This is a genomic window from Companilactobacillus zhachilii, from assembly GCF_003606365.2.
Taxonomy (GTDB): domain Bacteria; phylum Bacillota; class Bacilli; order Lactobacillales; family Lactobacillaceae; genus Companilactobacillus; species Companilactobacillus zhachilii.
In genome coordinates, this window is the sequence record NZ_CP031933.2 from 230,686 (window position 1) to 288,356 (window position 57,671).

45 protein-coding genes, 2 pseudogenes and 1 other annotated feature (2 of these 48 only partly in view) are annotated in these 57,671 nt (G+C 35.0%); of the genes and pseudogenes, 34 read left to right on the forward strand and 13 right to left on the reverse strand.

Translation table 11 applies throughout. The annotated features are described in order from the left end of the window. From D1B17_RS01045 to D1B17_RS01055, 3 genes are all read left to right on the forward strand, one after another. A protein-coding gene (locus D1B17_RS01045) for an NAD(P)H-binding protein (protein WP_120143679.1) crosses the window boundary here: on the forward strand, positions 1-148 show its end. It extends 449 nt beyond the left edge of the window; the window shows 148 of its 597 coding nt (coding positions 450-597); its start codon lies beyond the left edge, outside the window; its stop codon occupies positions 146-148. A gap of 521 nt (positions 149-669) precedes the next feature. Next, positions 670-1,548, forward strand: a complete 879-nt coding sequence (locus D1B17_RS01050) for a LysR family transcriptional regulator (protein WP_120143677.1) — start codon at positions 670-672, stop codon at positions 1,546-1,548. Positions 1,549-1,620: 72 nt separating this feature from the next. Next, entirely contained in the window at positions 1,621-2,016 is a 396-nt protein-coding gene (locus tag D1B17_RS01055) for a nuclear transport factor 2 family protein (protein ID WP_420868399.1), read from the forward strand. A 65-nt stretch (positions 2,017-2,081) separates the two neighbouring features. On the opposite strand, the gene D1B17_RS01060 is transcribed toward D1B17_RS01055, so the two are convergent. After that, on the reverse strand, positions 2,082-2,738 hold the full coding sequence (locus D1B17_RS01060; protein ID WP_120143675.1) for a nitroreductase: 657 nt from the start codon (positions 2,736-2,738) through the stop codon (positions 2,082-2,084). Between the two features lie 22 nt (positions 2,739-2,760). Next, positions 2,761-3,219 (reverse strand): nitroreductase family protein, encoded by a 459-nt coding sequence (locus tag D1B17_RS01065; protein WP_120143673.1) that lies wholly within the window; start codon positions 3,217-3,219, stop codon positions 2,761-2,763. 356 nt (positions 3,220-3,575) lie between these two features. Between D1B17_RS01065 and D1B17_RS01070 the strand changes: the two genes are divergently transcribed. The 5 genes from D1B17_RS01070 (at position 3,576) to D1B17_RS01090 (ending at position 11,285) form a co-directional block, all read left to right on the forward strand. Next, on the forward strand, positions 3,576-6,107 hold the full coding sequence (locus tag D1B17_RS01070) for a M1 family metallopeptidase (protein WP_120143671.1): 2,532 nt from the start codon (positions 3,576-3,578) through the stop codon (positions 6,105-6,107). A gap of 164 nt (positions 6,108-6,271) precedes the next feature. Then, positions 6,272-8,455: an L-type lectin family protein gene (locus D1B17_RS01075; RefSeq protein ID WP_120143669.1), complete on the forward strand. Its 2,184-nt coding sequence runs from the start codon at positions 6,272-6,274 to the stop codon at positions 8,453-8,455. Between the two features lie 306 nt (positions 8,456-8,761). Continuing rightward, on the forward strand, positions 8,762-9,502 hold the full coding sequence (locus D1B17_RS01080) for a metal ABC transporter ATP-binding protein (RefSeq protein ID WP_120143666.1): 741 nt from the start codon (positions 8,762-8,764) through the stop codon (positions 9,500-9,502). Next, a complete protein-coding gene (locus D1B17_RS01085) occupies positions 9,502-10,353 on the forward strand; it encodes a metal ABC transporter permease (RefSeq protein WP_120143664.1) in 852 nt (283 codons plus the stop codon). Before D1B17_RS01080 ends, D1B17_RS01085 begins: the two co-directional genes overlap by 1 nt. Beyond that, complete coding sequence (locus D1B17_RS01090) at positions 10,350-11,285, forward strand: metal ABC transporter solute-binding protein, Zn/Mn family (RefSeq protein ID WP_120143662.1); 936 nt, start codon at positions 10,350-10,352, stop codon at positions 11,283-11,285. Before D1B17_RS01085 ends, D1B17_RS01090 begins: the two co-directional genes overlap by 4 nt. A 229-nt stretch (positions 11,286-11,514) precedes the next feature. On the opposite strand, the gene D1B17_RS01095 is transcribed toward D1B17_RS01090, so the two are convergent. Further along, complete coding sequence (locus D1B17_RS01095) at positions 11,515-12,213, reverse strand: Bax inhibitor-1/YccA family protein (RefSeq protein ID WP_120143660.1); 699 nt, start codon at positions 12,211-12,213, stop codon at positions 11,515-11,517. A 147-nt stretch (positions 12,214-12,360) separates the two neighbouring features. Between D1B17_RS01095 and D1B17_RS01100 the strand changes: the two genes are divergently transcribed. The 8 genes from D1B17_RS01100 to D1B17_RS01135 all read left to right on the forward strand — a co-directional run bounded on the left by D1B17_RS01100 (position 12,361) and on the right by D1B17_RS01135 (position 23,006). After that, the gene (locus D1B17_RS01100) at positions 12,361-12,732 is read left to right on the forward strand and encodes a hypothetical protein (protein WP_120143657.1); all 372 of its coding nucleotides are present in this window, start codon (positions 12,361-12,363) and stop codon (positions 12,730-12,732) included. 264 nt (positions 12,733-12,996) lie between these two features. Beyond that, the gene (locus tag D1B17_RS01105; protein WP_120143655.1) at positions 12,997-13,461 is read left to right on the forward strand and encodes a LytTR family DNA-binding domain-containing protein; all 465 of its coding nucleotides are present in this window, start codon (positions 12,997-12,999) and stop codon (positions 13,459-13,461) included. Next, positions 13,451-14,200, forward strand: coding sequence for a LiaF transmembrane domain-containing protein (locus tag D1B17_RS01110; RefSeq protein ID WP_120143653.1), 750 nt, complete (start codon positions 13,451-13,453; stop codon positions 14,198-14,200). The genes D1B17_RS01105 and D1B17_RS01110 overlap by 11 nt, the downstream gene beginning before the upstream one ends. 343 nt (positions 14,201-14,543) lie before the next feature. Then, the gene (locus D1B17_RS01115; protein WP_120143651.1) at positions 14,544-15,821 is read left to right on the forward strand and encodes a Fic family protein; all 1,278 of its coding nucleotides are present in this window, start codon (positions 14,544-14,546) and stop codon (positions 15,819-15,821) included. A 219-nt stretch (positions 15,822-16,040) separates the two neighbouring features. Continuing rightward, the gene (locus D1B17_RS01120) at positions 16,041-19,124 is read left to right on the forward strand and encodes a type I restriction endonuclease subunit R (protein WP_120143648.1); all 3,084 of its coding nucleotides are present in this window, start codon (positions 16,041-16,043) and stop codon (positions 19,122-19,124) included. An 8-nt stretch (positions 19,125-19,132) separates the two neighbouring features. After that, positions 19,133-20,782, forward strand: coding sequence for a type I restriction-modification system subunit M (locus tag D1B17_RS01125; protein WP_120143646.1), 1,650 nt, complete (start codon positions 19,133-19,135; stop codon positions 20,780-20,782). After that, positions 20,775-21,998: a restriction endonuclease subunit S gene (locus tag D1B17_RS01130; protein WP_120143643.1), complete on the forward strand. Its 1,224-nt coding sequence runs from the start codon at positions 20,775-20,777 to the stop codon at positions 21,996-21,998. Before D1B17_RS01125 ends, D1B17_RS01130 begins: the two co-directional genes overlap by 8 nt. Positions 21,999-22,079: 81 nt before the next feature. Then, positions 22,080-23,006: a site-specific integrase gene (locus tag D1B17_RS01135; protein ID WP_120143641.1), complete on the forward strand. Its 927-nt coding sequence runs from the start codon at positions 22,080-22,082 to the stop codon at positions 23,004-23,006. A gap of 30 nt (positions 23,007-23,036) precedes the next feature. Here the strand turns inward: D1B17_RS01135 and D1B17_RS01140 are convergent, their stop codons facing one another. Beyond that, complete coding sequence (locus tag D1B17_RS01140) at positions 23,037-24,170, reverse strand: restriction endonuclease subunit S (RefSeq protein ID WP_166806588.1); 1,134 nt, start codon at positions 24,168-24,170, stop codon at positions 23,037-23,039. Between the two features lie 279 nt (positions 24,171-24,449). After that, a complete protein-coding gene (gene asnA, locus D1B17_RS01145) occupies positions 24,450-25,457 on the reverse strand; it encodes an aspartate--ammonia ligase (protein ID WP_120143637.1) in 1,008 nt (335 codons plus the stop codon). 95 nt (positions 25,458-25,552) lie between these two features. Then, positions 25,553-25,802, reverse strand: a binding site (T-box leader). 239 nt (positions 25,803-26,041) lie between these two features. Here asnA and D1B17_RS01150 point away from each other — a divergent pair. Further along, positions 26,042-27,727, forward strand: a complete 1,686-nt coding sequence (locus tag D1B17_RS01150; protein ID WP_120143635.1) for a glycosyltransferase family protein — start codon at positions 26,042-26,044, stop codon at positions 27,725-27,727. Between the two features lie 25 nt (positions 27,728-27,752). On the opposite strand, the gene D1B17_RS01155 is transcribed toward D1B17_RS01150, so the two are convergent. Continuing rightward, the gene (locus tag D1B17_RS01155) at positions 27,753-28,370 is read right to left on the reverse strand and encodes a LysE/ArgO family amino acid transporter (RefSeq protein WP_120143633.1); all 618 of its coding nucleotides are present in this window, start codon (positions 28,368-28,370) and stop codon (positions 27,753-27,755) included. A gap of 125 nt (positions 28,371-28,495) precedes the next feature. On the opposite strand from D1B17_RS01155, the gene D1B17_RS01160 reads away from it, so the two are divergent. The 11 genes and pseudogenes from D1B17_RS01160 to carB all read left to right on the forward strand — a co-directional run bounded on the left by D1B17_RS01160 (position 28,496) and on the right by carB (position 43,128). Beyond that, positions 28,496-29,911: an aminotransferase-like domain-containing protein gene (locus D1B17_RS01160; protein WP_120143631.1), complete on the forward strand. Its 1,416-nt coding sequence runs from the start codon at positions 28,496-28,498 to the stop codon at positions 29,909-29,911. A 418-nt stretch (positions 29,912-30,329) separates the two neighbouring features. Next, positions 30,330-30,824, forward strand: coding sequence for a PTS sugar transporter subunit IIB (locus tag D1B17_RS01165; protein ID WP_120143628.1), 495 nt, complete (start codon positions 30,330-30,332; stop codon positions 30,822-30,824). 1 nt (position 30,825) lies between these two features. Then, entirely contained in the window at positions 30,826-31,629 is an 804-nt protein-coding gene (locus D1B17_RS01170; RefSeq protein ID WP_120143626.1) for a PTS mannose/fructose/sorbose/N-acetylgalactosamine transporter subunit IIC, read from the forward strand. After that, a complete protein-coding gene (locus D1B17_RS01175; RefSeq protein ID WP_120143624.1) occupies positions 31,622-32,452 on the forward strand; it encodes a PTS system mannose/fructose/sorbose family transporter subunit IID in 831 nt (276 codons plus the stop codon). The genes D1B17_RS01170 and D1B17_RS01175 overlap by 8 nt, the downstream gene beginning before the upstream one ends. Positions 32,453-32,480: 28 nt before the next feature. Continuing rightward, positions 32,481-32,903, forward strand: coding sequence for a PTS sugar transporter subunit IIA (locus tag D1B17_RS01180; protein WP_120143621.1), 423 nt, complete (start codon positions 32,481-32,483; stop codon positions 32,901-32,903). Next, positions 32,896-34,566, forward strand: coding sequence for a glycoside hydrolase family 13 protein (locus tag D1B17_RS01185; RefSeq protein WP_120143619.1), 1,671 nt, complete (start codon positions 32,896-32,898; stop codon positions 34,564-34,566). Before D1B17_RS01180 ends, D1B17_RS01185 begins: the two co-directional genes overlap by 8 nt. After that, a complete protein-coding gene (locus tag D1B17_RS01190; RefSeq protein ID WP_120143617.1) occupies positions 34,559-35,560 on the forward strand; it encodes a LacI family DNA-binding transcriptional regulator in 1,002 nt (333 codons plus the stop codon). Before D1B17_RS01185 ends, D1B17_RS01190 begins: the two co-directional genes overlap by 8 nt. 11 nt (positions 35,561-35,571) lie before the next feature. Beyond that, positions 35,572-37,594 (forward strand): annotated as a pseudogene (locus tag D1B17_RS12970) (glycoside hydrolase family 31 protein). Positions 37,595-37,657: 63 nt separating this feature from the next. Next, entirely contained in the window at positions 37,658-38,581 is a 924-nt protein-coding gene (locus tag D1B17_RS01200; RefSeq protein ID WP_120143615.1) for an HNH endonuclease, read from the forward strand. 295 nt (positions 38,582-38,876) lie between these two features. Next, entirely contained in the window at positions 38,877-39,935 is a 1,059-nt protein-coding gene (locus tag D1B17_RS01205) for a carbamoyl phosphate synthase small subunit (RefSeq protein ID WP_120143613.1), read from the forward strand. Positions 39,936-39,951: 16 nt separating this feature from the next. After that, positions 39,952-43,128: a carbamoyl-phosphate synthase large subunit gene (carB, locus tag D1B17_RS01210; protein WP_120143611.1), complete on the forward strand. Its 3,177-nt coding sequence runs from the start codon at positions 39,952-39,954 to the stop codon at positions 43,126-43,128. Positions 43,129-43,250: 122 nt separating this feature from the next. On the opposite strand, the pseudogene D1B17_RS12975 reads toward carB, so the two are convergent. The 4 genes and pseudogenes from D1B17_RS12975 to D1B17_RS01230 form a co-directional block, all read right to left on the reverse strand. After that, positions 43,251-43,853 (reverse strand): annotated as a pseudogene (locus D1B17_RS12975) (SbcC/MukB-like Walker B domain-containing protein); the annotation flags it as partial. A 1,460-nt stretch (positions 43,854-45,313) separates the two neighbouring features. Next, entirely contained in the window at positions 45,314-46,417 is a 1,104-nt protein-coding gene (locus tag D1B17_RS12705; protein WP_120143606.1) for an AAA family ATPase, read from the reverse strand. Then, the gene (locus tag D1B17_RS01225) at positions 46,414-47,604 is read right to left on the reverse strand and encodes an exonuclease SbcCD subunit D (RefSeq protein WP_120143604.1); all 1,191 of its coding nucleotides are present in this window, start codon (positions 47,602-47,604) and stop codon (positions 46,414-46,416) included. The genes D1B17_RS12705 and D1B17_RS01225 overlap by 4 nt, the downstream gene beginning before the upstream one ends. Positions 47,605-47,736: 132 nt before the next feature. Further along, positions 47,737-49,146, reverse strand: a complete 1,410-nt coding sequence (locus D1B17_RS01230) for a C69 family dipeptidase (RefSeq protein ID WP_120143601.1) — start codon at positions 49,144-49,146, stop codon at positions 47,737-47,739. A gap of 250 nt (positions 49,147-49,396) precedes the next feature. Between D1B17_RS01230 and D1B17_RS01235 the strand changes: the two genes are divergently transcribed. Further along, the gene (locus tag D1B17_RS01235) at positions 49,397-50,350 is read left to right on the forward strand and encodes an aldo/keto reductase (protein WP_120143599.1); all 954 of its coding nucleotides are present in this window, start codon (positions 49,397-49,399) and stop codon (positions 50,348-50,350) included. Positions 50,351-50,509: 159 nt separating this feature from the next. Then, positions 50,510-52,711 carry a Tex family protein gene (locus tag D1B17_RS01240; protein WP_120143596.1) on the forward strand — a complete coding sequence of 734 codons (2,202 nt, stop codon included), beginning with the start codon at positions 50,510-50,512 and terminating at the stop codon, positions 52,709-52,711. Positions 52,712-53,102: 391 nt separating this feature from the next. Here D1B17_RS01240 and D1B17_RS01245 read toward each other — a convergent pair whose 3' ends face one another. Then, positions 53,103-53,906: a mechanosensitive ion channel family protein gene (locus D1B17_RS01245; RefSeq protein WP_120144328.1), complete on the reverse strand. Its 804-nt coding sequence runs from the start codon at positions 53,904-53,906 to the stop codon at positions 53,103-53,105. 245 nt (positions 53,907-54,151) lie between these two features. Continuing rightward, positions 54,152-54,403, reverse strand: a complete 252-nt coding sequence (locus tag D1B17_RS01250) for a hypothetical protein (protein WP_120143594.1) — start codon at positions 54,401-54,403, stop codon at positions 54,152-54,154. A 127-nt stretch (positions 54,404-54,530) separates the two neighbouring features. On the opposite strand from D1B17_RS01250, the gene D1B17_RS01255 reads away from it, so the two are divergent. Genes D1B17_RS01255 through D1B17_RS01265 form a run of 3 tightly spaced genes read left to right on the forward strand, consistent with a single transcriptional unit; the run spans position 54,531 to position 55,937 of the window. After that, positions 54,531-54,737, forward strand: a complete 207-nt coding sequence (locus D1B17_RS01255; protein ID WP_120143592.1) for a DUF3955 domain-containing protein — start codon at positions 54,531-54,533, stop codon at positions 54,735-54,737. 60 nt (positions 54,738-54,797) lie between these two features. Further along, positions 54,798-55,322, forward strand: a complete 525-nt coding sequence (locus tag D1B17_RS01260; RefSeq protein WP_120143590.1) for a GNAT family N-acetyltransferase — start codon at positions 54,798-54,800, stop codon at positions 55,320-55,322. A 30-nt stretch (positions 55,323-55,352) separates the two neighbouring features. Next, complete coding sequence (locus D1B17_RS01265) at positions 55,353-55,937, forward strand: peptidylprolyl isomerase (RefSeq protein WP_120143587.1); 585 nt, start codon at positions 55,353-55,355, stop codon at positions 55,935-55,937. Here D1B17_RS01265 and D1B17_RS01270 read toward each other — a convergent pair. Beyond that, positions 55,934-56,779: a LysR family transcriptional regulator gene (locus D1B17_RS01270; protein WP_120143585.1), complete on the reverse strand. Its 846-nt coding sequence runs from the start codon at positions 56,777-56,779 to the stop codon at positions 55,934-55,936. The two genes, D1B17_RS01265 and D1B17_RS01270, sit on opposite strands and share 4 nt — an antisense overlap. Before the next feature lie 100 nt (positions 56,780-56,879). On the opposite strand from D1B17_RS01270, the gene D1B17_RS01275 reads away from it, so the two are divergent. Beyond that, positions 56,880-57,671 carry the 5' portion of a YeiH family protein gene (locus tag D1B17_RS01275; protein ID WP_120143583.1) on the forward strand. The gene runs 228 nt beyond the window's last position, so 792 of the gene's 1,020 nt are visible here — the first part of the coding sequence; its start codon is at positions 56,880-56,882; the stop codon falls past the right edge of the window.

Below are 57,671 nucleotides of genomic sequence, written 5' to 3' on the forward strand. Positions count from 1 at the left end.
TGGTCCAGTTAATTATGAAATTACTCGTAAGGGTGAACCTTTTGGTGGACATGATGTTTCAATCAGTTCAATCGCTGATTTTGTTAAAAATGCGGTGGCTGATGAAACTTATTACTCACATGATAGTGTTGGTTTGAATACAAAGTAAGAGAGACAAAACATGTTCCGCTTTCGAGCATTAAGGTAAATGACTCCAGTAATCCAGTTTCGGATTGCTGAAGTCATTTTTTAAGCAGAAAAAGATTTGCTTTGTGATATTCTCATTCTTGCTTATAAGAAACGCGTGGTGCCGGTTGATTTTTGACTAGGGGTTTAAAATTACTTTTAAAATACAAATATAATTCCATATCCTATAACTTTAGCCCTCAGTAACATGATAATACTGAAAATTGTTCACTATTGGTTTAAAAATAAAGAATAAACTAGCCGGAAAGAGCAAGAGATTTTGGTTGCTGTGCAGGTGGCGTTAACACTTTAGTGTTTACACCACGGGACGACTTTTGAAACTCGCGATTTGTGCGAGGTTCAAAAGCGAGCCGAAAGACCTTGGCTTTCGGCGGTCCCCATAGCGACCAAAATCTCTTGCTCTTGGAGGCGGAATATTTAACTAGCACTACGCATTAAATATATTGATATAATGATAAAAAAAGATGAATTTGAGGCAAGCTTATGTTTCAACAAATGCAATATTTTATCGCTATCGTCAAAAATCATAGTTTCACTCAGGCGGCAGTCGAGTGCAATATTTCGCAATCGGCTATTTCTCAACAAATGAAAGAGCTAGAGAGCTATTTAGGTGTGAAGTTACTAGAACGTAAAGGTCGCAGTTTTGAAGTAACTGAAGCTGGACAATATTTCTATACCCACAGTCAGGACATTTTGGCTGATGTGGAGCAACTAGTTCATAATACTGTCAAAATTGTCAAAAATGATGAAGTCGAGTTGAATGTTGGCTATTTGAGAAGTTTTGGAACAACTGAATTTCTACAGACCGTTTCTCAATTCACCCAAACTTATCCTAAAGTTAAAATTCATATTACTAGTGGCAATCATGAAGAACTGTATAAACTTTTACGGACTGGTCAAATTGATTTGAATTTTTCAGATCAACGTCGAGCCTTGTCGAATGAATATCAAAATGAATTTTTAACAGCTAGTGAATTTATGGTTGCAGTCAGCCGATCATTGCCTGTAGAAACTGAAAAAATTGATGTTGAAGATTTAGCCGACTTATCATGTATCTTAATTTCCGATAGTGATAATCCAACCACTGATGAGACATATTATCGAGATATTTTAGGTGTCAAAAGTAATTTTATTTTTGCTAAGAATTACGATGAAGCACAAATGTTAGTGGCATCTAATCAAGGTTATTTGATTATCAATGCTCGAATGCAAAAGCAAATGAATCCCGACATTGTCAAAATGATCAAGTTAGTTAAAGGCAATCGCAAGTTAGAACAAAAATATTATGCTTACTGGAAAGCTAATAATTCCGGCTTTTATATTGAAACCTTTGCCGATTTATTGAAGAGGAGTTTTGTATAAGTAATACTTATCAATCGTCATTGGAATTGGAATAGCTCTAGTGCGGTCAACAAGGTATCATCTTTCTTGTAAATGAAATCAGAAAGTGTGAATATGATGACTGATAAAGAAACAATTGTGCAATTATATCGTGACGAAAATACAGCTATGGTTGAAAAAGACCTCAATAAATTAAATGAAATTTTGGCTTCAAGTATGAAATTAACTCATATGACAGGATATGTTCAACCAAAATTAGAGTGGATTGACCAGATTCAAAATGATGAAATGCAATATTTCGCTTCACATGAAGAAGCTATTAAAGATATTGAAATTGATGATGATAAAGCTAGTTTAGTTGGACAGAATCAAGTTCAAGCTAAAATCTGGGGTGGTGGGGTTAATACTTGGCCACTACAGATGAAGATGTATTTTGCTAAACAAAATGGCAACTGGATTATTACTAATCAGGTCGCCAGTACTTACTAAGCTAACTAGTGTATACAAAAGGGATATTACGAGAAATAAAATTTCTGTGATATCCCTTTTGTGTATTATTTACTGATTTTTAAAACATCTTCAAGTGGTTCACGCTTGGATTGATAAGTATTAATTTTAATATCTTCGGCATAACCAAGTGAAATACCCACAACAATTGTTTCATCTTCGGGAATATCTAATTGTTTCCGAAGAACTTCAGGAAAACGGACACTGTTGTAATTAGGAATCGTATCTAATCCCTTATCTTTCGCGGCCAACATAATTGTTTGACCAAAAGAACCCATATCAAAAACGGACCAAAGAGATGAATCCTTTGGCATAGTTAAAAATAAAATTACAGGTGCGTAATTAAGATGTTCACTGGCATCGGACATAATGTGATGTGCCTCATCAAAGTCAGCAAAATGATGAACAATTTCGTGACGCCACTGTTTCATATTGGCTTGAGTACGATTGTTCCAGTCATCACGATGCATGACCGGAAAATCGGGATGAGATTTTTCATTCAAGTGGTCTTTTTGCTCATAATCAGCTTTAATTTGTTCCAAAGTTTTGCCAGTTGCAGCATAGACTTTCCAAGGTTGAGAATTAACCCATGAAGGAGCCAGTTGAGCTAGTTTGATAATTTCTTTTATGTCAGACGTAGCGACACTTTTTTGACTAAAGTGTCGAACCGAGTGACGTTTTTTTACAACTTCAATTAAATCCATAGTAATTTTTTTAATCCTTTTCCTATTTAACGATATTTGTGGCAATTTTGCTTAATGAAATATTACGAGGGGTAAAAGTTTCAGTAGTTTGTCCTAGGGTCATGGCAAAGAGAGGCTTGAAACCATCTGGGATAACATTCTCGGGAATTGAACCGAGACAAGCCATATTATAATTGGCACCTAGACCCTGGTTTTCAGCGGCTAGTTCCATATTGTGAACGATGGTACCAGCCGAATTGCCTTCCATTAAACCATTATTAGTAGAAGAGACGACAATAACAGTGGGTGCATCATAAATTCCAGTTAGTTTTGATAAAACTTCTGGTTTTTGAATAACGGTTAAACGATAATCTTCAAATTTTCCTAAACCAACGGATCCAGCGTTGGCAGCTAATAAAATATTATTTAATTGTTCATCACTAATTTGACCAGTGTATTGACGAACAGCTTTACGTGATTTAATCATTTCAAAAGTTTCCATAGTAAAACCTCCAAATTATGTATTGTCTTAATGATAATTCTTTTCATATTATTGTGCACAATGAAGTTAATGGTCACATAAGCTTTAGTGAATGAGAGTAATAATTCTATGCTATTAATTGTACATAAAACTTCAAACGTAATTGATAAAAACCTAAAAATCCAATTTTCTTCAATTATAATTGAAGAAAAACGGAACATCGTTTTATTTGGGACATATCCAAGTTTTTGATAGACTACAATTGTTGGCGTATAAGTGTTTTTATTTTAACTATTAGTTTTATATTGAAAGTAAGATATCTTAAAGATTATAATAAATTAGAAGTAAATTAAAAAACGATTAAAAAAGGGGAACTTATGACTGAAATAACACGCTTTTATGATAAATTTCAACCAAGTCGCTATGATGTCTTCATCGATATCAACCGTGGTACAAAACAATTTTCTGGTAAAACTGTTATTGATGGTGAGGCTAAGGTGCCATCAATTTCTATTCACCAAAAGTATCTGAATATTGAAACGGTCCAAGCTGACGGAAAAGATGTTCCATTCACAACTGACGATAACAATGATGCTATTAATATTGATTTGCCAGCAGCTGGTGAAACAACTTTGACAATCACTTACAATGCTAAATTGACTGACTCAATGATGGGTATTTATCCTTCATATTACGAAGTTAATGGCGAAAAGAAACAAATTATCGGTACGCAATTTGAAACTACTTTTGCTCGTCAAGCCTTTCCATGTGTCGATGAACCTGAAGCTAAAGCTAAATTTGATATGGCTATCAAGTTTGATGAACAACCTGGTGAAACAATTCTAGCTAATATGCCTGAAATTAGAACGGAAAATGGAATTCACTATTTTGATACAACTGTTAGAATGTCAACTTACTTAATTGCCTTTGCCTTTGGTGATCTTCAAAGTAAAGTTACAACAACTAAGAGTGGTGTTGAAGTGGGTGTTTTCGCTACTAAAGCTCACAAAGCTAATGAATTAGATTTTGCTTTGGACATTGCTAAACGTGCCATTGAGTTTTATGAAGATTTCTATCAAACGCCATATCCACTTCCACATTCATGGCAATTGGCACTTCCTGATTTCTCAGCTGGTGCGATGGAAAACTGGGGTCTTGTAACTTATCGTGAAGCTTATTTGATGGTTGACCCTGATAATACTTCACTTGATACAAAACAACTTGTTGCAACAGTCATTACTCACGAATTAGCTCACCAATGGTTCGGTGATCTTGTTACTATGAAGTGGTGGGATGACCTATGGTTGAACGAAAGTTTTGCCAACATGATGGAATACGTTGCTGTTGATGCGATTGAACCTGACTGGCATGTTTGGGAAATGTTCCAAACTTCTGATGTTCCAGCTGCTTTACAACGTGATGCCACTGATGGTGTGCAATCTGTTCACGTCCAAGTTAATAATCCAGCTGAAATTGACGCTTTGTTTGACTCAGCTATTGTTTACGCTAAAGGTGCCCGAATGTTAGTTATGGTTCGTGCCTTGCTAGGCGACGATAACTTACGTGCTGGTTTGAAGAAATACTTTGAAGCTCACAGTTATGGCAATGCTAAAGGCGATGACCTTTGGAATGCTTTAGGTGATGCTTCTGGTATTGATGTTGGTTCAATTATGCACTCATGGCTCGAACAACCAGGCTATCCAGTTGTTTCTGCTAGTGTCGTTGATGGTAAGATTACATTGTCACAGCAACAATTCTTCATTGGTCAAGGACAAGACGAAGACCGCCTATGGCAAATTCCTTTGAACAGTAACTATGGTGCTGCTCCTAAGATTATGGCTGACAAGGAGGTCGTTGTCGGTGATTACGCTGAATTACACAAGGATGCTAACGAACCATTCCGCTTGAATGTCGGCAATAACTCTCACTTTATCGTTAAATATGATGAAACTTTGTTGAAAGATATCTTGGATAATATCGATTCAATCGACAATATTTCACAACTTGGTATTTTACAAGATCTTCGTTTGTTGGCCGATGCACGTGAAATTTCTTACGCCTCAATCGTGCCATTATTGAATAAATTTGCTCAAAGTCATTCGACAGTTGTTAATGCAGCATTGTATCGTGTCGCTAACAATTTGAAGAAGTTTGTTCAATCTGGTTCTGCTGAAGAGAAGAATTTGAAAGCTTTATTTGATAAATTAAGTGCTAAGCAAGTTGCTCGTTTAGGTTGGGAGCCACAAGCCGGCGAATCGAATGATGATCAATTGACACGTCCATTTGTTTTAAACGCTGCTTTGTACGCTGAAAACCCTGATGCTGTTGCTAAGGCGCATGAAATCTTTACTAATAATAAAGATAATTTAATTGGCTTGTCAGCAGATATTCGTCTCTTCGTTTTGAGAAATGAAGTGAAGAATTATGGTAGTGCTGAATTGTTTGATAAGTTATTAGCTGATTACGTAAAGACAGCAGATCCAAGTTACAAAGCTGACTTGTCTGTAGCCATTACAAGTACACCAGATAGTGAATTGATCAATAAATTGGTTGGTAAATTTGAAGATGCTGACACAATCAAGCCACAAGATTTGCGTTCATGGTATCGTGGAACTTTGGCTAACGAAAAAGCCCAACAAGCTGCTTGGGACTGGATCAGAAACGATTGGTCATGGCTTGAAAAGACAGTTGGTGGAGATATGGAATTCTCAACATATATTACCGTTACATCAATGGTCTTCCACACGCCAGAACGTTTAGCTGAATTCAAAGCCTTCTTTGAACCAAAAGTTAATACACCTGGTTTAACACGTGAAATTCAAATGGATATCAAGATTGTTGAAACAAATGTCAACTTGATTGAAGATGAAAAAGACGCTGTTAATAAAGCTATTGCTGAAAATAAATAGTTAACAAATTGGAAAATAAACTTATCTTATTATAGATAGGTTTATTTTTTTTTACTTTTTTTGAAATAAAAATAAAACTAATGTGGTGATTTTATAATAATTGTGTGTATATAATAATGGCAACAAGAGTTATATGGGAATATAAAAACTGTGAGGGCAGCAAAATGAAGAATATTCTAAGGCTATTTTGTGTAGCCTTTTTTGTGGTAATTGTGGGGTTGGGATGTCAATATGTAGACGTTGAGGCTGAAGGTTCTGAGGCAGCTCTTAAAGAACAGACGACAGGGCTGGATAGTGCACCTGACAATTTAGGACTTGATTCTAATTTATTTACTAAAGCTGATTTTAGTAAATTTACTGGTAAAACGACAAACAACATGGCATCCTTGGTTAAATCAAATGGTGTTTCTAATGGGGCTATCAGAATGACTTACAATACAAGTCAAGCAGGGGCGATTTGGTCCAATGTAGGTGGCGGTAATTATATCGATATTACTAAAAGACAAACATTATCTATGTGGTTATATTTTGGACCCACAAGTCATATTGAAAGTGGTGGTTTTGGTGATGGTATGGCTTTTGTATTACAAAACTCGAGTGATGGTGAGAATGCATTTGCTCATAAAGGGTCTAAACTGGGGATTGGTGAATCTTTGGGTGTTTGGGGAATGGACGATGATTCCACTGTGCATGATGTTCAGACGGTCGCTAACTCAGCAATTCAACATAGCTGGGCTTTGGAATTTGATGATCATACAAATAATGGAGGAACCCCAGGTGGTGCAGATTCCTTTGATAAAAATGTTAATGGATCTCATATTGCATATGGTTATCCTGCGGATAGTAAAACTTATAACTACGTTCCTTATGGGTTTCTTACAGGGGGCAATTATTTTACACAAAACCATACAAGTGTAATTCCAATTACATTACATGATGGAAATTGGCATCATTTATCTATTGTTTGGGATCCCGTAACTTTTCAAGCACAGTTTGCTTTTAACGACAAGAATCGTGATGGAACTAATACCTCAAATCCGATTAAGTTTAGTTCTCCGGTAATTGATAGAACGGAATTTGGCGTTGTTCCCGATAATCATTTGCGTTGGGGTTTTACCGCAACAACAGGGGATGATTTTCAGGCTAACTTAATTGCCTTGGAATCTATCCCATCGTCAGTTGAAGGGGATGTAAGTACATCTATAACGGATGTGACGCAGGGCAATTCCAATGTTTCTAAGGATGGGAATGTAAGTTCTAATGATCAACTATCAATTAATTATATTTTTAAATATATGAGTGGACGTGATTCTTGGCAAAATATTCATGGTGATATAAATCTACCCAAGAATATTACTTATAAACCTGATGCGGACGGTAATATAGGTACTATTACGTATAGCACTGGAGTCTCGTACCCAATTTCTGCTAGTCAATTATCTGGAACAAAAATCAGTGGCTATGCACTTCCTGAGAGTTTATTAGATGATGGGGATATAGCAACGATTTCTATTAATGGAGTTGCTAATTCAGTTGCTTCTGATACTGTTGTTGCATCAGAACATACAAAATTTGATAGTGATAACTTGATTAGTAATGTTGATACACCTTCCTTTACTATTAAAAAAGCAGGCCCAATGGGTTTAACTTTGGATCAGAGTAATATTTCGGTAAGCCCTAATACTGACGCTACAATTACAGGAACAGTATATTATACTGATGGAACACCGGTTAAAAATTCATCAATAACAATTTTTACGACTTTGAATGGAGAAACCTACGAGAATTTTTTAATGAGTGATGATGAGAAAACGGGACGTTTTACATTTACAATTCCGGCAAAAGATTTGACACAAGATACTAATACACTGGAATTTCTTGCAGGCGACCCGCAGCATAATCTGACTCCGATTGTTAAAGCAACTGTTTCTAAAAAAGGCGAATTATCGTTAACGGTTAATAAAGCATATGAGTTTGGTGACATGAATAATGTATCTGAATCTCGTTTAATTTCTCGGAAAGGTAATTGGGACATTTTAGTTAATGATGGGCGTGAAGCTGGCCCTGATAGTAAGTGGAGTTTGTCGGCTTCAACGTCTGGTTTAACAAGTAGTGGTAATAAGTTTAATGGAGACATGATTTTCCGTAACAGTAACGGTATTGAAAATATTTTAACTGGTAATAATGTTAATATTGCTAGCGGCGTTAAAAACCAAACTGGACAACAAATTACGAATATTGCTAGCGATTGGGATAATTCAGATGGGATTTTCCTACGTAGTAATGGATTAACCCCGGCTGGTCAATATTCTGGTGAGATTGATTGGACTTTATCAGATGTGGTTTAAATGAAAGAGAGTGGGACAAAACATGTTCAGCTTTCGAGCATTAAGGCAAATGTCCCCAGTAATCCGATTTTGGATTGCTGGGGACATTTGTTTTAAGCGGAAAAAGCTATGTTTTGTTCCACGTTTATGCTGCATGTTTAAAGACGACAATAGTTTTGTCTCAAACTCTTTTTTTATTGTACTTTTTATTTTAATACTATTTTAAAAATATAATTAAGCTAACCTAACTTTGTTATTGAAATCACCATGTAATATATGATACTCTGACATAAGAGCGGAAATCCGCTAAAAGAATGGAGGCTTTTTATGTTAACTGTAAAAAACCTCACTGTCGCTTACGATGACACACCAGTATTTTCTGATGTTGCCGTTAATTTTAACGCTGGTAAGATCACTGGAATCATTGGACCGAATGGTGCAGGTAAATCAACCCTGATCAAAGCTATTTTAAATTTGATCAAGGCACGCCAAGGAAGTGTCGACTACAATGGTCAGTCGATGAAGTCAGTTCAAAAGAAGATTGCTTACGTTGAACAAAGAAAAGATTTAGATTTAACTTTTCCAATTGATGTTTTAGACGTCGTTTTAACTGGAACTTATGGAAAATTAGGCTTATTTAAGAGTCCTGGCAAAGTTGAAAAACAAGCTAGTTTAGATGCTTTGGAACAAGTTTCGTTATCAGATTTCAAGAAACGTCAAATTGGTAATCTGTCAGGTGGACAATTGCAACGAGTTTTCGTAGCTCGAGCAATCGTTCAACAGGCTGAAATTATTATTTTGGATGAACCGTTTGTTGGAATCGACTTACAAAGTGAAACTGCCATTATGCAAATTTTGAAGCAATGGCGCGACGAAAATAAAACGATTATTGTTATTCACCACGATTTGAACAAAGTTACCAAATATTTCGATGATTTAGTAGTTTTGAATCATGGAATTGTTGATTATGGACCAGCTCAGGAAGTTTACAATCCTAAGAACATTGAAAGTGCCTTTAGTGCAGATCTTTCTTCGGTATTGTTTCAGGAAAAGGAAGGTGTGCAGTGATGACATCAATGATTGAATTTATTCATGCGTTAGGAAAGTATGATTTCCTTCAAAGTGCGCTCTTAACTGCTGTGATGGTCGGAATTATGTCTGGTATCATTGGTAGTTTCATTATTTTACGTGGAATGTCCTTGATGGGAGATGCCATCTCGCATGCTGTTTTGCCAGGGGTGGCTGTGGCCTATATGCTGGGAATCAATATTTTGATAGGTGCCTCTGTCTTTGGAGTATTGGCAGCCTTGTTGATTGGTTTCGTAGCTTCCCGCAGTAAGATTAAGACGGATACTTCGATAGGTGTCGTCTTCAGTGCTTTTTATGCTTTAGGATTCATTTTGATATCTATGGCTGAAAGTTCAACTAACCTACATCATATTTTGTTTGGAAATATTTTGGCTGTTAGTGACTCAGATATTATGACAACAGCCGTTGTCTTAGGATTAGTTATTTTATTCGTCGTAACTTTCTACAAAGAATTATTAGTAACATCATTTGACGAAACTTACGCTAAAACTTATGGCCTCAATGTCCAAATTATTCACTATGCTTTGATGCTAGTATTAACTTTAGTTACTGTTTCAGCACTTCAAACTGTCGGAATCATTTTGGTAGTGGCGATGCTGATAACACCTGCCGCCACAGCTTTCCTATGGACTGACAAATTAAACGTTATGTTAGTATTATCGGCAGTCGTTGGAGTTGTTTCTTCAATCACTGGCTTGTACTTTAGTTACACATTCAACTGGGCATCTGGTCCCGCAATTGTTATTGTCGCTGCCATGTTGTTTGCCATTTCTTTTGTGGCATCACCAAAACAAAACTTCTTTAAGTTGAAAAGGAGTGTGGCTAAATGAAACGCTTTTTGATAACACTTGTTGGTGTGATAACGATGATCAGTGGAGTTTATTTCTTCTTACATCATCGGGATAACAGTAATGAATCAATTGCCAATAACGAAAAAATTCAAGTTGTGACAACTAATTCAATCCTAGAAGACATGGTTCATAATGTCGGACAAGACAGGATTGAACTTTATAGTATTGTTAAACGTGGAACTGATCCGCATGAATACGAACCACAACCAACTGATGTGTCAGCTTCTGCAGATGCTGATGTGATTTTCCACAATGGTTTGAATTTGGAAACTGGTGGAAATGGTTGGTTCACTAAGCTGGTTCAAACTTCTCATAAGAAATTTGGCCGAGAAGTTTTCTCCGCTAGTGAAGATGTTGAAGCGAAGCATTTAACCACAAATAAGGATGAAGAAGATCCTCATGCTTGGCTAGACTTGGAAAACGGAATTAAGTATGTTCGAACAATCGCCAATGTATTGAAACAAAAAGATCCTAAGAATGCGAGTTTTTATCAAGATAATGCTGATAATTACATTGCTAAGTTGGAAAAATTACATCAACAGGCACAATCGAAGTATTTACAAATACCCGAGAAACAACGTTTGTTGGTTACATCTGAGGGAGCCTTCAAGTATTTCTCCGAGGCTTACCATGTGACACCAGCTTATATTTGGGAAATTAATACCGAAGCACAAGGAACGCCTGAACAAATGAAGGCTGTCTTGAGCAAGATTAAAGATTCAGATGTTAAACATCTTTTCGTTGAATCGTCAGTTTCATCAAAATCAATGGATAAAGTGGCTAAAGAATCGGGCTTAGAAATTTATTCGAAAATTTTTACTGACTCATTAGCTAAAAAGGGTACCGATGGCGATACTTATTATTCAATGATGAAATGGAATATTGATCACATTTATAATGGCTTGAAATAAAAAATTTCCCCGCAGTCTTTTTCTTAGACTACGGGGAAATTTTTTCGATTTCTACTCACGAAAAAACCGAAAACATAGCAATTGAGGACTGATATTTTCCGATTTCTTCCGTGAACTGATTATAATACTACCTTATTTGAGATAGTGCAAGAATTTGGATTCTACAAAAATAACCATAAGAACTATCTTTAAAATTGATAGATTTCTTATGGTTATTTGGGTAGAAAGATTAATTATTATTACCAAAGATTTGAATGATACTCATGAACAAGTTAATGAAATCAAGTACCAAGCTAACTGAAGCAACAAGTGCGATGGCACCTAAGCTTTCTGAATCAGAAAAGTTTTGGTAAACACGTTTGATGTTTTGCGAATCGTAAGCAATATAGAACAAGAACAAAACGATAATAACGGCACTGATGATCATCATCATAGCTGAACTATGGAAGATAAGTCCGTTTAGTAGTTCAACAACGATAACCGCAATTAAAGCAGTGAACAAGGTTCTGTTCCATGATGTTAAGTCTTTTTTAGTAGTAAAACCAATTACAGCTGAAACAACGAAAGCACCCGCTGTGACTGATAATGTTTGAACAATACTTCTAGCTGAGTAGAGATAGAAGACCGGCACACCGATAACAGATAGTGTGACGATAAATCCGATGTAACTCAAGAATGTTAAGAAATATGACTTGGTTGCTAAACGACTACATAAACTAATGAAAGCAAATGGGATACCAATCATCAAAATCATTGAAATGATACGATGTTGTGCCATTCCTTGGAAAATCGCCATTGATAGAGCTTGGTTATTAGCGATTACTTGTGCGCTGATGGTCCAAAGAGCAATACCCAATCCCGTGTAAAGATAAACGAGGGATGTGAATTTTGCCAAACCAGCAGATCTTACTTTATCTACAGATTGCATGTAATTCCTCCTCAACTATTAACTATAATAATTGTACAATAGAATAACATTTTTATCAGATATAAGAAAGGAAGTACTATGGGACAAAGACATGATTTACGTTGTAGTAAGTGCGGTTATGAAATTGATGCATTGTAAGGTATCGGTATGTTGTATTCAGTTGAAAATATTTTTGAAGGTGATGAGCCGTTGTTACCGGAGCTAGTTGGTGATGAAAAAATTACACAACAAGCTTTAGAATTAGTAAAAAATGGGGCAACGATTGAAGAAAATTATGGCCATAGTTTGTATGCTTGTCCGGAAGATTTTTACTTGTTTGATAAATTTTATTTTCAAGTTGGCGATTTTGAACCAGAGTATCATTGTCCATATTGTCAAAGTGTCTTGGAACGAGTGAATTTTGCGAAAGGTTCGGCGGGTAAGACAAGACTGAAATTTTTGAAACAGGATAAATTTTGGCAATGTCCACGCTGTGGTAATGACGAGATGATTGAATATTCATTTGGAAATTGGGATTAAAAAATTTGGGACAAAACTAATATCGTCTTTAGATATGCAGCATAAACGTGGGATAAAACATAGCTTTTTCCGCTTAAAACAAGTGGCTCCAGCAATCCAAAATCGGATTACTGGAGCCACTTGCCTTAATGCTCGAAAGCTGACCATGTTTTGTTCCACTCTTTTTTTGCCACTTAGTTTTCTAAACCGACCACTTAGGCAAAATCGCTATACACTTGTAATCTGATGTGGTGTAATACATTTAACGAAAGGGGGTGAGTCGATGTGAAGATTAAATTGAATCTTTCATCTGAATATCGGGAAAAAGAAATTGTGATTAATGCGGCACAAAAAGATGATGAAGTGCAACAAATTTTAGATTCTTTAAAAGACGTTGAAGAAAAATTTAATCACCTGAATGGCTACTTGGGTGAAACGGTTTATTCATTGGCGCTAAAGGACATTTTATTTTTTGAAACGAATGATCGTAATGTCTATGCTCACACGACCACCAATGCCTTTCTCATACATTATCGGTTGTACGAATTGGAAGAAAATTTACCCGATAATTTTTTACGAGTTTCTAAATCGTCAATTTTGAATATTGATGAAATTTTGTCATTATCACGTTCAGTTACAGGTAATTTAGTCCAATTTCGTGATTCATATAAGCAAATTTATGTGTCGCGCCGATTTTTGAAAGAATTGAAAGAAAGATTGAAGCAAAGGAGTTTTAAACATGAGAAATAGAAATGGAATTTTCTGGGGCATTTTTCTACTATTAAGTGCTGCCATACTAGTTATTAGTCAATTACATTTGATTACTTATTCATTTAGTTTCTGGACGATGGTCGCAACTATTTTTCTAGTAGCTGTTTTGATTAAGAGTGCCGTCTATTTTTCGATACCAGGAACGGTATTCTCTCTAGCATTTTTGGCAATTTTATATGCTGAACCATTGGGAATTACGGCGATTGTTCCGTGGACACTTTTGGGTGCAGCATTGTTGGTATCAATTGGCTTGTCGATGATTTTTCGACCATTGATTGCTAAACATCGTCCTTGGATAAATTATCGGAAAGGTTATACAAAAGGACACCATGGCCCTTTTGTTAAAATGGATTACACGGCCGATCCAGATGTGAAGACTGTTGATGATCCAGATGTAAATGTATATGTAAAAATGGGTACCAGTATTCGTTATGTTAAATCGGATGATTTTAATTCAGCTAATATCGACGTTTCCATGGGGGATGCCAAAGTTTATTTTGATAATGTGAAAGTCCATGATACTGCTACGATTAATGTCAATGTGTCACTTGGTGGAGTTGAATTATTTGTCCCTCGGAATTGGAATGTTGTGAAGGAGTTGGATAATAATATGGGAGCTATTTCTGAAGTTGGTAATCCCATATCAGATGCGGATAGCCCCAATGTTACTGTTGTTGGACTGGTTTCGTTAGGCAATTTGAAGATTAATTACGTTTAGATATTTTGAGTCCATAAAACATCGTTGATGAATTATCATTGACGGTGTTTTGCTTTTTCCGAATTATTAATATTGGTTTGAATAATGAAATGGGGTGTATAAAACCGAATCCTATTTTGATATTTGCTTAAAATGATGAAATAGGATGTATAAAATGTGAATCTATTTTAGTATTTTGACAAAATAATAAAATAGACTGTATAAAATTGGACTCTATTTCATTATTTGCTTAAAATAATGAAATAGGAGATCCAAATGATTATCGTATTTTATTAAAGTGAAGAAGTATTGAAGTATAAAGTGAGTTTGGACTAATTAAATAAATTTTGGAGGTAAGTAAGCTATGGAAATGAAACCTTTGTCCACTTTAAAGTATATGAGTAGTACCGATGACTCTATTGATGTGATAGAAGAGTATAAGAAGAGACTAAGTGGTTATTCATCGTTCCAGACGAATCTTTTTCCCATACTTACTGATAAAAGTAAAAAGCAATATGATGATTATCCTATATTCTTTGTTGAAACTAGGAGTATGGTACGTTTAAATGCTGAAATCAGAAAGAATTCCAGTCTAATTGAAAATATAGGTTCGTCCTTACCAGGTATTGCTAAGGAAAGTTACACTAACTCACTACTTACTAATGAAATTCAATTTAGTAATGAAATAGAAGGAGTTAAGACTGAAAGAAGAGAAATTGGTACTGTGGTTGATGAATTACAGAATAATAATAAGACTGATAAAAAAAGATTAGTATCTACGGTAAAGAAGTATATTGATATTCTTGGTGAACCAGAAATTAAAATTGAAAATTTCCAAAAGATTAGAGATATTTATGATAAATTGACTGATGGCGAAATTGAAGAGGGAAAATTACCAGATGGAGAATACTTTAGGGATAAGCCCGTCAGAATTGGAACAGATATTGAAACAGTTCATAGGCCTCCTGTAAATGAGAAAACCATTAAAGATAAATTGATGTCACTGATTGATTTTATGAATAATGAAGATATTCCCCCAGTTGAGAAGTCATTAGTAACACATTTTATGTTTGAAAACACCCATCCTTTTATGGATGGAAATGGTCGCATGGGAAGGTATTTATTATCTCAATATTTGAGTAAAAAATTAGATCCATATACTGCACTCTCGATATCCAGTTCAATTCATAGTAATCAGGCCAAGTATTATAAAATTTTTAAAGATGCAGAATTATATGAGAATAAAGCCGAACTTACATTTTTCATTCAAAAAATGATGGAAATAATTTTAGAAGGTCAAAATTCGGTTTTGGAGAAGTTAAATGAACTATTAGATTTACTCAACAAATATTTTGTCGAATTAAAGGAAATATTAAATGTTAATGATACTAATAATGATTTGGAATTCAATTTATTATTTGTTTTCATAGAATCTAAATTATTCAATGTTGATAGTTCCTTAGGAGTGAAGGATACCCCGTTAATTAATATGTTGTATAAGCGAGATACCAGATTATATAAAAAAGTTAAAATCAGAGAGATTATAAAGAAATATGAAGATTCTGGAGTTTTAGTTAAGGTTGGGCAAAAACCTTTGCAGCATGAAATAGATTTGGAAAAGCTTTTTGGTGATATATATTAAATTTTTTAGAAAATATTTATGAATAGTAATTAATAGGCAAGTTATTTCTCTGAGGGATAACTTGCCTATTTAATTTGTTATGCAGTTAAATTACGTTAATTTGTTGTCTTTTTATCTGATAGAATAAGTAAAGAATGTAAAGATTAATTTACAATAACTAAATGACAAATATCTATAAATTTGTGTTTAGTTTAATTCACAGTTATTCGGGGGAATATCATGAGTTTGGAAACTAATGAATTGGCTTTTGAAAATAATTTGATTGATTATTTGGTCAACCTAGGTGGAACAAAACAATGGGATTATTTGCCGGAGATAAAGACTACTGAAGATCTATGGGAAAATTTCAAAAATATCGTTGAACAGCATAACCAAGATCGGTTGGATGGTAAATTGTCTGATGCGGAATTTAAACAAATAAAAGTTATCATTGGACAGCTGGAGACTCCATACCAAGCTGGTCAATTCTTATATGGCATGAACGGTATTTCACAAGTAGAAGTTGATTTAGATAATGGTAAACATGTGTATTTGAAAATTTTTGATCAAGATAATATTGGAGCCGGAGACACAATCTATCAAATTGTAAATCAGATTGAAAGGCCAGCTGTTATTCCGGGGAGAAAAGCTCGAAGATTTGATACGACGTTATTGATTAATGGATTGCCAATTATTCAAATAGAAGAAAAGGCTGATGGACATGATGCTAAAGAGGCTTTGAATCAGATGCATCAGTATATCGAAGAGAATCAGTATTCAGATATCTTTTCAACACTACAAATATTAGTAGCAATCACACCACACGATAGTCGCTACATGGCAAATTCAACTGCAGATAAATTTAATACCGATTTTGCCTTTCGTTGGCAAAAGGCTGATGATAACAAACCGGTATTTGACTGGCGAGAGTTTGCTAATAACATGTTATCCATTCCAATGTCACATCAAATGGCAACAAATTATATGATCTTGGACGGAACCCCAAAACATCAAATGATTAAGGTAATGCGTCCTTATCAAGTTTATGCGACTCAAAGAGTCATCAGAAAAATTAGACAGCATACCTTTGGAATTGATGATCAGGGCGTAGGATATGTTTGGCATACAACTGGTTCTGGTAAAACAATTAGTTCTTTTAAGGCTGCATGGTTAGCTTCAAGATTACCTAATGTGGATAAAGTAGTCTTCTTGGTGGATCGTGTTGCATTGACGAATCAGACGGTTGACGAATATAAAGCGTATGATCCTGAAAATACTGAGGAAAGTAATGGTGGAGTTGTAACTGATACAAGTAACCGTTGGGTTTTGGAAAGAAAACTTAATAAAAAAGGTAATGGAATTATTGTTACATCTACCCAAAAGATGGATTCGATAGTTAGAACTAATAATTTTAAACCAGTTAATAAAAACATTGTGTTTATCGTCGATGAGGCTCATCGTTCAACCTCGGGAGAAATGTTACAACGAATCAAGGATGGCTTTAGAAAATCAGCTTGGATTGGCTATACTGGTACACCTGTTTTCGACACCTATCCAACCACTAAACAGGTTTTTGGGGATTTGATTCATGCTTATACAATTAGGGATGCAATTGCAGATAAAAATGTTTTAGGATTTAAAGTAGATTTTGAAACAACTTTATCTGATTCGGTTTTAAAGGATCAATATCTTCCTGCTTATTTCAAGTCTCGCTATCCGTCAATGTCTGAACAAGATATTGATATGCGTATTGATAATATGGCCGATGAAGATATGGACGATACTGTGGAACCGTCTGTTTACGACAATAATCCTAAACATATTGAATTGGTAGTTAAAGATATTATTAAGAACTGGAATAAGCGTTCCCGTAATGGTGAGTATAATGCCTTGTTTACGACTCATGTAGGTGGTGGAAAAGCATCAACACCTATGGCAATGGCATATTACGATGAATTTAAAAAACAAAATGCTGATTTGGAAAATCCGTTGCGAGTGGGTATTACATTTAGTCAAGATACATCAAATAGTGATAAACAGCGGGAAAATAATGGATCCTTACGTAAAATTATGAATGACTACAATGAAGAGTTTGGTACTAGCTTTGATGATACTCAGGTTAAGGAATATACAGCTCAAGTCGTCTCAAGATTGAATCGAACAATTGATGATGGTAAGTATTTTGATATTGTCATTGTTGTTGATCAATTATTGACGGGCTTTAATGCTCCGCAGCTGAATACGTTGTACGTTGATAGAACATTACAAGGAGCAGCCCTAATTCAAGCATATTCCAGAACCAATCGTGTTTACGATATGCAGACTAAACCGTTCGGACGGATTGTTAATTATCGTTGGCCACATCATACTGAAATATTAATGAAGAAAGCTTTAGCCATGTATGCCAATCGAGATTCTGCCCAAGGGGCAGGAGATCCTGAACCTCCGGCAGATGTATTTGTTCCTCCTGTTGAAGAAACAAAGAAAGAATTAAAGAAAACAGTTAAGCAATTGGCAGACTATTCAAGTAACTTTACTAGAGTTCCTGATGATGATAATAAGGTTAAAGAAATGTACTCTAGTTTACGAAAGTATAATCATCTTATGTCGATGATTAAACAAGATGTTAGTTATGATGAAGAACATCCCGACAAGTTATTAGGTGAGTTGGGGATGTCAATTGATAAAGAAGAGGTTTTGACAACAACTATTAAAAATGAAGTTAAACAAAGAATAGCCCTCATAGATCATGTCGATGTTTCGCAAGTTGATTTACAGATGGAGCATGTGAAAGCGATTAAAGTGAATTACGATTACCTTGAAGAACTAATTGCTGACTTGATGAATCAGTATCATGATGCTGACTTAGACTCGGCTAATAAAACAGCTACCGAAATTAAAAATATTTCTGATAAGGTTGATAACCGTAAATATGCAGGTCAAATCAATCAATTCACTAAAGATGTTTTAAACGGAAACGTATCATTTAATAATTATCCGGTTAATCAAAAAGATATTAAAAATTTAGTATCCACTCATAACGATATGCGATTGAGAAATGAGATTTTTGATTATAAAAAAGATTGGGGGTTAGCAGATATTGATTCTTCCCAGACTGTAAATAAGATTGTCCTAAGCCACATTAAAAATGCCGATGATTTAAATATTAACGGTGTCCTAGATGAAATTGTTAAAGAAGGAACAACCGTTTATACAACAGATGCCGAGTCATCAAGAGTTAAGAAATTATCAAAAATTAAATATAGAACTCATTTGAGAAGAAGTTTTAAAGAATTTGCTGATCAAATGGTAGAGAAGTACTAGGAGAAATTATGAGTAAAGCGCAAGAGATTACTAGTCAAATTTGGGAGATGGCCAACCGTCTTCGTAGCAATATGGATGCCAGTGAATATAGAAACTATATTCTGGGATTTATGTTTTATCGTTACTTGTCAGAACATCAAGAAGAGCGAATGGTTCAAAACGATTTGCTAGATATTGCTGATGGTCAAAGTGTGAACGATGCATATGCTGAACAAGCTGGTGGGGATGATTTAAGTGATTATTTGGAAGAATTGGCTGATTCATTAGGATATGCCATTGCACCACAATATACATGGCAGACTATTGTTGATAAAGTTAATAACAATTCTATTGCACCATCTGATTTTCAAGATATGTTGGATGATTTTAATCATAACGTTGATTTGAATACGAATGCTAAGCAAGATTTCCACGGTGTGTTTGCAGATATGAACTTGGGGAATTCCCGTTTAGGTCAAACAACTGCTGCACGTGCTAAAGCTTTAACCGAAATCGTCAACTTGGTTGATGAAGTTGAGTATAAAGATGATGATGGCCACGATATTTTGGGTGATATTTATGAATATTTAATTGCTCAATTTGCAGGTAATTCTGGTAAAAAAGCTGGGGAGTTTTATACACCTCACCAAGTATCAGAAGTTTTAGCAAAATTAGTGACTCAAGGATTAGATCCTAAAGAAGATAAACCAAGTGTTTATGATTTTGCATGTGGATCTGGTTCACTGTTATTAACTGTTCAAGAACAAATCAAGAATCGTCGGTTATTTTATTATGGTCAAGAGTTGAATACGACAACATATAACTTGGCACGAATGAATTTGATGATGCATGATGTTTCTTACATGAACATGGATTTGCGTAATGCTGATACTTTGGAGAGCGACTGGCCAGACGGTATTGATGCTCAAGGTGTTGATCACCCAAGAAGTTTTGATATGGTCGTGGCAAATCCTCCATATTCAGCTCATTGGGATAACAATGATAATAAAATGAAAGATCCACGTTTTAAAGATTACGGTGGATTAGCACCTAAAACGAAGGCTGACTATGCTTTCTTATTACATGGTTTGTATCATTTGAGTTCAAAAGGGACAATGGCAATCGTTTTACCTCACGGAGTTTTGTTCCGAGGTGCTAAAGAAGAAAAAATCCGTCGAGCGCTTTTAGACAAAAATCAAATTGATGCGATTATTGGTTTGCCAGCTGGCTTGTTCTATTCAACTGGAATCCCAACGGTTGTTATGGTATTAAAGAAAAATAAAACTAACAAAGATGTTTTATTCATTGATGCAAGTAATAACTTTGAAAAAGGGAAGAATCAAAACATTCTTCGAGCAGAAGATATTGATAAAATTATGGATACTTACAATGAACGTAAAGATGTTGATAAGTATGCTCATGTTGCCGATTTCAAAGAAATTGAAGAAAATGATTATAATTTAAATATTCCAAGATATGTTGATACCTTCGAACCTGAACCAGAAATTGACCTTGGAGAAATAACAAAAGAAATAAAAGAAAATAATAAAAAAATTGAAGAAAATAAAAAGGAGTTGCTTTCAATGATGAAAGAACTCACTTCTTCGGATGAGAAAACGATGAATGATCTCAATGATTTTATTTCAATGTTGAATGATGAGGTGAATCATAATGGATAAACGTGTACCTGAAGTGCGGTTTAAAGGGTTTACTGATGATTGGGAACAGCATTCATTAAATGATATGGCAAAAAGCTTCATGTACGGTCTAAATGCAAGTTCTATTCCTTATGACGGTGTAAATAAATACTTGAGAATTACAGATATTGATGATAACAGTCATAAATTAATTATTGATAACTTAATGTCACCAAACGTTAAGTTAGAGGACAGTCAGGATTATTTGTTGAAACAGGGGGACATCCTTTTTGCAAGAACTGGTGCAAGTGTCGGGAAAACTTACTTGTATAAAAAATCAGACGGTATAGTATTTTTTGCAGGTTTCTTGATCCGAATGAGAACGAAAGAAGTGTATAACGAACAGTTTGTTTTTCAGAATACTCTTACTGAAAAATATAATAACTTTGTTCAAATAACATCTCAAAGATCGGGACAACCAGGTATAAATGCAAAAGAATATTCCCAATTCCACCTCTATGCACCAACTGAAATGAATGAACAAAATAAAGTAGGTAGTATTACTGAAAAATTAGATTTACTGATAGGACTATATCAAAAAAAACTGAATCTGTACGAAAGTTTAAAAAAGTATTTATTACAAAATCTTTTCCCCTCAGATGGGGAAAAGATTCCTAATGTGAGATTTGCTGATTTTAGTGGAGATTGGGAACAGCATAAGTTTTCAGAACTGTATGAAAAGACGACAGAAAAAAATGACTTGTCCTTTAGTAGTAGTAAAATAATATCAGTCGCAAACATGTACTATAAATCCGAGCAAAGCATTAATTCTACCGATAAATACATGAAAACTTATAATGTATTTCGTGAGGGTGACATTGCTTATGAAGGACATAAAAATAAAAACTTTTCTTATGGGCGTTTTGTTGAAAATGACATAGGAAATGGAATTGTATCTCACGTATTTGACGTTTTCCGTCCTAAAGAAAATTATGATTTGTACTTTTGGAAATACCTAATAAATAATGAAAATATAATGGGAAATATTTTAAGACGCGTGACAACTAAAGCAACAATGATGAATAATTTGGTTTCTAGAGACTTCTTAAAACAAAAAATAAGAACTTCTAATTATACGGAACAGAAAAAAGTTGGTACTTTTTTAAAAAAACTAGATGACCTTATAAATATTCAAAGGGATAGATTAGCATTTTTGGAAGAAATAAAAAGATACTATCTCCAAAAATTATTTATTTAGCATTTAACCATGCATAAATAAAAAAACTTCCGGATAATGATTTTGACAACAAATGTCAAAAAATTATTCGGAGGTTTTTTCATGTCCAAAATCAAATCAACACAATTATTTCATGAATATTATGAAGAATGGATTAATTTATATAAGGTTAACGCAATTAGAACTATTACTTTGAACAAGTATTATATGAGTTTGAAATGGATCATAAAATTGGCTCCAAATCTAAGGCTATGTGATTTAACAAGACGAAGTTACCAAGAACTGATTAATGACTATGCCTTAGAACATGAGAAACAAACCACGAAAGACTTTCATCATCAGATAAAGAGCGCTATTCTAGATGCCATTGATGAAGGATTAATTGAACAAAATCCTACACGAAAAATAATCATCAAAGGTAAAAAACCTGCTGAGAAAAAGCCAAAATTTTTGAACGAATATGAATTACAGCAGCTTATTAAGCATCTCAATCTAGATTCAGAAATCAATTGGGATTGGTACATCTTACTAGTGGCAAAAACTGGATTAAGGTTTGCAGAAGCTCTTGCTCTGACACCTAAAGATTTTGATTTTACTAAACAATTATTAAATATTAATAAAACTTGGAACTACCGTTCCACAACTGGCGGATTTCAACCAACAAAAAATTCATCATCAATTAGAAAAGTCCAAATTGATTGGCAGTTGGCAATGCAATTTTCGAAAATGATAAGTAACACACCAGTAGATAAACCAATTTTTGTAAATCAACGTATTTTTAATTCAACTGTTAATAAACGACTTGAAGTTCTTTGTAAGAATGCTAATATTCCAATAATTACGGTTCATGGACTCAGACATACTCATGCATCCTTGCTCTTGTTTGCTGGTGTGTCGATTGCTAGTGTTGCTCAGAGATTGGGACATGCTAATATAACTACTACTCAAAGTACGTATTTACATATTATTCAGGAATTACAGACGCAGGATAACGAAAAAATAATGTTTCAAATGTCTAAATTGATGTAATAAATTTAGAACTTAGTTTTTATGAAAAAATTAAACTAACAATTTTTGCGTATAATATTTTTTCATATTTTTGTACAACGATAGTTGCTTTTTTGCAGTATATAAACAAAAATCTATTTTACTAAATATTTTTCCGATTTTAATTTGTTCTTCCTTTTTGGATATATTTATTGGTATTTTTTTTATTTCATTCTTATTTATCTTTCTAGGAAAGGCGACCTGTAACGTTCGCTTCCAAATTTCTCTTTGAACGGCTGGACTAGATATACAATAATTTAAAAATAAAGAATCAGTATCTTTTTTTTGCAATAAAGCCAAACTTACATAATAAGCAATATTTCCATTATAGTTAACGACATTTGTAGTACCAACATCTCCGATACGTGTCATTAAAATATCACTAGCCTTTGGACTTATTTTAAAGTCTTTTTTAAAATCCATTTCGGATATAAATTTTTTAGAATGCAATGTTCTTATATCTTCTACAGATAAAAACATTACACCCTCTTTGGTGTAAGAAGGTGTTTGATGTGTTCCATCAAAAATATTAGTTATCTTACCTAACTTATGCTGTTCCCAATCTCCACTAAAATCAGCAAATCTCACATTAGGAATCTTTTCCCCATCTGAGGGGAAAAGATTCTGTAATAAATACTTTTTTAAACTTTCGTACATCGTTAATTTTTTTCTGCTTAAAATAATTATTTTATCCGCTGTTTTCAATAGATCACTAATATCATCCTGTTCCTTTAAAGATGGTAACATAAGGTCCATTTTTGCCATTTGTTTACCAGAAACTTCTATAAAGGTTGATCCAGCACCGTTAATCTCGCCATATTTTTTTAACTTTGAGGTGAGAGAAAAAATATAGTAACTTTTGAGTAATTTTAAGTTTGGTACTATTGATTGAAATCCCTGATTAGTTGTACTAGTTTTTTTTAAAATTGCAGTTTTTCCTATACCGGCACGAGAAGTAAATAATACTGTTCCAACGGGAAGTAATTGAGCAGAACTATTATCTAAACCACTACTTGTAATTTTCTTTTCACTTTGTTTTAAGTAAGTTCTGTCGCCTATTTCTGATGGTGTATACCAATCAATCTCTCCATCCCAGTAATTAGAAACTTTTGTACTTGGAGTACCTCCCCCTACAATTTTAGCCACTTCTCCTAACTTACGCAGTTCCCAATCGATGTAAGTGATAAAACCCTGTAGGTTCAGGATAAATATAATCAATAAAAAATGATATTTTATTGATAGGAACCTATTATTATTTAACGAAGAATATTGTGTTTCTGAGTACATATATTATTTCGCTATCGAAGGTATTTCTGTTAGATTGTATTGATTTCCTTATAAAATGATATTAAAAAATGGCCTTATATTCTGAACGAACAGAGTATAGGGCCATTTTTTATATGTAGAGGGAAGAATCAACAATTTTTATAGCAAGTGAATGCCATTTTCATCACATTTCTTACGTAAATCTTCAGGCCAAACAGCAGCTTGCACTTCACCAACGTGAGCTTTACCGAGCAATAACATACATAGACGTGATTGTCCGATACCACCACCGATTGTATATGGTAGTTCGCCAGCTAGTAACATTTTATGGAATGGCAATGAAGCACGATCTTCGGCATGAGCCATCTTCAATTGTTCTCTCATTGATTCTTCACTAACACGGATACCCATACTTGAGATTTCCAAAGCCTTTTGTAGAGGTTCGTACCAGAATAAGATATCACCGTTTAGTTTCCAGTCATCGTAATCAGGGGCACGGCCATCATGACGTTTGCCACTCTTCATTGGTCCACCGATTTGCATTAAGAAGACACAGCCTAATTCTTTACAAATAGCATCTTCACGTTCCTTAGGTGTCTTGTCAGGCCAACGGTCTTCGAGTTCTTGTGTTGTTACAAAGTGAATTTCGTCTGGTAAGTGGTGGACAGCCTTAGGGAATTTGTACCAAACTTCGTGTTCCATATGTTTGATAACTTTGAAAATTTGACGAACTGTACTTTCCAAAGTTGCAGTTGTACGTTCATCTTTAGCAATGATTTTTTCCCAATCCCATTGGTCGACGTAAATTGAGTGAATGTTATCAAGATCTTCATCTTTTCTGATAGCGTTCATGTTAGTATAAATACCTTCATGCATGCCAAAATGATAACGTTTCAAAGCTAGACGTTTCCATTTAGCCAATGAGTGAACGATTTCGATTGTTTCACCAGGAATACCTTTCATAGTAAAGGAAACAGGGGATTCGACACCATTAAGGTTATCGTTCAATCCAGTACCTTTTTCGACCATCATTGGTGCTGATAGACGTGATAAATTTAATTCTTTACCAAATTCATCTTGAAATGTTTCACGAATGTATTGGATAGCTTTTTGTGTTTCTTTCACTGATAGTTTTGGATCATAGTCCTTAGGTATAATCAAATCCATAATAATTTCCTCCATGATTTCGATCAATCGATCGTTTTTAATTGAATAAATGCAAAATAAAAAAAGTCTTTCATTCCAGTTATTAACTTAATAATAACTGGGACGAAAGACTTTTCGCGGTACCACCCAAGTTGTCTATATAAAAATAGACCACCTCAATAAGAGCACTAACATGCTCCACCGCTGGTAACGTACCGGTTAACGTCTGAACTTACTTTGATTGCTCATTTTAGCCAGAAACATAAGAAAGTGTTATTCGGATAATCCATTTACTAATTGGGTTCTCACCATTCCCAACTCACTGTTAGTGTGGAAAATCTTACTCCTCTTTCTCGTCGTTTTTATCTTGTGACACTTATATTAGCATGTTTTTAAAAAATGTAAATAATAAAATTTGGATTTTATTAATTTTTATATGATTTATTAGATTGCCTTTAATGTAGAAATAAGTTTATTTCGGAACAGTAAAATATTACAAAAAAGGAGCATTCGCATAGGCTAAGTAAAAATAGAAGATTAATTTTCTGTTTTTATCAAGGTATAATATAAGCATGTTATATTTTTAAGTCGTAATTGGGGGTATTATGAAAAGAATTAGTTTGACCCGTAGGTCTAAATTTTTGATTATTCTTTTAGGATATTTGATTATTGCTAGTATTATGTATTTTGTTTTTCAAAATAAAAGTATTTGGTACGGTGATGATGTTTACTATCAGTTTCAACGGATTCAAGGGATTAGTAAATTGCTAAAAGAAGGACTGTTTCCATCTATTTCAACCATTAATTTTGGTGAAATAGGTTATGCGGTTAATATTTTTTATCCATGGATAACCTTGCTGCCGTTTGGAATTGTTTCTTTATTTAATAGCAATCCGATTTCGGCATTTTATATGGCGCTTTTCTTTTATTTCTTGGTGTCATTGTTAATTAGCCACTATTCGATGTATGAATTTTCAGGTTCACATTTTCAAGCTGTGATTTTTACCTTAATTTATAATTTTAGTACATATCGATTGATTGATTTATTGAGTCGGGCAGCCTTAGCAGAGTACATTGCGACAATCTTTTTGCCGCTTTGTTTCTTAGGCTTTTATGAAACATTTTTTAGAAATTATCATAAGTGGTATTTATTCGCCTTAGGCTTTAGTGCTATTGTTTTAACACATGTTTTGACAACTTTTATGACTATTTTGATTTTCATCGTTTTCTTATTGATTAATTTTATGAGAATCAAGCCATTTAAAAAACATGCGGCGGCAGTAGTTAAAGCTGTTATAACAACAATTTTGTTGACGTCATTATATACAGGACCGTTTATTTTAGAAGAATTATTTCAAAAATTTCCTAAACCAGATCCACAAATTTTGAAAGGCTTGGAATTAGCCAAATTTCTGAAAGTTACTTTGCAAAGCAATGCCAGTCGGTTTGTTGAAGGAAATTTGTATAATCCTGGATTAGTAATTTTAGTTATCTTAATTGCGGGTATATTTTACTTCAGAAAATTTAATCGAATAAATAAGCAAATATATTCAGCGGGGTTATTGATTTTCTTGATTTCGACGAATTTATTTCCTTGGCATATTCTGCAAAATACGCCGATCAGTGTAATTCAGTATCCGTATCGATTGTTGATTTTTGCGACATTATTTGCGGCAGTTAGTGGTTCACTGATAATTAAAACAGTGGTGCAGAATGATGATTCAGAACGTCAATGGTTAGTTGCTTCGTTGTGTGGAGTTTTGATGTTTGGGATTTGGTTTGGCTCTTTCAAAATGGCAACAACTAATTCGCTGATTTCTGATCCTAAAGGCATGATTGATAGTTCAATGATCAAAGAGGACCGGATTCCAGATTCCTATTTGAATCAATACGTTCCGAAAGAAACTTTGAATTATTTGTCTTCAGTTACGGAACATCAGATGTATGTTAATAATAAAATTGTGACAGCTATTCCTCGAGATAATCGTGATACTGGGGTTATAGATGTTAAAAATCTTCGGCAAGGGGACGACGTCAATTTGCCAGTGATCCGTTATCGATTGACGAGAGTTTCAGTTAATGGAAAACCAGTTCCATTTTGGACTAGTACTAGGGGAACGATTGAATTCAAGGTTAAACAAAGTAACCGACATAATCGAATTGTTATTTCTTATGGTAGTAAAAAATTATATGCCGGTTTGGCCTGCTTAACGATTGTTGGATTTTTGGTTATTGTAGTTGATGTTTTCTTGAGACGTCGTTTATTGATGATTAAAGAATTGGATATATAAAAAAGAAGCCAATTAGGCTTCTTTTTTAGTGCATTAATAAAGTAACAAAATTAAATAATAATTTTCCGCCGTACAAAATAATAATTACGCCACAAACCAAGTTAATGATCCGCAAAACTTTAGCGTTAAATTTATCTTTGAATTTGTGGACAACGGCGTTCAAAACAATAAACCAAAGCGCCGAGGCAATTCCCACTCCGGCAATAAAAATTGGATAGCTATAATCAGGTAAAGTAACTTGAAATGCTCCCAGCATCATTGATCCGTCAATAATAGCTTGTGGATTGAACCAAATTACAACAAAAGCCGAAGTTATAGTTTTAAAAAGTGTCATTTCTGGATTTGCTTCAGCGCTAATATCAGTTGTTTGAGCGCGCAAGAGATTAATTCCCATATAGATGACGATCAAACTACCTATTAGTAAAATTGCTAATTGCAGCCACTCAAATTTTTTCATAACTGCACCGATACCAAAAAAGCAAGCGAAGGCGAGTGATATGTCAAAAATAATGATAATTAATGTTGTTAAAAATGATTTACGACGTGTTTGTGTTAATGCCGCATTGATGACAAAAAGATTTGCCAAACCAATTGGAGCATCATAAGCAATTCCCATTGTTAACCCTTGTAAAAAGAAGTTCATGATTAGTCCCCTTTACCAACCAAATAATATGTTATATATTGACTACAACACTGATTATATTGGTATCGGGATAAAATGTAACCAACCAAAAATATACTTTTTACCCAGCCAAAAAGGAGATAGCTATGAAACGAGTGCGCCCAATCCAAATTGCTTGGAAACCCAATAAGCAAATTTCTATCCCAGTTTATCGGCAAATTGTTCAATATATTTGTGATAAAGTCGCTAATGGTGAATGGCCAATCGGTTCAAGATTACCATCACAACGGGCTTTAGCAGAATCATTTTCAGTCAATCGGAGTACTATTTCTACTGCAATTGATGAATTAACCTCATATGGAATCATTGCCGGTAAGTCTGGCGCTGGGACTCAAATTGTTAGTAATACCTGGGCTCTGATGCTACCAACCAAACCAAGTTGGAAGAAATTGATTTCATCTGGCTCCTTACAAGAGAATAATCGTCGTATGCAGCAAATTAATCGTCTAGAATTTGCACCTGATATTGTTCGATTGGGAACGGGGGAGTTGGATCCGAGATTATTTCCACAAAAAATGTGGACAGAGGTTTTGCAAAAAATGAGTGTTGAAATAACTTCGTTAGGATATGCCGAACCATTGGGAATCATGGAGTTGCGCCAAGCCATTGTTGAACATATGCGACAGTTTGGAATCAATGTTTCAACCAAAAATATTTTAATAACCTCAGGAGCATTGCAAGGATTGCAGTTAATTGCATCATGTATGTTGAAAGACGGAAGTACTGTTTTTACAGAGGCACCGACATATTTGAAGTCACTTCAAATGTTTCAATCAGCGGGATTGAACTTAAAAGGTATACCCATGGATCATGATGGTTTGGAGTATTGGCAAATTGAGAAGCAGTTGCATTTTGATGAATCGTCGATTTTATACACTATTCCGACCAATCAAAATCCAACAGGAATTACGATGAGTAACATACGTCGTAAAGAATTAATGAATTTTTGTATTAAAAATCGTTTGCCGATTATTGAAGATGGAGCGTATCAAGAACTGTGTTTTGATGACGAAATAGCTGTGCCATTGAAAGCTATTGATGAAAATGGAATGGTGATGTACTTAGGTAGTGCTTCGAAAACCTTAGCACCTGGATTGAGAATCGGTTGGGTAATTGCATCCGAACCAGTTATTCAACGACTGGGCGATGCTAAAATGCAAATGGATTACGGGGCAAGTTCGTTGTCACAGTTAGTGTTTGCGGAATTTTTGAAAAGTGGTAAATATGGTCAATATTTAGCCAATCTGAAGCAAGTTTTAAAGAAACGACGAGATAATGCATTGGCAACATTGGGTAAATATTTCGAGGATATCGCTGTTTGGGATATTCCGATTGGAGGTTTTTATATTTGGTTGACCTTCAATGAAGACGTTGAAGTTGATGGTTTGTTTGAAAAAGCTCTTGATAAAGGAATTCTTTTGAATCCTGGTGATATTTATGATTTTAAACATAATCGGTCATTAAGATTATCATTTGCTTATGTTACTTGTGAGGAATTTTGAAGTCTATGAATGATTTGCTGATGTCAATTCCAAAATAGTTCAAGTATTATAGAATGTTTTACTTAATTAGATCATATAGTATCCTTGAATAAGGAATCGAATAATAACTGAATAGATATGTTTTTAAATGATTTTGTAGAAGAAAAAAATAAAAAGAAAAATATTAGATGCTTTATAATTGGTTCTTCCCCTGATGGAAAATTATTATTTGGGTTATAGAAACTATAGGATGAAAATTTTATTCTATAGTTTTTTTTATTATTAATAAAAGCGTTTACATTTTGAGGTAATCATTATATAATGATTTTGTTCAAAACATGAAACGTTTCAAGTTAATGAAACATAGTTATTACGCAATTATATTGGAGTATACCAAAATAACTTAAAACGTTTTAAAATTCTTAGGAGGAATTTAAATATGTCTGTAGTATTAGCTAGAATAGATCAACGTTTGATTCATGGAATTACGGTAAATCAATGGAATCGTGAACTACATCCAAAACGTTTCATGGTTGTTGATGACGAAGTTAGTCAAAATGAAATGGTTAAAGCTAGCATGAGGATGAGTAAACCCGCCGGAACGGGGATGTCCATTATTAATACTGAAAAAGCTATCAATAATTTTAAAGCTGGTAAATATGATTCGCATACAGTATTTATTATTGCTAAAGAACCAAGCACCATTTTGGATTTGATTAATGGTGGCGTTGATATTCCCGAAGTTAATGTTGGGGCACTATTTGAAGAAGATAATCGGGTACCATATACGAAGCGTGTTGCATTGAATAAAGAAGAAGTTGAAGTTTTAAAGGCAATTGCAGAAAAGGGTATCCCTGTATTCTTTGAATATACTCCAGATGACGATGACAAAGTTTCACTTACAGATGTTTTAAAGAAGAAGGGAGAGAATTAGTATGCCAGTCTTTCTACAAAATGTTTTAGTAATCCTTTTAGCCGCATATATGGCTTGGGATAATGGTACAGGTAATCAAGTTACAGGTAATTGGCCAGTTATTATTGGTATGCTCGTTGGATTGATTATGGGGGATGTCAGTGTAGGGTTAGTTATCGGTGGTACATTGCAATTGATGTCTCTTGGTGTTGCAGCCATTGGTGGTTCTTCGATTCCTGAGTACGGTGTTGCTACGATTGTAGGTGTGTTTCTAGCAATTAGAACAGGTGCAAGTACTGGTACTGCAATTGCTGTAGGTTTGCCAGTTGGAATGTTAACACTACAATTTGATGTCATTATGAAAATTATTAATAATTTTTTCGCACATTGGTCACAAAGATTATTACATGAGAAGAAATTTGAAAAAATGGATTTGGTTTTTTATCTAACAGTTTTCTGTTGGATGCTTAAATATGTAATTCCTATTACACTGGTTGTCTTGTTTGGTACTCCCATCGTTAAGGCTGTGCTACATATTATTCCAACTTGGTTTACAAATGGATTAACCATTGCCGGAGGAATGTTACCAGTTGTTGGTATTGGTATGTTATTACGTTACATGCCGGTTAAGAAGTATCTAACATATTTGATTTTAGGATTCGTGGCTGCAGCATACGTTAAAATTCCAGTTTTGGGTATTGCCCTTATTGGTGGAGCAGCAGCTTATGCTATTTACAGACATAACGCTGAGAAGCTGACACAACAATCAGTTGCTGCTACAGAAAATGATGTCCAAGATGACGAAGGAGACGATTTTGATGAGTAACAATACACAGACAGAAACAAACAATAAATTGACAATTAAAGAACGTAAAAATATGTTTCGTCGTTGGATCTTCTTTGCTGGATTAGGATATAATTTTGAATCACAACAGGCACCAGCTGTAGCATTTTCAATGCGCAAGGCTTTAAGAAAAATTTATCCAAACGATGATGAATATATTGCAGCAATGGATAATCACTATAAATATTTTAATGCTACCCCTCAAATGGGTAATGTAATCTTAGGTGCTACTTTAGCAATGGAAGAGAAGGATGGAATCAAGTCTAAAGATGCCGTTCAATCATTGAAAACATCATTGATGGGACCATTATCCGGTGTTGGAGATTCGTTATTTTGGATTCTTTTCCCAACTATTATGGGTTCAATTGCTGGTTATATGGCTCTTCAAGGGAATCCTATTGGTGCGATTATTTGGATGGCTATATACATTGGATTGTATTGGGTTAAAATGTGGCTCTTTAATTTAGGGTACACATCAGGTACTAAGTTAGTTACTTCTCTAGGTGCCAAAATTAATGTCTTTACGGATGCAATTTCAACTATGGGATTAATGGTAGTCGGTTCACTAGTTTCCACAGTAGTAAAGGTTTATACACCATTGAAATTTCAAACTGGTAAAGTTTCACTATCGCTTCAAACAGAAGTGTTCGACAAAATTATGCCAGGATTATTACCTGTTTGTCTGGCTGCTTTAGTTTATTGGCTACTAGGTCGTAAGTCATGGACACCTACAAAAATTATTTTATTAATCATTGTTATTTGTTTAGCAGGTTCATTCACTGGAATTTTAGGTATTGCTAAATAGGTATGTAAATTAAGGAGAGTTGATTTTTATGAAACGTCATTATGTTATTGCTTCTCACAGTACTTTTTCAGCTGGTATGGCTAATGCATTGCGCTTTTTTGCAGGTGATGATTTAGAGTTAACAGTATTAACGGCATATGTTGATAATAAACCAATAGATGAACAAGTTAAGGATATCTTTGACAATATTCCTGAAGAAGATGAGGTTATTGTTTTAACTGATTTGATGGGTGGATCTGTTAATCAGAGATTTTTCCCATATATTTATCGTCAACATACCCATGTTATTACCGGAATGAATTTATCACTAGCAATGGCCATTGTAATGGAGCCAGTTAATGATTACTTAAGTGCTGATAGAATAAGAGAAATAGTTGAGGAAGCAAAAAAACAACTCACTTATGTCAATGACGTAGCAAGTGAACAGGTTGGTGACGATGATGATGAATGATTGGAAGAAAAAGGGAGTAGTCTACGAAGTTTATCCTCAGAGTTTTAAAGATACTAATGATGATGGTATTGGTGATATTAATGGTGTGATTGAAAAGTTGGATTACATTAAGAACTTAGGCGCTAATATTATTTGGTTAACTCCAATTTTTAAGTCACCACTTGTTGATAATGGTTATGATATTGCTGATTATGAGGCAATTAATCCAGTTTATGGAACTATGGCAGATTTTGATAGATTACTACAATTGAGTCATGAAAAGGGCCTGAAATTAGTAATGGATCTTGTTGTTAATCATAATTCTGACCAGTCAAAGTGGTTCCAGGAATCTAAAAAAGATCGTGATAATAAATATAGTGATTATTATATTTGGCAAGACCCTAAAGATGATGGCTCAGCACCTAGTAATTTAGGATCGGTTTTTGGAGGATCAGCATGGGAGTATGTGCCTGAACGTAAACAATATTATTTGCATCTATTTGCTAAAGAACAACCTGATTTAAACTGGCGTAGTAAAAATATGCGTCAGTCAATTTATAAAGTAATGAAGTTTTGGCTAGATAAAGGTGTTGATGGTTTCAGAATGGATTCTATTAGTTTCATTTCGAAACAAGCAGAATTTAAGGATGTTCCACTTGAAGATAATAAGTCCTACGGATCCTATTATTATGGTTCGTCCAATGGACCTAAATTGCATGATTATTTGCAAGAAATGAACCGTGAGGTTATGAGTAAATATGATGTTATTACAATTGGTGAAACTCCGCATACTACAGCATCTCAAGCAGAGAAATATATTGATCCTGATCGTCATGAGTTAGATATGGTATTTCAATTTGAACATATGCATGTTGATTATGGAGAATATGGACGTTATTCAGATGTAAATTTCAAATTAAGTGATTTGAGAGATTCATTTGCTAGATGGCAAAAAGATTTATCATGGAATTCTAATTATTTGAGTAATCATGATCAGCCACGTATGGTTTCAAGATTTGGAAATGACACAAAATATAGAAAAGAATCTGCAAAAATGCTCGCTATGATTACCGTACTTCAGAAAGGAACTCCGTTTATTCTTCAAGGCGATGAAATCGGCATGACAAATGTATCTTTTGATAATATTAATCAGTTTAAAGATTTGGAATCACATAATACATATAAATTTTTGATGAATAAAGGTGTCAGTTCTGCTAAAGCCTTTGAAATGATACAACGAAAATCACGTGATAATTCAAGAACACCTATGCAATGGAATGATAAGAAGAATGCTGGATTCTCTGAGGGAACACCTTGGATTGAAGTTAATGAAAATTATTCAAAAATTAATGTTGAAGATGCACTGGCTGATAAAAAATCGATTTATCATTTTTATCAGAAATTGTTGAAATTAAGAAATGATTCAAAAATAGCAATAGATGGTCAATTCGATTTAATTGCCCCTAATGATTCTGATGTTTTTGCTTATACAAGAACATTGAATGGAAAAAAGTTGATAGTAATTGGGTCATTTACTGATAAAAAAATAAAATTAGATATTCCTCAAAGTCTATTAGATAATAGTTACCATGAGGTACTATCAAATTATGATGATTCGGTTGAAGAGTTATCGAATACGATATATTTACGCCCATATGAAGGGATTGTGTTTAGTAATGACTAATATGAAAGATGTGGCCCAAGAAGCTGGGGTTTCTCTAGGAAGTGTTTCTAATTATTTAAATGAGAAAAAGATTCGTCCTGATGCTGAGGAACGAATTAAAAATGCAATTAAAAAATTACATTATGTGAGAAATAATGCAGCGCGTGATTTGAGGACCAATGGCTCTAGCTATGTAGTTTTTGTTTTACCTACAGTTTGGACACCATATTTTTCAGAACTAACTTTCTGGATTCAAAAAGAACTGGACCATTACGGCTACAAAGCAATTTTATGTTTATCTGAAAATGAATATGAGCAAGAAAAAGGTTTTGTAGATATGGCTGAAGAGCAGCGTGTCGCTGGTATAATTTCAGTTTCATATTCTAATTTAACAAGTCATGTACATTCCGATATTCCATTGGTTTCAATTGAAAAAGAAGACACAGGATTATTTCCACTTGTTTCCTCAGATAATTATTCTGGTGGTGAAATTGCGGCGGCTGAATTAAAGAAACGCCAAGCAGATAAATTTCTATTCATTGGAGCTGATCATATTTCTTCAACGGCTATGACAGCACGAAAATCAGGTTTTGTAGATTATTGTAATCGAAATGGTATGAAATATACGATTGATAAAGTTCCATCGACACATCATCAAGAGGAATTTGATATTCAAATTAAGAAAATTGTTGATAATATTGCTGGATCTAAGTATCAATACCGTAATCTGGGAATATTTTCTTATACAGATGAGGTAGCTTTGAGTTTATACAAAGAGCTTTTGAGAAGAAATATTAAAATTCCTGAAGAAGTACAGATTGTTGGGTTTGATGGTTGGAAGCTATCACAAGATCAACAATTGTCTATTTCATCTATTAGACAACCTGTAAAAGATATTGCAGTTAATGCCGTCAAACAACTTGACAAGAGAGTTAACAGAGAATCGACACAGGATGTACCGCGCATTATGCTTCCGGTTACTTTTTTGCAAGGAGATACAACTAAAACTATTTAGGAGTATATATTATGTTTAATGAAAAACAATTTAATTGGTTAGAGTGGTCATTAAACGGGAAAACATTACAAATAATTCCTTGGGGTCACGGACTTAGAGTCTGTGACTCTTTTAGTAATGAAGACAACAATTGGGCACTTACTGAAAAGGTTAGTAAACAGAGCAATTTTTTGGTTAAATACCAAAATAATTCAGCATCTATTATTAATGGAAAAATACGTGCAGAAGTTGATAAAAACGGTAAAGTGATTTTTTTCAATCAACATGGAAAAATGTTGTTAGAAGAGTTTTGGAGGTTTAGAAAAAAGAGCATCAGACAAGTCGATGAATCAACGTTTGTAGATGAGAATATGCTTAATAATTTTGTCAGTGCTTTAAAAATTCCTGGACGAGAGTTTAAACCGGTAATAGGAGGAGATTATCAAGTACATGTACGTTTTGAAGCTAATGAAGATGAAAAAATCTTTGGCATGGGTCAGTATCAACAAAAACAACTGAATTTAAAGGGATGTCGTTTAGAGTTAGCTCATCGAAATTCCCAAGCATCAGTTCCATTTATGCTTTCCAATAGGGGATATGGCTTTTTGTGGAATAATCCTTCGATTGGAGAAGTGACTTTTGCTGAAAACGGAACAGATTGGTATGCGAGTGATACTAAAAAAATTGATTATTGGATCTGTGCAGATGATACTCCTAAATATATCTTAGAAGATTATACAGAAGTAACAGGGCGTGCTCCCGAAATGCCGGATTATGGATTAGGTTTGTGGCAAAGTAAATTGAGATATCGCTCACAAGATGAGGTTTTGAAAGTAGCACATAAATACTATGATAATGGAATCCCATTGTCTGTGATTGTCGTTGATTACTTTCATTGGCCAACACAAGGGGATTTTAAATTTGATAAGCAATATTGGCCAAATCCCCAACAGATGGTAAACGAATTAGACAAAATGGGAATAAAATTAATGGTTTCAATTTGGCCTAACATTGATAAGCAGAGTGAAAACTATCAGGAAATGTTGGACAAGGGTTATCTAGTTAAATCAGATAGAGGTAATGGTTTAACAATGTTGTTCCAAGGTAATACTACTTTTTTTGATGCAACTAATCCTAAGGCAAGAGAATTTGTTTGGAGTAAGGTTAAAAAAATTATTTTGATAAGGGAGTACATATATTTTGGTTGGATGAGGCTGAGCCAGAGTACAGCCCTTATGATTATGACAACTATCGTCTTTATGATGGTAGAAATACCCAGGTGGGTAACGTTTATCCGAAAGAATACTCTAAGGGATTTTATGAAGGTATGAGAATGTCTGGTCAAAAGAAATTGTTAATTTGGTTCGTTCAGCCTGGGCGGGTAGCCAAAAATATGGAGCCTTAGTTTGGACTGGAGATATTGATTCTAGTTTTCGTTCGTTCAAATATCAGTATCAATGTGGTTTGAATATGGGAATTGCTGGAATTCCATGGTGGACAACGGATATTGGAGGATTTCATGGAGGCAATCCTGAGGATGATAAATTTAGAGAATTAATGATTCGTTGGTTTGAGTTTGAAACTTTTTGTCCTGTGTTAAGGATGCACGGCGATAGAGAACCACATACTTTGCCTTTAAGTAATCGTGGTGGTGGAAAAGTTGAGACTGGAGCTGGAAATGAAGTTTGGTCATATGGACAAAAAGCTTTTGAAATTATGAAGGAGTATATTAAAGAACGAAGTAGGATGAAACCATATATTGCTGAAATAATGAATGAAGCTCATGAAAAAGGGTATCCAGTTATGAGACCATTGTTTTTCGAATTTCCAGATGATAAGAAGTCATGGGATATTTCAAATCAACATATGTTTGGAGGCAAGTTACTTGTAGCTCCAATTTTTGATTATGGAGTTAGACAGCGAATGGTATATTTACCGAAATTAACCTCAAATAAAAAATGGATCAATATAAATAATGGTGATTCATATATTGGTGGACAAGAATATCTGGTTGAAGCTCCATTAAATGTTATACCTGTTTTTAAAAAGGTCTGAATTTGCATTATTATATAACGTATACTTAATGTATTATTTATTTAATTGAGGAAAATGTAAATTATGTATCAATTCAAACAACAATTATCAAATCCCAACACTAACTATTTCATAATAGATTCAAGCTCCAGTCCCGACCACAACGATGTTGATTTTAAATTTTACAGTTACCAAAATAAAAGTAACAAGCAACTTCACGCGGGAGATTTAATCATATATCGCCGCTCAGGTAGTGCTTCAGAATGGGGGAATGAATTCTATCTCTATGGCGCAGCCGAGTTTGGTGAGACGGTGCGGGAAGATTTAGAAACAGGTAACAGTTTAGTTACGATTCACAATCCCTATTTGTTTTCTCATCGTTTAATGAAACAAAATTTGCGCACCTTTGATTGGACATTTCGTACATTTAAGGGGAAATGGTCTAATTTTTTTAATATGAATGGCATTACTCAAATAACTAAAAAGGACTTTGAAGGATTATTACAGCGTCAAAAAAGTTTAGTGTCGGATGAACCGAATTTGTCGCCGGAAGAAGAAGCTATTGCAGTAAAATGTTATCAAGCTGAAAAAATGGAAGCTTATTTTATCAATGACAAGGCTAAAGGGACGCCCACTCGCAATGCAGTGAATAAGTTTTTTTCTGATAAAGTAAAATTTAATTATCACTATAAGTCAGCACTTGTAGCTGATAAGGATGAAATGGATTTAGAAGCCGTCCGAATCGTTCCTTGGGAAGATGATAATGAAATTCGTTTGGACCCCCGTAATGGAATTTGCTTAACCAAATTATTAGCAGAAGCCTTTACACAAGGGTACTTCACGTTGACAGACGATGGCCATGTGTTTGTTTCAACTGAGGCTTCCGTTAACCCAGAAGTCAATATAGCATTAAATAAATATCGTAATAGAAAAATACATATGAATCGCGAATATTCTCCTAATAAAAAATATTTGCAATACCATCGAGAACACATTTTCAGAAAATAATGATATTGACTAATCAACATCTCATTTGTATTATAAATACAACAACTTTTAATTAAGTCCAGTGAGGCTTAGAAAGTAATCGCTTCGGAGAAAACTCCCAGACTAAACTTTCTTTGCCAAATGGTGAAGGAAGTTTTTTATTTTCAGTTGAAAATTGTTAAAGCTATGAATTTTTAATCGGATCCAGAGAGGTCCCGAAGGTTCAGTCTGTATTTAATCGTCTAAGACAAAACTTGCGGGATGCTCACCAGCATCTCTTTTTTTATACAATTTTTAAGCAATTCGGAGGACAAAAATGAAAAGATACCTAGTTTTTGAAGATGGAACGTACTTTGAAGGCACTGCTTTTGGTAGTGATACCGAAACAATCGGTGAACTGGTTTTTACTACGGGGATGAGTGGCTATCAGGAAGCAATCACTGATCAATCGTATAACGGTCAAATTATTAACTTTTGCGCACCAATGATTGGAAACTATGGTGTTTCTAAGGAGTTCAATGAATCGCAAACGCCGACGATTAAAGGAGTTTTGGCACGGGAAATAAGTGATGTTGTCGGTAATTATCAAAGTGAGATGACAATTGATGAATTTCTAAAGCAAGAAAAAGTTCCAGGTATTCGACGAATTGATACACGAGCAATAACTTTAAAAATTAGAAAAGCGGGTTCTTTGAAAGCTGCGATTGTAGACGATTTAAATTCAGGTTTATTAGACCAACTAAGTTCTTGGCAATTAGACGATGAACAATTACAAAAGAGTATTAATCCCGTGCCTACTAGATTTCCCGGTAGCGGCAAGCACGTCGTTTTACTGGATTTTGGTTACAAGGAAAGTATCGTATCAGAGTTAACAAAACGTAGTTTACAAGTAACAGTTGTACCAGGAAATACATCTTTAGCTGAAATTGAAAACCTAAATCCAGATGGAATTATGTTGAGTAATGGCCCTGGTGATCCCACAAGACATGAAGATGTTTTGCCAACAATTGTTGAATTAGAAAAGCGTTATCCGGTCTTCGGAATTTGTATGGGACATCAACTGTTGTGCTTAGCCAATGGTGCGAAGACTTTTAAGATGAAATTTGGTCATCGCGGTTTTAACCATCCAGTCAAAGATATTGCTAGTGGTCGGATTTATTTCACTTCGCAAAATCACGGTTACGCTGTGGATGAAGCTTCAATTGCAGTAACGGATTTAAAAATTGCTCAGGTTGAATTGAATGACCAAACAGTTGAAGGAGTTGAACATACTAAATACAACGCCTTTTCTGTACAATTTCACCCCGATGCTAAACCAGGTCCACACGATGCGGACTTCTTGTTTAATAAATTTTGGGACATGATTAATAAATAGCTGGAGGAAAATTAAATTGCCAAAAAGAACAGATCTTAAAAAAATTATGATTATCGGTTCTGGCCCAATTATTATTGGTCAAGCCGCCGAATTCGATTATTCTGGGACTCAAGCATGTTTAGCATTGAAAGAAGAAGGTTACGAGACAGTTTTAATTAATTCCAATCCAGCAACTATCATGACTGATAAGCATATTGCCGATAAAGTCTACATAGAACCGATTACCTTGGAATTTGTTGAAAAAGTTTTGGTTAAAGAGCATCCTGATGCTATTATTCCCACATTAGGTGGTCAAACTGGTTTGAATATGGCAGTTCAACTGCAAGAAGCCGGCATTCTGGATCAACTTGATATTGAAATTATTGGGACTAAATTAAACACAATCAATGAAGCCGAAGATCGTGAAGAGTTTAAAGAATTAATGAATAAACTACATGAACCAGTTCCGGCCTCAATGTCAGCTCATAGTTATAAGGTGGCAAAGAAGTTTGTTGACGAGATCGGTTTCCCAGTTATTATTCGACCAGCTTTTACCATGGGTGGAACTGGCGGTGGGGTCGCTCACGATTATGTTGAATTGGAAGAATTTGTTGAACGTGGCTTGAAGGCATCCCCTTCCACTGAAGTATTGATTGAACAAAGCATTGCCGGCTTTAAGGAAATTGAATTTGAAGTTATGCGCGACAGTGCTGATAATGCACTGGCAGTTTGTCATATGGAAAATATTGATCCAGTCGGAATTCATACCGGGGATTCAATCGTTATTTCACCAATTCAAACACTGACTGATACTGAAATTCAAAAACTACGTGATGTTTCCTTGAAAATTATTAGAGCCTTAAAAATCGAAGGTGGTTGTAATGTTCAGCTAGCCATTGATACTAAGACAAGCAAGTATTTCATTATTGAAGTAAATCCGCGTGTCAGCCGTTCATCAGCATTAGCTTCAAAAGCAACTGGTTATCCAATTGCCAAGATTGCCGCAAAGATTGCAGTCGGTTTAACACTGGATGAAATTATTAATCCAATTACTGGGAAAACTTTCGCCCAGTTTGAACCAGCATTAGATTACGTTGTCTGCAAGATTCCACGTTGGCCATTTGACAAGTTTTCTAAAGCTGACCGAAAAATTGGTACGCAGATGAAGGCTACTGGTGAAGTCATGGCATTAGGCCGTAATTTAGAAGAAGCCATGCAAAAAGCAGTTCGTTCGTTGGAAATTGATCAAGAGGATTTACTGATGGATTCACTAACAGATAAATCACTGGCTGAATTACAAGAGTATGTCCAAATTCCAACAGATGACAGAATATTTTATTTAGCAGAGTTGTTGAGACGTGATGTTTCCTATGAAACTATTAATGAATTAACCGGTATTAATCCGTTCTTCCTTTCAAAAATCAAGAGTATTGTTGACTATGAAAAAGTTCTGACGAGTGGAACTTTAGACAAAGATATTATTTTAGAAGCTAAACAATTAGGCTTTTCTGATAAAACAATTGCGAGATTAAACAATTTGGATGAAGATATTATCCGCCACTTTCGTATTCAAAGTAATGTCTTACCAACATATAAAACTGTTGATACTTGTGCTGGTGAATTTGAAGCGGCCGCCCCTTATTTCTATAGTACTTATGAAACAGAAAATGAATCGCAACAAATTTCTAATAAATCGGTTCTTATTTTAGGTTCAGGTCCGATTCGCATTGGTCAAGGAATTGAATTTGATTATTCAACGGTTCATTGCGTCAGAGCGGTACAACAAATGGGTTATAAAGCAATTGTTATTAATAATAATCCGGAAACAGTTTCGACTGATTATTCAGTAGCTGATAAATTATACTTTGAACCATTAACTTTGGAAGATGTTTTGAATGTTTGTGATTTGGAAAAACCACTTGGAGCAATTGTTCAATTTGGGGGCCAAACCTCTGTTAATTTGGCGGAATCCTTACAAGCTAATGGTATTAAGATTCTTGGTACACAAGTAGAAGATATCAATCGTGCCGAAGATCGTGATCTTTTTGACCAAATTATTAAGAAATTAGACATTCCGCAGCCAGACGGCGGAACGGCAACATCCCAAGCTGGTGCTCTAAAAGTTGCCCATGAAATTGGTTATCCAGTTTTGATTCGTCCTAGTTATGTGCTCGGCGGTAGGGCAATGGAAATTGTGAGATCTGATGAAGAACTTAACAAGTACATGCATGAGGCGGTTCACGTTTCAAATGATCATCCCGTCTTGATTGATACTTATTTAACTGGACGTGAATGTGAAATTGATGCCTTAAGTGATGGAGAAAATGTCTTATTACCAGGTATTATCGAACATATTGAACGTTCAGGTGTCCATTCAGGCGATTCAATGGCAGTTTATCCACCCCAAAATATTTCTGAAGAAGTCCAAGCTCAAATTGTTAAATACGCGAAATTGTTAGCAGCAGAATTGAAATGTGTTGGTATTATGAATATTCAATTTGTTATTCATGATAATCAAGCTTACGTTATTGAAGTTAATCCACGTGCTAGTCGGACAGTGCCTTATTTAAGCAAAGTTACTAGTATCCAAATGGCAAGAATTGCTACCAAGTTGATTCTTGGTGCTGATTTTAATACCTTGGGATTAGAACCAGGTTTGGAACCAGAATCTCGTTTGATTCATGTTAAAGCACCAACATTCTCTTTCAATAAATTAAACAATGTGGATAGTGCTTTGGGACCTGAAATGAAGTCGACTGGTGAAGTTATGGGAACTGGGCTTGATTATACAGAAGCTTTGTATAAGGCTTTCGAAGCTACTAATCAACCGATCAAGGATGCAGGAAATGTTTTGATTACTGTGAATGATAATGACAAGCAAGAAGCAAGCTTATTAGCACGTCGTTTCCACAATGTTGGTTTCCAAGTATTGGCAACTAAGGGAACAGCAGCATATTTAAATCAAGAAGGTATCGAAGCAAAGGTAGTGCCAACAGTTGGCCAAGCACCAGAAGATATTATTTATTATTTGAGTCACAATAAGATTCAATTGTTGATCAATACAATGGGTGAGAGCCGAGGTAATCATTCTGATGGTTATATTATTCGTCAAAATGCCGTCTTAAATTCAGTGCCATTGTACACATCTTTAGATACAGCCAATGCTATTTTGAAAGTATTGGAAAAACGATTTATTAGTGTTAATGCTCTTTAAAGAGTGGGACAAAACGTGTTCAGCTTTCGAGTATTAAGGCAAATGACCCCAGTAATCTGATTTTGGATTGCTGGGGTCATTTGTTTTAAGTGGAAAAAACTATGTTTTGTTCCGAATTTTTTTTACTTATTAATGAGTTCAATTTTACTTTTACCATCGCCAAGTTTTTTGACAAGTAGTTGTTGGCCGATACTTTGTTTCATCGATTCGATATGACTGATAACGCCGACCATCCGGTTTTTACCAATATCCTCAAGAGCGTTCATGGCTTCATCAAGGGTTTCATCGTCAAGTGAACCGAAACCTTCGTCAACAAAGAGGGCATCTATTTGCACACCATTAGCTGATGATTGAACGACTTCGCTTAATGAGAGTGCAATTGATAAAGCGGCAATAAACGTTTCACCACCAGATAAAGTATCTGATGAGCGGATGGCGTTGGTTTCACGATCATAAACATTGATATCAAGACCGTGGTCGCGTTGCTTATCAGCCGCTTTTTCGGAAATGACAAATGAGTAACGATTATGTGATAGACGATTTAAGAAAGTGTCGTTAGCATATGACAAAATATTTTGAAGATAATTTTGAACGACGTACGTTTCGAGTTTTAACTTACTATCGTTGCCATCTTTACCATTAACAACGTTGTAAAGACTAGTAATAGCAGCTAATTCTTTAGCAAATTCACCTTGCTTCTTCATAATACTTTGGACTTTATCGAAACTCTTTTGAGTATTCGTAAAGTCAGTTTTGGCATTAGCAGAAGCTGTAATGGCAGTGTTTCGCTGTACTTGGACTTCATCTAAAGCTTTTTTTAAATCTTCAGTATTGGGTTTAGTTAAACCTTCAACAGATTTTTGTAGTTTAGTTATATTATCAGTTAAAAGTTCTTTTTCTTTATTGTAGCTAATGATTATATTTTGAAGTTCTGAAAGCCTATTTTGATCTAATTCATTGATTAATTGGTCAAGAACTTTTAAGTCATTGGTTTTAGCTGACGAATCGTTCAATGCTTGATTTAATTTGTCAGAGAGTTCCTGAATTGTCTTATTTTGTTTATTTAAACGATCCTTAATATCGTTCAAATGAATTTGAGCGTTGCTGTAGGCTTTTTCGTTTGTATTCAGACTATCTTGAGCGTTCTTTAAGTTAGTTTGGAACTTGGTATATGCTTGCTTTAATTTAGTCTGTTGTTGAATTAGTTCTTCACTCGATAAATCGGAATCGTCTAATGTTTGTAATTTAACTTTTAAATCATTTTTACGAGTTTGCTGTTGAACAGTCAAACGTTCTAGTTTCGATGTGGCTGTTGTTAGTTCGCTCTGGGCAGTTTGTTGTTGCTGTTCTAAGACAGTGATTTCATCAGTTAATTTTTGAGCTCGCTGTAATTTTTGATTGATTTCATCAATTTTTATTTGGAAGACAACTTTGATTTTTGCCAAATCGAATTCTGCCGGTAGGTCAACGGTAACTTGTGTTAGTAATTCATTGTACTTAGAGGAAAGATTGCGTAAAGCTGAAACGGATTCTTGTTGCTTTTGACTAAACTCCTTTGAAAGCTCATCTAATGTTTGATTGATTTCTTTAACGGCATTGTCAGCTGCGGCATATTGTTTCTGTGAATCATCAACTTCGTCCATAGCTTGACGTAAATTAGTTTCATCGGTTGTGATGTGTTCATCCGCGTAGGGATGATCAGTTGAACCGCAAACGGGACAAGCTTCACCAGAAGTTAGTTCTTGACGTAATTGAGCAATCATCAAAGCTTGGCGAGTCTTAATTTTTGCTTGATAATCCTTTTTGGCATCTTCTAATTTTTGAGCTTTATTTTCTGCTTCAGTCGTCAATTTTTTTAGTCGTTCTTGTAGTTTCTGATTTTCAGAGACGATTAGATTGCATTGGTTTTCTAAAGGAGTCAATGTATCAATTAAATTTTCCTTTTCGCTATTCAATTGATCTTTTTGTTTATCTAAACCCGAAAATTCTTTCAATAACTGTTGTTTGGTTGAAATATTTGTTTTGACTTCAGTCATAGTAGCATTTTGGTCAAGGACTTTTGTTTTAGCAGTGGCTAATTGTGGTTCTAATTGTTTTAATTCTTGACGAATATTTTCAATATCGCGGACTTTGGTAATTATGACGCTGAGTTTTTGTGCTTGTTCATTTTTATCATCAAATTTTTTTATTTGTTTACTAAGATGTTCATAGTCTTTTTTTGCCTGATTCCATGTATTCTCAGCAGAGGATAATTCTTCAGTAACAGTTTGTTCTTCCTTTGTGGTCTCATGTTGTTCAGTTGTGGTTCGATCGAGATCACGAACAGTTTCACGTAATGGTTGAGCCCATGATAATTCAGCCACATGTTTTTCGTCTTGAGCAATCGTTTGGGACTTATCGGTAATTTTAATTTTGAATTCTGCTTTTGATTCAGCCAATTTATCAAAATTGTTTTTGATAGTTTCAGCATCATGATATTTTTATCGGCCTTTTGCCATTCAGTTTCAATTTTTTTCTCTGCTGATTGTGTAGCGGTCCATTTTTCTTGTCTTTGATCGACATATTTCTTTAAGGTGGCCGTTAACTGATCATTAGGGATGGCTTTTAGTTCAGTTTGCTCTTCATCAGTCCAAACAGGAGATTCGGTTTGTGATTTTAATTCATTATTAAAATCAGTTGATTTGCTGTTGGCAGCGGTGTAATGTTCTTTCAATTTAGCTGTGAAATCAGTGAACAGTTGTGTGCCGAAGATTTTTTTGAGAATTTTTTCTTTATCGTTGGTATTGGATTTAAGAAATTCGGAGAAGTCATTTTGTGGTAATAAAATGATTTTTTTGAACTGATCAGCGTTAAGATTCAAAATTTCGGTAATAGCGATGCCGACATCAGCTGGTTTAGTAGCAATACTTTCGACTTCTACACCATCAACATCGTCAACTACTGACAGATTGGCGGTTGGATTTCGTGTAGTTGTACCAGTGCCACGTTCCTTAGCCAGAGTTTGCAATGGGGTGCGTTCAATTTTGTAGATTTTACCACTTTGTTCAAAGTAAAAAATTACTTTAGTAACATCTTTGGGACCAGCAAATTGACTACGCATTTCGCGGGCATCACGATCACTAGTAGTTGTGCTGAAAAGAGCGAAGGTCATGGCATCAAAAATAGTTGATTTACCAGCACCAGTGTCACCACCGATTAGGAAAATGGGTGATTCATCTAGTTTACGAAAGTCAATTATTGAATGGGCATGTGGTCCAAAGTTATCAATTTCTAAATAGATTGGTTTCATTTGTTCTCTCTTTCCACTTCGTTGAAGATGTTTTCAACAATCGTTTTTTGTTTATTAGATAAGTCTTTGCCGGTTATAGTTTGATAAAATTTGTCGACGGTTTCTTCAGGGCTAATCTCATTAATGTTGACCGCCGTGTTCTCTAACTCATTTTTATCTTGGTCAATTTGATAGTCCAATTCGACAATCGTTCCGTAACGTTTTTGTAGCTCGGCGCGAATATTAGTTTGAACGTGTTCGCTACGGTCAAAATTTTTGATAGTAATAGCAAACCAGTCTTGATTGATTGGCTGTTTTTTATAAAAATCGGCATCACAAAGCGTAGGCCAGTCTTCTTCTAAGACGACAAGGTCTGTTTTGGGAGTGATGGGCTTAAATTCATGTGTGATACCAGAATCGTCAATGTTAACAATATCAACGCCTTTGCCCTTATTCTTAAGACGCGCTTCTTTGATATTAAATTTAACTGGACTGCCGGAATAGCGGACAGTTTCACTAGGAGAAGCTAGACGGGTATGAATGTGGCCCAACATAACGTAGTCAAAATCCTTAAATTGATCAGTTGTTAAAGTCGCTAGACCGCCAACTTTGGAAGTTGTTTCACTAGTCAAGGGGATCTCTTCATCTTTATTAGGGGTAACTGCAAAGTGAGTTATTAATAGATGTTTTTTATTTTTGTCGAACAATTTTACCATGTCGCTGACAATGAGTTGCATTGCCGCTCCAATGGTTGTGATATTTTTGACATTTTCTTCTGGCATACCTTGTTTTTGATAGTAAACTCGGGCATCCAATGGATCGAAGAAGGGTAATAGAAAAATTTGAACATCGTCTGTTTCGATGGGGGTGAATGCCTCATTTATAAAAGTGTTTAAGTGAAAATTAGTATATTCCATCCATTTACGACCATAGTTCAGACGCTTGGCACTATCGTGGTTACCAGAGATAGCATAAATTGGGATTTTATTTTCCAAATTAATTTCTCGTAGCATCTTATCTAAAGCTGCAACAGCTTCAGGATTAGGGACGGCACGGTCGTAAATGTCTCCAGCAATAACGACACCGTCAACGTGTTCATCTTTAGCAATTTGTAGTATCTGATCAAAAGCATGTTTTTGTTCGTCTAAAAGTGAGTAGCCATTTAGAGTTCGTCCAATATGCCAATCAGCGGTATGTAAAAGTTTCATCAGCGAATCCTCCATTTGCATTTATTGTATCAAAGATGTCTTACTTCAAGGAAAAGTATATCATCATTTTAGAACGTATGTTCGCAAACACTGCAAAAAAAAGACGATAAAAAATTATCGTCTTGAATTGCTTTAGTCATTTAAATTGTAACGAAGTTTCATATGTTCAGAACCCATAGTTACCATGTCCCCGAGCAATTTTGTTTGTAATTCAAAAGCTGTTGTAGCTAATTTTTCATTAGCGTCTTCGAGGTATTTTTTAACTTTCTTTTGATTCTTAATATCGGCATCAGTGTCATTTTGAATTTTACGGTATGCACTCATAGCTTCTAGTTCATAGTCATTACGCATGTCAACGTAGAAGTCGTAATCAGTATCACCAAGTAGGGCAGTTGTACAACTCAACCAGTACATGTTATTAAGGTCAAATTTACCCGTAGCATTTTTATATGGAGCTGGTGTGTCTTTAACGTTGGCGTAGAAAGGAACCACAGTGTTAAAGGTATTAGCACCATAAGCTAGCCAATGGATACCGGCAATTTCAGTTGGAACGTTATTTCTAATTTGAAGAATGTGGACGTTGTGATTACGGTTGATACCGATTGGACGGAAAAGCTTCTTGTCAGCCTCGGAACCATTACCATAAACGTCATATTTAGTATTTTCAAAATGGGAACTCAAGACAAACTTAACATCTTCAATCGAAATTTTACGGTTAGCGTGGCAGATGAAAGGTAAATCTTGTTCCATTGGGTCTTCTGGTGTTTCATCAGGATTGAAGAATCTTTGGCCATACCAAGTACGTGGGTTGTTGTAAACAGTATCTTTGATAGATGAACTACCAAAAATATGTCTTAAATTGTACTTGTCGAAATCAGGATTCAAGCTATTTTGGTCAATCATGTCTTTTAAATCAGCTGAACAAAGAGTGTCATCTGAGTCAAAGTCAAAATTATCAATGTTCATACGATTAGGTGCAACCACATAAGCATCATCAGGAATACGAACGGCAGCCCAGTGGTGTCCACCAATTGTTTCTAGCCACCAAACTTCTTCGTTATCGGCAAATGAGATACCGTTTGGTTCGTAAGTACCATATTTTTCCAATAATGAACCAAGACGTTTAACACCGTCTCTTGCACTAGTTATATATGGAAGAACAACAGTAACAAGGTCTTCTTCACCAAGTCCACCTTCAACGAAAGGATCAAGTCCTAAAACACGTGAGTTAGTTGTAATTGTTTCAGTTGCGGACATAGCCACGTTTTTACTATTAATACCAGCAGCAGGCCAGATACCATTTGTCAAAATTGAGTTAGGCATTGATGTGTAGCGAAGTGGTGCGTCAGGTAAGTCAACTTTTACTTTACTGATTACTGAAGTATAAGTTTTTGGTTGGTCTTCAGGATTCACAACGACAAAGCGTTGAGGGTCAAGTGCCTCATGACCATCGTCGTTACGAGAAATAATTGTTGAACCATCGATTGAAGCCTTTTTACCGACTAAAATTGATGTACATGAACCTTTAATACGTTTTTCCATTTGATTAATTAGCTCCTTTTTCTGGTGTCATATCTAATCATTATAACTTTTCTAATTAGATTAGCCAAATTATAGATAAGAGATGCCGTACGGCCAGTGCCTATTTCTTTTCTCTGGAGACGGTATATTTGAATACACATTTTAATGTATTAGTTGATTTCTCAATAAATTTCAAAAAACTAATTGACCTAGACCACACTCTAAGTATTATTCTGTAGTCGTTGAGCAAAAAGAAAGGAATTTGATATTTATGAAACAACTGAATATAGGTAGTACAAATTGGAATGCATCAGCGGTTGCACTAGGAATTATGCGTATGGAAGCTTTATCAACTAAAGATGCTGCGAAAACACTTGAGGCTGCGGTCGACAGTGGTATTAACTTTATCGATTCAGCTGACATTTATGGCATGGGTAATTCTGAAAAAGTATTCGGTCAAGCTATGAAGGAAGCAAACATTTCTCGTGATGATGTTTATATTCAATCAAAAGGTGGTATCGTCTTTGACCCAGAGCGTAGTCATGGCAGTTTTGTTTTCGGAAAACGCTACGACTTCTCAAAGAAGCATATTGAAGATGCTGTTGATGGAATTTTGGAAAGAATGCAAATTGATTACTTGGACTCCTTCCTATTACACCGTCCTGATCCATTGATGGAACCAGCAGAAGTTGCTGAAGCTTTCGACGATTTACAAAAATCCGGTAAGGTTAGACACTTTGGTGTATCAAACTTTAATCCTGAACAATTTAAGTTGATTCAAGAATCAGTTGACCAAAGACTATTGATCAATCAATTACAATTCAGTATTGCCCACACAGGGATGATTGATTTTGGTATGCACACAAATATGACTGATGCTCGTTCAATCAATCATGATGGTGGACTATTAGAATTCTCAAGACGTATGGGTACGACGATTCAGGCTTGGTCACCATTCCAATATGGTATGTTTGAAGGAACATTTATTGGTAGTGATAAATTTCCAGAATTGAATAAGAAGTTACAAGAACTAGCTGATAAATATGGTGTAAGTAAGAATGCCATTGCAACAGCTTGGATCTTGAGACACCCAGCTGAAATTCAAGTTATTATCGGAACAATGAATCCAGATCACATTAAAGATAGTGCTGCTGGTTCAGATGTTGAGTTAACTAAACAAGAATGGTACGACGTCTACTTTGCAGCAGGAAATGATTTGCCATAAAAAGCGATGCTCTTTCACTAAAGGGTTGCAGTTAGACATGATATAATAGGTGATGTTATTTCAAAAGAAGACTTAGGAGATTTTGAAGCTAAGTCTTTTTTTGATGCTATATTAATGATAAATATGCATGATACAACTTGATTAAAACTGGAGGTCCACATGGTAGTAAGTAAATCAGAAAATAATTTGGTTGATTTAACGCAATCGGTTCATAAGCAGATGAACGAGTACAAATTTCAACAAATCAAGGCAGTCCTAGAGTTGTTGGATGAAGGTAATACGGTGCCATTTATTGCCCGTTATCGAAAAGAACGCACGGGGACTTTAGATGAAGTTGCTATTCGTGATATTGAAGATGAAGCACATCGTTTAATGAAATTAAATCAACGTCGTGATGATGTTATTAATTTGATTCAAGAACAAGGGAAACTAACACCTAAGTTAAAAAAGCAACTTGAAGAAGCTGTAGTATTACAACAAGTGGAAGATTTGTATTTGCCCTATAAACAAAAAAAGCAGACGAAAGCTAGTCTTGCTCGAGAAGCTGGATTGGAGCCTTTAGCAAATTGGTTATTAAGTTTTCCTGCAGGTAATTTAAATAACAAGGCGAATTCTTTCATCAATGAGAGTAAAAAACTACCTGATTTAGAGTCAGTTTGGGCTGGAGTTAATGAAATTTTGGCCGAAAAGTTTAGTGAAAATGCCAGCTTCCGTGAATGGATTCGAGGCTATACTTGGCAAAATGGTGAATTGACTAGCAAGGTAAAACGTGGTGCTAAGGAAAAAGATGAGGCTCAAACTTATGAGACGTATTATGATTTCCAACAATCATTGAAAAAAATCCCGCCATATCGAGTCTTAGCTATTAACCGTGGGGAACGTGAGAAAATATTAACGGTTGGTATTTCGGTTGATGCTGATAAAATTTTGAATTTTGGGAATTCTCGAACAATTGGCCGTCATCAAGGCCCAGCCGTAGAGAAAGTAAAAGCCGCCTTTGAAGATGCGTATAAACGATTTTTAGGTCCAGCTATCGCCAGAGAGATTCGTCGTAAATTATCGGATCAAGCAAATGAACACGCTATTAAAATTTTTGGAAATAACTTGTATCATCTTTTAATGATGTCACCATTGAAAGGCAAAGTTGTCATGGGCTTTGACCCCGCCTATCGAACCGGCTGTAAACTAGCAATTATCGATAAGAATGGACGATTTTTAACTAAACAAGTTATTTATCCTCACAAACCAGCTAGTAAAGAGAAACAAGAAGAAGCTAAAACTGAATTTAAAAAGTTACTAAAAGATTATCAAGTTGAAATGATTGCCATTGGGAATGGGACGGCTAGTCGAGAATCGGAAGAATTTGTCAGTGAGATTCTAAAAACATTAAAACGTCCTATTTATTATGTAATTGTTAATGAAGCAGGGGCCTCGGTTTATTCAGCCAGTGCCAATGCTCGTGCAGAATTTGGGGACCTTCATGTTGAAGAACGCTCGGCGATTAGTATTGGCCGTCGCTTACAAGATCCGTTGGCTGAATTGATCAAAGTTGATCCGAAAGCTATTGGTGTGGGTCAGTACCAACATGATGTGCCTGAAAAAGACTTAGATGAGCAATTAGATCGTGTGGTAGAAACAGCTGTAAATCAAGTAGGAGTTAATGTTAATACCGCTAGTCCAGAATTATTGACGCATATTTCTGGGTTGACCGCGACGACAGCCAAAAATATCGTGAAGTTTCGTAATGAGAAGGGTGCCTTTAATGATCGTGCATCCTTAAAACAAGTTCCCCGCTTAGGTCCTAAGGCCTATCAACAATCGGTTGGATTTCTAAGAATTATTTCTGGAGATGATCCGCTCGATAACACTGATATTCATCCGGAAAGTTATTCAGCTACACGAAAGTTGTTAAAAGATATTGGGATGTCTAGTGAATCGATTGGTACCACTGAACTTCATCAAAAATTAGTCCAGTTAGATAAAAACGAATGGGTTCAAAAATTAAATATTGGTGAGGCCACTCTGTCCGATATTATTGATGGATTAAGCAAACCAGGACGAGATCTTCGTGATAGCATGCCGGCACCATTGCTTCGCCAAGATGTCTTAACTATGGCTGACCTGAAGCCAGGGATGGAACTTCAAGGAACAGTCAGAAATGTGGTTGATTTTGGCGTATTTGTTGATATTGGAGTTAAACAAGATGGTTTAGTACACATTTCGCAGTTGGCAGATAAATATGTCAGTGATCCAAGTACAGTAGTAACAATTGGAGACATTGTGACGGTTTGGGTATTGAGTGTTGATGAAACTCGTAATCGTATCCAACTAACAATGCGTGGCAGTAAGGTTACTAATTAATTCGATAAAAGAGTTTTGCACGATTTGAAATTGAATACAAGAAAAAGACTAGATGTTTTTTCTGGATTTATTACACACCAAGAAAACATATCTAGCCTTTTTATATTCGATTACTCGTGGTGCTAGTTGATTTTTTGACCATGGATTTGAAGTCATTTTTGAAGTCAAAAGATTCAAAATGTACTCCATATCCTATCGTTCTTGTCGTTCATGTTAAAATAATACCTAAAATTATTTACTATTGATTCCAAACCAAATAATAAACTAGCCGGAAAGAGCAAGAAATTAGGTCCCCACAGCGACCTAATTTTCCTGCTCTTGGAGGTGGCATATTTAACCACCACCGCACGTATTCGATTCAATAATCAAAATTGATTTACCTAAATGAAGTTTATTTAGGCAAATCAATTTTAGCGGCTTTAATAGCTGACAAATATTTTTCTAGTAAAACGTTTCTAGCTTTAAATTGAGCGCCGGGTTTAGTGTAAGCAGTGACTTGGATGGTTAATGTACCATCGTTTTGATTGGAAAAGCCTAGGATAGTTGGACGTTTAGTTATTTGTAGTTCAGTTAAATCCAAATTCTGATTAATATCTTCAATAATCTTCGTAATTTCAGTAAATGGTGAATCGTTAAAAATTGGAATTTCCATTAACGCTTGCATATTATTACGTGATTTATTGCTGACGATGGTGATATTACGATTAGGAATATAGTTTAAAGTCCCATCGATACTTTGAATCTGGGTCGTCCGAATACCAACATAAGTTACCTGACCTTCAATCGCATTGATTTTAATCGTATCGCCCACACTAATTTGTTGTTCCAATAGAATGAAGAAACCGTTGACCATGTCGGAAACAAAACCTTGTGCACCAAGACCAATTGCCAAACTGAAGATTCCGGCCCCAGCAACTAGGGTTCCAACGGGAATACCAATTGCTGATAAAATGGCATAGATCCAAAAGAACATTAAGATATATTTGAAAACGTTGAGAACGACGGTATAAATTGTATCGAGTTTCTTAGGTGAAATAGATGCCTTAGTGCCGCGTAGTCCAGTTTTAAAAATATGACGAATAATTTTTTTGCCGATCCAATTGATTAATAGTAAGACGATGGTCAATAAGATTAATTGAAAAATAACACCGCCAATATGTGCTAAAACTGATTCCCAATCGACTTTGAGAAACATATCTTTTATTAGAGAGTTGAAACTTGCTGATAATTTCAAGATTGATAGTCCTTTCGAAAAAACTGTATGTTAAGTATAACAAAATAAAAAAGGGCTGTGACATAACTATCTTTGACTTAAACGTGCAACAAAACATAGCTTTTTCCGCTTAAAACAAACAACCCCAGCAATCCAAAATCGGATTACTGGGGCTGTTTGCCTTAATGCTCGAAAGCTGAACATGTTTTGTTTCACTATCTTTAAAATTAATTCATATAACTTCCGGGTACAAAATCTTCAACGGCGACGTAGAGTCTGTCAGATAAATCTTTATATAGTTCATGTTCACCTGATAGTAAAGTGAAGTTTAGATTGTCACAAGATTCAATCAACTTGATGGCAGCAGCGATTTTGAGATCATCATGTGAATAATCAATTTCGCTATTGCCAGTAATGGTAATGTCTAAAGTAGGTCCGTCTTGACCTAAAGTATATTCTTGGATGTGTTCTGTTATCAAATTATATCTCCCTCAAACTTCTCTGGAGGAATAAAATACAACATTTTCTATCGCATGACAATAGTTTTTGACGGATTGTAATTTTTTTAAAACCTGATATATTAATGGTAAAAATGAGGTGAAATGAATGGAAAAAACGAAGTTATCTTGGTACACAATGATTGTGACATTTTTGGCGGGTATTGGTAGTTTTGGATTAATAGCTTTGCTGGGATCGTCTATTGATAGTAATGGTATCTTGCATGAACCATTCTTTTTAAGTCCCATGGGCTATTTCTTCTTATTAATCAGTTTGATAAGTGGATTAATACATTTATATCAACGAAATCATTAAATTATTCCCTAATAGGTGTATCTTAGAAAGATAGTAAACAAAGGTTAAGAGGGATAATTGATGGCACTAATTTATATGAGAAAAGCTGAAGTTTCAGATATTGATGCGATTATGGAAATTATCAATGAAGCTAAGGCTCTTTTGAAAGCAGATGGCAGTCCTCAATGGCAAGATGGTCATCCTAATAAGGAAATGTTGTTGGCTGATATTGAACATGGCTTTGCTCGTGTTTTGATAGTTGATGGGAATGTTGCCGGCACAGCTACTTTGATGACAACGGCAGATCCTAATTATGCCAAAATCGAAGGCGCTTGGCATGATACAGTTGATACTTATGGAACAATTCATCGGATTGCTATTTCATCGCAATATCGTGGTATGAAATTGAGTAAGTTTTTCTTTTCCAATTTGATCAGTGACACATACGCTCAAGGAATTTATCATATGCGAATCGATACACATAAATTGAATCAAAGAATGCAACATTTGGTTAAAGAATTTGGCTTTGAATATACTGGTATCATCTATGTGCCAGATGCCATCGATGGTAAACGTTTGGCATATGAGTTAAATATGGTAAAGTAGTTTAACGTTAATATAGAAGGGAAACTAAAAATGACATACCCACAATTAGATTTAGAAAATGCTACAGGTAGTGTGGCAACAATCAAGACTAATCATGGAACAATTAAAATTCAATTGTTTGATGAACTAGTACCTAAGACTGTGAAAAACTTTATTGAGTTAGCTCAAAAGGGTTATTACAATGGGATTATTTTTCATCGTGTAATCCCTGACTTCATGATTCAAGGTGGCGATCCAACTGGAACTGGTATGGGTGGCGAAAGTATTTACGGTTCAAGCTTTGAAGATGAATTTACTGACCAATTGTTCAATTTAGATGGGGCACTTTCAATGGCAAATGCTGGTCCTAACACTAATGGTAGCCAATTCTTCATCGTTTCAAATCAAAATATGCCTAAGCGAATGATTAAAGAAATGGCAAATGCCGGTTATCCTCAAGAAATCGTTGCTGCTTATAAGAACGGTGGAACGCCATGGTTGGACCACAGACATACTGTTTTTGGTCAAGTAATTGATGGCATGGATGTTGTTCGTGAAATTGCTCGTGCTAAACGTGATGGCAATGATAAACCTAAAGAGGATATCGTAATGGAAAGTGTTGAAATTTCAGCTTAAACTGATTCAACGATTTCTCGATATGTTTCTTTAAAATAAGAATTCTTCAGAAAAACTAGATTGATGGGATGTTCCACGTGGAATCCCGTTAGGTCTAGTTTTTTTAATTGTTCGGATTTAAGTTCGTCTGCAACTAATGATTGATACATGAAGCTAATCCCAGAACCTTGCTTGAGCAATTCGACAATAGCGGAGGGACTAGCAATTTCAATAACGTTCTTAAAATCAGTAATTCGGTAATTTTGAGTTGCTAACCAATTTTCAAAAATATTTCGGCTGCCGGAACCCGGTTCTCTCAATAAAAGAGTCTGATTAAATAAGTCTTCAATTGAATTTCCACCGATACTGTTGTGAGTGACACAGATAAAACTTTCTTTTTGAACGAAGAACGAATCGAATTCTTCTTTATCAAAGTTTCCTTCTATTAAACCGAAATCTACTTTTCCATCACGGATATTTTGGAGAATATGTTGAGTATTGTTAATTTTCGTTGTGACGACATTAGCACGTGTAGAAAGTTGTTGAATAAATTTCGGTAGAATGGTTGAACTGAGTGAGAGTGTACAACCCATTTTTAAATGTTCGGTTCCTGTTTTAAGTGAACTGATAACCTTTTGGCTTTCCAAACTGGTTTGTTTAGCAAAATTAGCTAGCTTGAAGCCAGCAGTAGTCAAGGTGATGCGATTATGTTCATGGATAATTAGTGGAAATTTAAGTTCGCTTTCTAACGAAGCTATTTGTTGTGAAACGGCTGGTTGTGTAATAAATAGTTGTTTGGCTGTTTGAGTGAATGATTGTGTTTCCGCTAAGCTGATCAAAGTTTGATAACGTTTATCGAGCATGAAAATCCTCCTTATAAGTAATACTTATAATACAGAAATAAATACTAATTTTTACTTATGTGTCTCCTATATTATCATCTAATTCATGGAGGAGATTAGTATGTATACAAGACTTTTTGAAAAGAGTTTCTATTATGCTTTAGGGATGACCTTGTTTTGCTCAATTGTTGGTAGCTGGTTAGGGGGATTGCCATACCTAACAATTATTGGTGCTTTGGTTATTTCGTTAATATTAGGGATGATGTTTCAACTTTATCGTCCTGCAATTGTGAGTGCTGAGATGGGAATTGGATTCATATCCAACAAATTTTTACGTTTAGGAATTATCCTCTTAGGGTTCAAGCTCAATTTGATTGACCTAGCTCATGCTGGAGTTAAAACGATTTTGTTAGCAATGGTAATTGTCAGTGGAGTTATTTTCTTAACTTACAACATTGCCCGCAAGTTAGGTGTCAGCAAAAGGTTGGCTATTTTGACAGCCAGTGGCACTGGTATTTGTGGTGCGGCAGCCGTGATGGGGATTTCGCCACAAATTAAAGTTTCCAAGTCCGAAGAGACGGCTAAACATAATGATGAAGTATTAGCAGTGGCAATTGTTGCCATCTTAGGAACGGTCTTTACGTTGATAGAAATTGCAATTAAACCATTGTTACATATGTCGGCAACACAATTTGGTGTTATGGCTGGTGGTTCATTACATGAAATTGCCCATGCGATTGCAACTGGTGGCGCAGGCGGATCAATAAGCTTAAGTGCAGCTATCATCACAAAACTATCACGCGTGTTGTTGTTGGCCCCCGCAGCTTTAGTGATTGGTATCTGGTATCAACATCAAGATAAGTCTGGTGATGGGGAGAAAGGAAAACTACCTATTCCTTGGTTTATGGCAGGA

Excerpts from the sequence above, each read along its gene's own strand:
- D1B17_RS01050 (WP_120143677.1), top strand. The coding sequence starts at position 670 with ATGTTTCAACAAATGCAATATTTTATCGCTATCGTCAAAAATCATAGT.
- D1B17_RS01055 (WP_420868399.1), top strand. The coding sequence starts at position 1,621 with ATGAAATCAGAAAGTGTGAATATGATGACTGATAAAGAAACAATTGTG.
- D1B17_RS01060 (WP_120143675.1), bottom strand. The coding sequence starts at position 2,738 with ATGGATTTAATTGAAGTTGTAAAAAAACGTCACTCGGTTCGACACTTT.
- D1B17_RS01065 (WP_120143673.1), bottom strand. The coding sequence starts at position 3,219 with ATGGAAACTTTTGAAATGATTAAATCACGTAAAGCTGTTCGTCAATAC.
- D1B17_RS01070 (WP_120143671.1), top strand. The coding sequence starts at position 3,576 with ATGACTGAAATAACACGCTTTTATGATAAATTTCAACCAAGTCGCTAT.
- D1B17_RS01075 (WP_120143669.1), top strand. The coding sequence starts at position 6,272 with ATGAAGAATATTCTAAGGCTATTTTGTGTAGCCTTTTTTGTGGTAATT.
- D1B17_RS01080 (WP_120143666.1), top strand. The coding sequence starts at position 8,762 with ATGTTAACTGTAAAAAACCTCACTGTCGCTTACGATGACACACCAGTA.
- D1B17_RS01085 (WP_120143664.1), top strand. The coding sequence starts at position 9,502 with ATGACATCAATGATTGAATTTATTCATGCGTTAGGAAAGTATGATTTC.
- D1B17_RS01090 (WP_120143662.1), top strand. The coding sequence starts at position 10,350 with ATGAAACGCTTTTTGATAACACTTGTTGGTGTGATAACGATGATCAGT.
- D1B17_RS01095 (WP_120143660.1), bottom strand. The coding sequence starts at position 12,213 with ATGCAATCTGTAGATAAAGTAAGATCTGCTGGTTTGGCAAAATTCACA.
- D1B17_RS01100 (WP_120143657.1), top strand. The coding sequence starts at position 12,361 with ATGTTGTATTCAGTTGAAAATATTTTTGAAGGTGATGAGCCGTTGTTA.
- D1B17_RS01110 (WP_120143653.1), top strand. The coding sequence starts at position 13,451 with ATGAGAAATAGAAATGGAATTTTCTGGGGCATTTTTCTACTATTAAGT.
- D1B17_RS01115 (WP_120143651.1), top strand. The coding sequence starts at position 14,544 with ATGGAAATGAAACCTTTGTCCACTTTAAAGTATATGAGTAGTACCGAT.
- D1B17_RS01120 (WP_120143648.1), top strand. The coding sequence starts at position 16,041 with ATGAGTTTGGAAACTAATGAATTGGCTTTTGAAAATAATTTGATTGAT.
- D1B17_RS01125 (WP_120143646.1), top strand. The coding sequence starts at position 19,133 with ATGAGTAAAGCGCAAGAGATTACTAGTCAAATTTGGGAGATGGCCAAC.
- D1B17_RS01130 (WP_120143643.1), top strand. The coding sequence starts at position 20,775 with ATGGATAAACGTGTACCTGAAGTGCGGTTTAAAGGGTTTACTGATGAT.
- D1B17_RS01135 (WP_120143641.1), top strand. The coding sequence starts at position 22,080 with ATGTCCAAAATCAAATCAACACAATTATTTCATGAATATTATGAAGAA.
- asnA (WP_120143637.1), bottom strand. The coding sequence starts at position 25,457 with ATGGATTTGATTATACCTAAGGACTATGATCCAAAACTATCAGTGAAA.
- D1B17_RS01150 (WP_120143635.1), top strand. The coding sequence starts at position 26,042 with ATGAAAAGAATTAGTTTGACCCGTAGGTCTAAATTTTTGATTATTCTT.
- D1B17_RS01155 (WP_120143633.1), bottom strand. The coding sequence starts at position 28,370 with ATGAACTTCTTTTTACAAGGGTTAACAATGGGAATTGCTTATGATGCT.
- D1B17_RS01160 (WP_120143631.1), top strand. The coding sequence starts at position 28,496 with ATGAAACGAGTGCGCCCAATCCAAATTGCTTGGAAACCCAATAAGCAA.
- D1B17_RS01165 (WP_120143628.1), top strand. The coding sequence starts at position 30,330 with ATGTCTGTAGTATTAGCTAGAATAGATCAACGTTTGATTCATGGAATT.
- D1B17_RS01170 (WP_120143626.1), top strand. The coding sequence starts at position 30,826 with ATGCCAGTCTTTCTACAAAATGTTTTAGTAATCCTTTTAGCCGCATAT.
- D1B17_RS01175 (WP_120143624.1), top strand. The coding sequence starts at position 31,622 with ATGAGTAACAATACACAGACAGAAACAAACAATAAATTGACAATTAAA.
- D1B17_RS01180 (WP_120143621.1), top strand. The coding sequence starts at position 32,481 with ATGAAACGTCATTATGTTATTGCTTCTCACAGTACTTTTTCAGCTGGT.
- D1B17_RS01185 (WP_120143619.1), top strand. The coding sequence starts at position 32,896 with ATGAATGATTGGAAGAAAAAGGGAGTAGTCTACGAAGTTTATCCTCAG.
- D1B17_RS01190 (WP_120143617.1), top strand. The coding sequence starts at position 34,559 with ATGACTAATATGAAAGATGTGGCCCAAGAAGCTGGGGTTTCTCTAGGA.
- D1B17_RS01200 (WP_120143615.1), top strand. The coding sequence starts at position 37,658 with ATGTATCAATTCAAACAACAATTATCAAATCCCAACACTAACTATTTC.
- D1B17_RS01205 (WP_120143613.1), top strand. The coding sequence starts at position 38,877 with ATGAAAAGATACCTAGTTTTTGAAGATGGAACGTACTTTGAAGGCACT.
- D1B17_RS12705 (WP_120143606.1), bottom strand. The coding sequence starts at position 46,417 with ATGAAACCAATCTATTTAGAAATTGATAACTTTGGACCACATGCCCAT.
- D1B17_RS01225 (WP_120143604.1), bottom strand. The coding sequence starts at position 47,604 with ATGAAACTTTTACATACCGCTGATTGGCATATTGGACGAACTCTAAAT.
- D1B17_RS01230 (WP_120143601.1), bottom strand. The coding sequence starts at position 49,146 with ATGGAAAAACGTATTAAAGGTTCATGTACATCAATTTTAGTCGGTAAA.
- D1B17_RS01235 (WP_120143599.1), top strand. The coding sequence starts at position 49,397 with ATGAAACAACTGAATATAGGTAGTACAAATTGGAATGCATCAGCGGTT.
- D1B17_RS01240 (WP_120143596.1), top strand. The coding sequence starts at position 50,510 with ATGGTAGTAAGTAAATCAGAAAATAATTTGGTTGATTTAACGCAATCG.
- D1B17_RS01245 (WP_120144328.1), bottom strand. The coding sequence starts at position 53,906 with ATGTTTCTCAAAGTCGATTGGGAATCAGTTTTAGCACATATTGGCGGT.
- D1B17_RS01255 (WP_120143592.1), top strand. The coding sequence starts at position 54,531 with ATGGAAAAAACGAAGTTATCTTGGTACACAATGATTGTGACATTTTTG.
- D1B17_RS01260 (WP_120143590.1), top strand. The coding sequence starts at position 54,798 with ATGGCACTAATTTATATGAGAAAAGCTGAAGTTTCAGATATTGATGCG.
- D1B17_RS01265 (WP_120143587.1), top strand. The coding sequence starts at position 55,353 with ATGACATACCCACAATTAGATTTAGAAAATGCTACAGGTAGTGTGGCA.
- D1B17_RS01270 (WP_120143585.1), bottom strand. The coding sequence starts at position 56,779 with ATGCTCGATAAACGTTATCAAACTTTGATCAGCTTAGCGGAAACACAA.